The sequence below is a fragment of the Moraxella sp. CTOTU46711 genome (assembly GCF_031975715.1).
Classification (GTDB): Bacteria; Pseudomonadota; Gammaproteobacteria; order Pseudomonadales; family Moraxellaceae; genus Faucicola.
The window spans coordinates 1-57,671 of the sequence record NZ_DALYMP010000010.1; the positions used below are offsets into that span (position 1 = coordinate 1).

Consider the following 57,671-nt stretch of genomic DNA (forward strand, 5'->3'; position numbering starts at 1 on the left):
TTCTTCACCGCCACGCCCAAAGATAAACGGGTCACCCGACTTTAAGCGTACAATAATTTTGCCTTGTTGCGCTAGGGTGATCAATAAGCCATTGATATTTTGTTGGGACATGCTGTGCTTGTGGCATTTTTTACCCACATAGATTTTTTCTGCCGTTGTGTTAAGTGCCAAAATCTCATCACTCACCAGATTGTCATAACAAATCACATCCGCTTGCAAGATAGTTTTATAGGCTTTGATGGTTAAGAGCTCGGGGTCGCCTGTACCTGCACCAACCAGATACACTTTGCCCTGATTTTGTACAGCTTTTGCATGTCTGGGGGTTATAGAAAGGTCAAAACGATTTTCTTTCACGCTGTCATTGGGAAAAAATTCAACACTCACAGGGCTACTGATTGAAGGCATAGCAGTTTTCCAACATAATCAAACAAGGTAATTTAAAAATGCAATTACCATGCCTAAATTTTAACTCATACCCTTAATCCTACCCTTAATTGATGAAATTATTTTATATACTGTTAATGTGAATAATTTCCCAAAATTTGACCTATTTATCCTATGTCATTGAGTGAGTTCAACGCCAAATTAAATTCATTTTTGGTATTAAAATTTGCTAAAGCTATCCATTCATTCGGCAATGCAGCGGTTTGTATTTTTTTATCCGCCAAAAACTTCATCACTGCGCGCTGCCCCTTATCCAAATAATCGTATAATTTTATTAATAAATCCGTACGATACAAACCCAACAATGGATAATCCTTTTCAGCTTTTAAATAAATCACCGCTTCATTATCGGTTACCGCATAATGCAACTTATCAAAAACTTGATGGGCATGAACCAAACTATCACAGCTTATCACCAGTAAATAATGGTAAGGAGACATGACTTGATTCATGGCACTTGCCATGGCTGATAACGCCCCTGCTCCTTTGCCATCTTGTTGATTTGGCAGATAATCATCAATGATTTTGACGGTTGCATCATGACATAAGCGCTTACCATTATCCGCCACCATGACAGGGACATTTAAGCGTTTAGCATGACGAATATGAAAATCAAGCAAAGTCTCGCCATTTGGCAAGCTTAATAACGCCTTGGGCGAACCCATCCGAGATGATTCACCCCCCGCCAAAATCACCACCCCTGCCAATTTAATGGTCATGTTTTGGATTTTCACGCATCAGATGGGGCACAAAGTTACACGGACGGGTACGGTTGTCGAGCTGCTCTTTGATAATGCCTTCCCAGCCTGTGCGACAGGCACCCGAGGAGCCAGGTAAACAAAAAATCACCGTATTATTCGCCATGCCTGCTAGAGCACGAGATTGCAAGGTTGACATGCCGATTTCATCACGAGATAGCGCGCGGAACATCTCGCCAAAACCTTGTACTTCTTTATCAAACAGCGGGTTTAGGGCTTCAGGGATTTGGTCACGGATATAAAAACCTGTCCCGCCTGTGGTAATGATAGCGTGAATCGCAGGGTCGGCAATCCATTGACTCACGATAGCACGGATTTGATAAATATCATCGGTGCGTATGGCTCGCTCCGCCAGGGTATGCCCTGATTCGACAAGGCTATCAGCTAGGTATTTACCAGAGGTATCTTCTTCTAAACTGCGGGTGTCTGATACAGTTAAGATTGCGATATTAAGCGCAATAAAAGGTTTTTCAGGCTTGCTCATTGGGGTTTCCTTATTATTTGATGGGCATACAATTTTATGGGCATATCAAATATTGCCATACATTAGGCGTTTATTATAGCGTTTTTCTTTGTAACGTATGTCTAGGCTGTCACTCTGTCAATTAACGCCCATTGGTTGACTGCCTAGACGGGCATCAGCTTTGCGATGCTTGCACCCGTCCACTTATGTTAATCAAGAAAAACAATATTAGTCATCTTTAGCCACCACGGGCGGACCCAGCAATAAATGCTCATCAATAAACTCATTCGCTGAATTATGCTCAGCAGACTCTGCCGTGATATACCATTGTTGATTACGGTACAAGGTCAATCTATCTCGTGATAGCCCTCGCCATAGACAATACATCATCACAAACACCACGATGGCAAACGGAAAGCCTGCAATAATCGCGACCGCTTGCAACGCAGATAACCCCCCTGCTACCAATAATACCGCAGCAATTACCCCTTGGCTCAATGCCCAAAATAACCGCTGGATTTTTGGCGGATTGGTATCGCCGCCTGCCGTGAGCATATCAATCACAAGGCTTGCCGAATCTGACGAAGTGACAAACCACAACATAATCATCACCACAATCATCAGCGTCAAAGGCTTGGTTAAAGGATAATATTCAATCAGTTTAAAAATCGCACTACCATAATCGGCTTTGACTGCTTCTATCAACCCATAATTGCCCATCAATTCCATATGTACCGCGCTGCCGCCAAAGGTGGTAAACCAAAAGAACAACAGCAGCATCGGAATAAATAACACCCCAAAAATAAACTCTCTGATAGTACGACCCCGAGAAATACGCGCCACAAAAATTCCCACAAATGGCGACCAACTCACCCACCATGCCCAATAAAAAATCGTCCAATTTGCCTGCCAATCTGTATTGCTATACGCCTCACTCCAAAATCCTAGCGGAATAAGTTGGCTGACATAATTGCCGATATTTTCAATAAAACTATCAATGATAAACTGGGTCGGACCAAAAAATAACATAAAGCCAAGCAGCAACACAGTCAGCACAATATTGATATCGCTTAAGCGTTTAATCCCTTTATCCAGTCCCATCATCACTGATAACGTCGCCATCGCGGTAATAATTGCAATCAGACAAAGCTGTACTGGGACATTGTTGGGAATACCAAACACATTGCTAAAGCCTGCGTTGATTTGCATCGCACCTAGCCCCAAGGAAGTCACCACCCCAAACATCGTGCCAAACACCGCAAGGGTATCGACCACATGCCCCCATTTGCCATAGATTTTTTGACCAATCAATGGGTACAGTACCGAGCGAATCGACAATGGCAAGCCACGACGATAATGAAAATACGCCAATGACAATGCTACGACACAATACAACGCCCACGCATGAATCCCCCAATGCAAAAACGAAATACTCATCGCTTGTTTAGCCGCTTCTACGGTTTCGGCTTGCCCCATCGGAGGCGACATAAAATGATATAACGGCTCTGCCGTCCCCCAATACAACAGACCAATCCCAATCCCCGCACTAAACAGCATGCCAAACCATGATAGTAAGCTATACTCAGGATGCTCTGTTTGATGCCCAAGCCGAATATCGCCATAACGACTCAAGGCAATATATAGGCTAAACACCACCGCGACATTCATCAAAATGATAAAAAGCCAACGAAAACGGTGGGTAATAAAAGATTGTAGTTGGTTAAAAACCTCACCTGCCAACTCACCAAATAACGAACCAAAAATAATAAATCCGACAATCAGCAATGCGGAGGCAATAAAGACGGGACGATTGACCCGATGGAAAGGGCCGAATTTTTCGACTTTCACAGAACTCATAAAGATATCTTTTCATTAGATTAACTGGAAAGCAACCTTAACAAATTATTTACAATATTTCAAATTACAGCAAGATTTCACAGGGCATATATACCACAAAAACAAAACTAAGTTTTTGATTGTAAAGGATATATATCTTAACATACTGTAACATTTTAGTAGAATATACAAAATTGGATTAATTAATTTTATTTAATAATTTAGTGTAATTATAAATTTTATAATTCAACATTTGTTAACTATGTATCTGCTTTAATTTGACTAACTGACGCCTCATCTGGGTTACGACCCCATTGGATAATCGGATGATTTCAATGACGAGCTTACGGGAAAACGCATTGGCAAGTTGGTAGTGGGGCGATGAGGATATTGGCGTATAGCTCATGCCATAAAATGCGAGACTTGGTTGTTCGATTGCATGAATTTTGGTTGTCTGGACAGCTTGTAATGAAATCCGCCTTTTAATTTTTACTGTACTTTTTGTATTTTAAAAATTGGTTTTAATAATTGGCGGATGACCCTATAGACCGTAAGCCAAAATTTTTGGTCACAAAATGGTCACGTTTTGGTCACAAGCGTTTGGTCACGTTAGTTTTACTAATATATCCTTCAGAGTATGTCTAGTCACTTAACAATCAGTCAGTCAAAACACGGTTCATAAGTAAAAGATTTGTCGAAAAAGTAATATTTTTTATATTCAATCACTTAGCTAAACACCAAGACGAAAAAAAACCTCAAATCAGGGGAGATTTGAGGCACAAAACTTTAAAAATTTTGTTTTTTAACACTTATAAAATAAGTGGCGCAGCGGACGGGACTCGAACCCGCGACCCCCGGCGTGACAGGCCGGTATTCTAACCAACTGAACTACCACTGCACGGTAGCTGGTGACGATGACCCAAACTTGTCAAATTGGTGGGTCGTGACGGATTCGAACCGCCGACATTCTGCGTGTAAGGCAGACGCTCTACCAACTGAGCTAACGACCCATCGTCTGTGGTGGGTATTATAGAGAATTTATTTTTGCTGTCAACGATTTTTTTTGGCAAATGTTAAAAATTTTAAAAAATTTTGCTGAGCATGTCATGTGGTTGTCACATAAAAAACCTATCATACCTACATGGCCAGCAAGGTCATAGCTAACAATAAGAATAATAAGATAACAATAATAACAATGTCTCTATCGCTTGTCACCCAAAGGATTTAATTCCCCCAATTAAATCCTTTTTATTTTTTTTCTCCCGCCTTTTCTTACGGTTGCGCCAGTAGTGCTTTGATATCCATCTCAAGGTCTTGGGGGGCTTTGGTCGGTGCAAAACGATCTACGACTCTGCCGTGTGTATCAACTAAAAACTTGGTAAAGTTCCATTTGATAGCGTCACCCAACATACCCTTGCCTTGTGGCTGTGATTTTAAAAACTCATACACAGGATGGGTGTCTTTACCATTGACGTCAACTTTTGCCATCATCGGAAAGGTCACGCCATAATTAATTTGGCAAAACTCACTAATTTGCGCTTCACTGCCGGGATCTTGCTGACCAAATTGGTTGCAGGGAAACCCCAACACCACCAATCCTTGGTCTTTGTAAGCTTGGTATAGCTTTTCTAAGCCCTCAAACTGTGGGGTAAAGCCGCATTTGCTTGCGGTATTCACAATCAATACGACTTTACCTCTAAGGGTGTCAAAATCAAATAGCTGACCTCGAATATCGGTCGCGGATAATTGGTAAAAATCTTCCATAGTAAATCTCCTTGTTGTTAGTTAAAAAATTGTAAGTTTTTCTTGCATTATTGTGCTGACAAGCGTAGTTTATCTGTTGGCAGTTATCTGCAATATTTATAATTTAATTTTGTCAGTATTTCTGACAAAAATTGATATGACTTATTAATACTCAAACGGAATCCCGTGCTATGCTCACTGACGCTAAACTATCGGCTGGACAACGCTTGACGCAGCTGCGTAAAAGCAAAGGTTTGACCACTGCCGAACTTGCCGATTTAATGACCCAAGCTGGTGCTAAAGTTAGCCGTGCCGCGATTTCTAATTGGGAGCGCGGCTCCAATGGCATCGTGTCCAATAAACTGCCTGTGCTTGCCAGTCTGTTAGGGTGCAGCGAAAGCTATTTGCTATCAGGTACTGGGGTGGAAACTCAAGTCGTCAACACCCAAGCATTAGCAGCGCATACGCTCAATGATGCTACTGTAGCACAAGCATCAACCGATGCCAATCAAGCGAACCCGCGGCAGGGTCAAACGGCTCAATCTACCGCTACGGCTGCTACCAATTTTCAACCCAACCATCTCACACCGAATCCCGAACCCAATCCCAAACCTAGTAGTGATGTATCTACCATGAAAACTTTGAACAAATCTAACAAACTGCAAAACGTGTGCTATGACATTCGCGGCCCTTTGCTACAAACTGCCAACCGCATGGAGACACAAGGTCATAAAATCATCAAACTTAATGTCGGCAACCCTGCGCCATTTGGGTTTGAAGCACCGCAAGAGATTTTATCAGATGTGGCGATGAATTTGCCCAATGCGATTGGCTATTCAGACTCTCAAGGGATTTTTGCCGCGCGTAAAGCGATTTTGCAGTATTACCAAGCCAAAGGATTGTTAGAAGCGGTAGATGTTGCCGATGTGTATTTGGGCAACGGCGTCTCTGAACTGATTGTGATGACCATGCAAGCGTTACTGGACGATGGCGATGAAGTGCTGATTCCAATGCCTGACTACCCGCTTTGGACAGCGGCGACGAATTTGGCAGGGGGTAAAGCGGTTCATTATTTGTGTAATGAAGCAGACAACTGGCAGCCAGATATTGCCGATATTGAAAGCAAAATCAATGAGCGCACCAAAGGCATTGTGGTCATCAACCCAAACAACCCAACAGGCGCGCTTTACTCTACCGAAAATTTAAAAAAAATCGTGGCACTGGCAGAAAAACACGGGCTTGTACTGATGGCGGATGAGATTTATGACCGCGTGCTGTATGATGATGCCGTGCATGTACCGATGTGCACCCTTGCCAAAAACTGCTTGGTTATCTCCTATAATGGCTTGTCAAAGTCGCACCGTATCGCAGGTTTTCGCTCAGGCTGGATGATGTTATCGGGTAAAAAACACCATGCGGCTGATTTTATTGAAGGGTTAACCATGCTATCATCGATGCGGCTGTGTGCCAACGTCCCCTCACAATACGCGATTCAAACGGCGATGGGTGGTTATCAAAGTATGCAAGCCTTGACCGCACCAACCGGTCGCCTGTATCAGCAGCGCAACATCGCTATCGAGCGCCTAAATGCCATTAAAGGTATCTCATGTACCATGCCACAAGGGGCATTTTATTGTTTTCCAAAAATTGACCGTGACATTTATCCAATCGAAGATGATATGCAGTTTATGATGGAATTATTACTGCAAGAAAAAGTCTTGATGGTACAAGGTACGGGTTTCAACTGGCATGCGCCTGACCATTTTCGCGTGGTATTTTTGCCCAATGCATCAGATTTGCATGAAGCGATGGATCGACTTGAGCGCTTTTTTGCCACAAAACGCCAAGAATATGGCACTGATTAATGTTTCAGTGAAAGAAAAAAACCCCGACGATTCGGGGTTTTTTATTGTCAGCAATTAATTACATAAAGCTATTGAGATAAAGCCATTGGGATTAACCCAGTAACTCCGTTAAAAATACAGCGATGATACCAATCGGTGCGACAAATTTTACCACAATTTGCCAAATAGTCCATTTCATGCCATCTAGCCCCAATTCACGTTTTACCGATTCTTGGTTGATAAACCAGCCAATGAAGATAATGGTACCCAAACCAATCAAAGGTAGCATGATTTTACTAGAAGTATAATCTAGTGCGTCAAAGATACCTTGTGGGATGTCTTTACCGTTTTTGTGGATAGTAAATACCGCAAAATCAGACAATTTATTAAATGACAATAACGCAAGTACACCCACTGCCCACGTTGCCACTGCCCCTACTAGCGTGCAGATTTTACGGCTCATTGGGGTTTTTTCTTCCAAGAATTCGACAATAGGTTCAAGAATTGAAATCGACGACGTCAATGCCGCAAAGGTCAATAACAAGAAGAATAAAGTACCTACTACTACACCTAGACTCATTTGACCAAAAGCGATTGGCAAGGTCACAAACACCAAACCGGGACCTGCCGCTGGATCCAGATGATTGCTAAATAAAATCGGGAAAATCGCAAGACCTGCCGCCAATGAGAAGATAATATCCCAGATAATCACCGTGCGCGCGGTTGCCAATAAATCCACATCTTGTTTTAGGTATGAACCATAACTCACCATGATCGCCATACCCAGTGACAAACAGAAGAACGCATGTCCTAGCGCCGCCATCAGCACTTTACCCACGCCAACTTCCTGCATACGCTGCCAGTCAAACTTAAACAAAAACTCTGCGCCTTTGGCAAAATCCATATTAATCGCGTTATATCCCACGATAAATAATAAGATAAAAGCCAACGCAGGCATCATGATTTTTGATGCTTTCTCAATACCTGCTGATACACCGCCTGCCACAATTAGCGCCGTCAAGCCCATAAACGCCGTGTGCCACAACGTCATTTCGGTCGGATTGGCTAACATCGTCTCAAAAATTTTGCCAGTGGCGTCGGCATTGAGACCACCAAATGCATTGATACCGGCTTTTAAGGTGTAATTAAGCGACCAGCCGCCAATCACACTATAAAATGACAAAATCATAAAAGCGGCTAAAATACCAAAGTAGCCGAGCAGACTCCAAGCCGGTGAGGCGTTATTGGCTACCGCCGCTTTGCGGAAACTTGCCGCTGGGTTACTTTGACCACGGCGACCAATCAGCCATTCAGTGACCAACACTGGAAAACCGATGAGCGCGATACTGATGATAAACACGATAACAAATGCCGAACCACCGCTATCGCCTGTCATGTAAGGAAACTTCCAAATACTACCGAGACCGACCGCAGAACCCACGGCTGCCATTAAAAACCCAATCTTTGAGCTCCACTGGGAATGAGACGACTTGTGATTAGTGCTCATAATCCCTCCCTAATCGAATGTAAATAAATGAAAAAATTGCAACAAGAATCTTGCAGTATGTAGATTTTTCATGAATCAATAGTTAATGTCAAACTTTCTTTTCACGAAACCCAACCAAAAGTTATACAAGCAAGTCATTATTTTTTTGCAGTTACATAAAATGTAATAAAATCAAATATTTATAATGGTTATTTTTAAAATTCATTAAACGCAAATTATTTTTATACTAAATATTACTTTTTGGAATCAATAATTTTTTCACCTATTTGATGGCGAATTGTTGGCAAAACTTAGCGGTTAATATCAACGGTTTAAACTTGCACAATTGTGGGGATTTTGATAGCAATTTTTTGCCATTAAAGGTAAAATTTCATTTTCAAAAATTGCACGCCCAAACGTGCTGACCGTTCGCAGAATGATGACAAGGGACTTATTGATGACGCAGCCTTATAATGTGTTGTTCTTGTGCAAGCACAATGCTAGCCGTAGCCTGATGGCAGAAGCGATTTTGAATAAAATTGGTGGTGACCGTTTTGTAGCCTATAGCGCAGGCGTTGAGCCATCCCCTAGCGCGCATCCATTCACGCTTGAGGTATTAAAACAAGAAGGTTATGATGTCACAGGCTTAGCGCCCAAATCCGTCAATCAGTTTTTACAAGACAACGCGCCAAAGATTGATTTGGTGATTGGGCTGTGTAATTCTTTACAGCAACATGCGGACATTGATGGCAAATTCCCACTCACCGCGCATTGGCATATCAATGATACGGACAGTGTATCAGCGGATAGTGAGGTGGAAAAAGCTGCCTTTAGCCAAGTATTACGCCAACTCTCTCAGCGCATTCATTTGTTGACAAACTTGCCCGAAGATAAAATCGAACATTTAGCACATCCATCAGCCGATGCCTAACATGGCGATGAACGATTGATCTTAAAAAAGCCCAACTGTCTTGGGCTTTTCTTTTTTCTATTTTTTTTCTTTGCCTCTATATATAGATGTGCCTCTATCTATGAATCAACTTTTTGCTGCATTAGCGCTTCAATCGCCTCCGTTGTTTTTGGTACGTCACGGGTGAGAACCAGTGGCTCACCCTCGGTAATGACCACATCATCCTCAATGCGAATGCCAATACCCCGATATTTCTTGGGTACCAATGCATTGTCATGCGCAAAATACAAGCCTGGCTCTACAGTAATCACCATGCCTTTTTCAAGCTTTCTGGGTTTACCGTCGTCGCCAGTATAGCGCCCTGCATCATGCACATCTAAGCCAAGCCAATGCCCTGTGCCGTGCATATAAAACGGTAAGTAGGCTTTATCAGCAATCAACTTATCGACATCGCCTGTCAAAATCCCCAAATCAATCAAGCCTTGGGTCAGTACTTTAAGCGCAGTTTCATGATGGATTTTGCCATGCTCGCCTGCTTTTAGGCTGTTGATGGCGGCAATATTGGCATTGAGCACAATGTCATACACCTGTTTTTGCACGTCGCTGAACTTGCCACTCACCGGAAAAGTACGGCTGATATCACCTGCATAATGTTGGTATTCGGCGCCCGCATCTATCATCACCAAGTCGCCATCGTGCAGCGGTTGGTCGTTTTCAACATAATGCAAAATATTGGCATTGTCCCCGCCAGCCACGATACTATTGTAAGAGGGTACGCAGCCGTATTGGGCAAAAGCATAATTGACTTCAGCTTCCAGTCTGCTTTCATTGCCCTGATTTTTCTGCATTAAGGATGCCACACTTTGCATCGCGCGAATATGCCCGTAAGCACTGATTTGGGCGGCGACTTTCATGCGTGCAATTTCACACTCATCTTTTATCAGCCGCATTTCATTGATAAGGCTGTCAATATTGGTGATAGTATCGACCACACCTTCGCCGCGCTGCAGCTGCTTGGCTTGATTAAGCCAGCCAATCAGCTCATTATTAAAGCGGGCAAACACGTGTTTTTTACCAAAAATCAATGTCGGCATAATCTCATCAATTTTGCCAATGGCAATCGCTTTATCCGCGCCAAAATCTGCAGTTGCACCGTCAAGCCCCACCCGTTTACCATCCCAAATCTCACGTAGTTTGTCTTTTTCACGTAAAAATAACGTGTAGTTGACAGTATGGTCAGTTTTTTCCAAAACCATAACTGACTCTGGCTCGGCAAAGCCAGTTAGGTAGAAAAAACTGCTGTCGGCGCGGTATTTGTACTCAGCATCGTTATTGCGGATATGCGCGTGTGCCGTTTGCAAAATCGCGATGCTATTGTTTGGCAAGGCTTCAGCAAGTTTGGCACGGCGTTTGGTAAATTGGCTTTGGGGAAGCTTTGGCAACAACTGTATGGTTAATTGATTTGACATGATATTTCCAAAAATTTTTAATGGCTGTCACAGCATTGTTGAAGAATTTGCTGTAAGAAGCTTTCGCATTTTGCTAGTTGGTTTAGACTGACAAACTCATTGGCTTTATGGGCATTGCCAATATCGCCAGGTCCGCAAATCACCGTCGGAATGCCTGCATTGGTAAACTGCCCGCCTTCGGTGGCATACGCCACTTTATGGCGCTGCTGTTCATCCACCAAATTTTCTATAAGCTGTTGCAAGGCTTGGCTATCTTTATCGGTCATCGCAGGGACATTTTCGTTGCGAGTTAGCTCAATGCCCGTGTCGCTGTCAATGGCGTGCATCTTAGGCTCAAGGGTTTTGATAAAGGCACGAATCGGCTCAATCACTTGGCTTTCATTCATATGCGGCAAATTACGGTAATCAAAGGTGAATTCGCACAGGTTAGGCACGATATTGGTTGCCGTACCGCCGGTAATAGTGCCGACTGACAAGGTCGAAAACGGTACATCAAACGCCATATCTTGGTCGTTACGTTGTTGCAATTGCTCGGCAATTTCATCAATAAAATTGATAATTTTGCTAGCATAGCTGATGGCATTGACGCCTTGCGGAGTCAGCGATGAGTGCACCGATTTGCCATGCACGCGGCAGCGATACACTTGGATGCCTTTATGCGCGGTGACCATTCTCATCATGGTCGGCTCACCGACGATACAGTAGTCGGGCTTAATCCCTTGGGCTTTTAAATCCTCGAGCAGTAATGGCGCACCCAAACAACCCACTTCTTCGTCATACGACAGTGCCAAATGAATCGGTTTGCCTAGCCTCTTATCGCGGCTTGATTGCACCACAGTGGGCAACAGGGTTAAGGCGCAAGCAATAAAGCCTTTCATATCACAAGCCCCACGCCCGTATAGTTTATCTTCCACAATAGTCGCCACAAACGGATCGGTATCCCATGCCTGCCCATCAACGGGCACCACATCGGTATGCCCGGAAAACACAAAACCCCCTGTCGTTACGGTATCACCCCTACCCATCGCAGTTACAGTCACAAAGAGGTTGGCTTTGGTATTATCGGCATTAAAGGTCAAACGTGGCGACAACCCCAACTGCTCACAATAGCCCGCCACATACTCAATCAATTGCAAATTGGAGTAGCGACTGACGGTGTTAAAACCAATCAGCTTTGTTAACCAGTCTACGGCGTTGGATGGATAGCCCATAGTCGTTCCATTTTTCTCAAATTTTAAACCATTAAAACAGCCTATCAAGATAAATTTAGTCGAAATAGGGTGTTAGCATCAATTCGGCTTTTTACCATTCATGGCATCAATGACCATATGGGTAACAAAATCATCATTGGTATCTTTTTCTGCTTCCCAATCGAGCTCGTCATCGCGTAGCTGCTCAATAAAATCCAAATGCTCCTCATCAATCTCTTGGGCTTTGCCCACAGGGCGACTCATGGCAAATCCTGCGATGAGCGGCAACTTGGCGACTGATTTACGTACTCGCCCTTGTGACACACTCACAGGAATCATGCGCACAAACTCAAGTAGCTCCATATATTCAACTTCGCCTTCAGCATTGTCTGTCCCTTGCAGCGCCTCATCATACACATCAATCCGCAGCGCGCCGATTTTTGCCAAGTCATTAAATAGGTTTTTTTCTTCCGGGCGTAGCGCACTATCGGTGACGCCAAAGCCTGTCAAAAAGCCATTTGCCCAGTTCTTAAGTGCCATCAAACGCTCATACAGTGGATGGTCATCATCGGGCAACAACGGCATAAACTGGTAGCTATCGGCATCATCGGTTAACATCGCCACCATATCCTCGCCTTCTTCAGTCACTATCTCTAACGCTTTTGGCTCAAGCTCGGTAAAGCTCAGCTCAGTCAGTAGCAGTTGCCACTCTTGCTCGGTTGGCGCATCACACACACTGAGCACCCCTGAGATTAACCCATGTAACTCACTAATTGTGACGTCATGCCAATCCTCAAATGCTTGTGTCCAATCTTGCCAACCCGAAATATAATCATCCATCGCTTTACCCTTTTTTCACAAAAAATTATATCAACATTGAGATAATACTAGCCTTAATGCGGTCAACTATGGCATTATTAAAGTGGTAAAATAATATAAGTATCACTCAAATTTTAAGCCTTCACGCTATAGTTATACCAAAAAAGCCTTTTGCTATTCATGTCAATGAGCGCCCATCACGTCGCTCTTGATGATTTACTTGATTATTCACTCGATTACTGACTAGACATCATATCATGAGCACCCTAATTGACCAACTGACCCAGCTACAAACCGCATTGACTAAGCTTCGCGATAAATATCAATTCGCCAGTAGCGAGCTTACCCGTATTAAAGCACAGCCAACCATTACTGCAGATCAACTGCAGGCGGTACAAGCTGAGCTCGATACCAGCAAAGAACTGCAGCAAAATTTGGAACAACAACTTGCCAGACAAGCCGAAGAGTATCAAGCACTCGAGCAGCGGTATCAGTCACTTGCCGAATCTCACAACATGCTAAGTACCGAATACGAACAAACCCAAAACCAATTACAGATTTTTACCGCACAAAATCAAAAACTGATTGAAAAAAATCGCGTTGCGGCAGAGCATACCAAGCTTGTGTTAGAGCGCTTGGCAAAAATTGACAGCGAAAACTAACCCGCCCTTATTTAAGCCAGCCTTAGTGATGTTTAAAACATTTGAATACGTTAGGAAAATCTTATGGCATCTGCCCAAAGCATTAAAAAAGTTGATATCCTGATCAATGGTCGTAGCTATACCATCAACTGCCCAGAATCTGAAGAGCCTGCGTTGCAGCGTGCGGCAAGCTATATTAACCAGTTTATGCAAGATGTACGCCGCCAAGCGCCTCAGCTACCCCAAGAAGAGTTATTGGTACTGTGCGCGTTGACGTTGTTTGAAAAATCAGAAAACTTACAACGCTATCAAGAAAACGAAAGCCAAGCGCAAGACCTGGTGGGTAAAATGTTAGAAGACGTTGCGCGTTTTGCCTAATGTCTGTAGTGTAAAATAAAATTCGACTAATTTTGAGCGCGCTGGTAGTGTTTGCCAGCATGAAAATCCGCTTGGTGTTCTTGATTACAAAAGAACTTATCCCCTTCTACAATCCCTCGCCACTCTGCTAACGTATGATGGCAAAAATCACACGCACGTGGCTCGGTACTCTCGCCTGGCTGCGGCTGTAAATAGCCTTGCGGTGGTCGTGGATACATCCATTTCATCCCAACCCAGCTAAGCCCCATAATCACCAAAACCACAAAAATTGCGGTAAACATCGCTTCACCTCATTGTCTAATGAACGAATCATCGTTGCCAATTAAGAATTATGACTGCCTGTTAATTAGCATTGTAAGGTTTGATTATACTGCAAAAAATCGCGCATTGATGGGTTATTCATGCTATGTTTAAGCTAATTTTACCAGTTGCAGCGTTTTTCGGTTGTAGCGTCTAAAGATTGCAATTGTAAACATATCATAAAGCGATATAATGTAGAATAATTTTATCTTGTAATGCCATCGCTGTTGCCACCAATAATTATAATAGCGGCATGATGCTTGCATACCGTTTTAGACGGATATGACTAAAGGGACGACCCCATAACAAATTTTTACTGAAGGATTTTTCATGTCACACCTCGATTTAACCCCCGATGATAGCATACCAACGCAGCTGCCGAGTGAGTCAATGACCGCCGAAGCTACTACGCCAAACCAACCCGCAAACCCACAGCTAGTTTCTCAAAAACCTGCTCAGCAAGCTTCTCAATCAGTTTCTCAGTCAACCTCTCAGTCATCAAGCCAACCGACTAGCCAAGCAGATTCTATGGTGGGGCTAAAAATTGCGGTGGCACAGCAGCAATTTATTGTCGGTGATGTCATCAATAATGCCAAAAAAATGGTAGAGCTGGCTAAAGACGCCCGTGACAAGGGGGCTAATATCATTGTCTTTCCTGAGTTATCACTGCTGGGTTACCCGCCTGAAGATTTGTTATTACGCCCAAGTCTTGCCTCACGTGTGAAACTTGCTTTTGAATTACTCTACACGGTCAAAGATATCGTCATGCTAGTGGGTTATCCGCACATTGACCCCAATGGCACGTTTAACTCAGTAGCTATCATTCACAATGGTCAGCAAAAAGGCTTTTACCACAAACAATGCCTGCCAAACTATGGCGTGTTTGATGAACGCCGCTATTTTAATACCGGTCACAACCAAGTGTTGTTTGACTATCAAGGGCTGACCATCGGACTACTTATCTGTGAAGATTTATGGCAAGACGCTCCCATTCGCGCACTGAAAGAAAAAGGTGCGGAAATCATCATCAGCCTCAATGCCTCGCCCTTTGAGCAAAACAAGCAAGAACAACGTAAGGCTTTATTAAAAAGCCGTGCCACTGAGCACAATATCCCGATTGTGTATGCCAATAGCGTGGGCGGTCAAGATGACTTGGTGTTTGATGGCGGCTCGATGGTCGTCAACGCTCAAGGTAAAATCGTGCAAGAAGCACCAAGATTTTTGCAGCATACCCTGTATGTGGTTGCTCGTCACGATGCCCAAAGCGGTCAAGTGATATTATCAGAACAGCGCAAATCACCGCTTGCGCTCAGCCAAATCGCTGAAACTTATCAAGCGCTGGTTGTCGGCTTGCGTGATTATGTCAATCATTCTGGCTTTAAAGGCGTATTGGTTGGATTGTCAGGCGGGATAGACTCGGCGCTCACGCTATGTATCGCGGTTGATGCCTTAGGTGCAGATAAAGTTTATGCAGTCATGATGCCCTATGAGTACACCTCGCAAATCAGCCTGCAAGATGCGCAGGCACAGGCACACCGACTCAACGTGTCTTATACCGTGTGCCCGATTCATGCCGCCGTTGAAGGCATGCGCCATACGCTAGAGCCGATGTTTAGCAACACCACCGCTGACACCACGGAAGAAAATATCCAAGCCCGTGCGCGTGGCATGATTTTGATGGCTTTGTCCAACAAATTTGGTCATCTAGTCATCACCACTGGCAACAAATCAGAGATGGCCGTGGGCTATGCGACACTATATGGGGATATGGCAGGCGGATTTGATGTATTAAAAGATGTGTATAAAACCCAAGTATACGCCCTCGCCAACTATCGCAACCGCCTAGAAGAAACGCCAGTGATTCCTGAGCGTGTGATTACGCGTCCGCCTTCTGCCGAGCTTCGCCCTGACCAAAAAGACCAAGACAGTCTGCCCGATTATGATACCCTCGATAAAATACTGGAGCTGTATATCGACCGCGACTTTGGGTATGATGCGATTGTAGAAGCCGGTTATGATAAAGACGTGGTGAAAAAAGTACTCAGTATGGTAGACCGCAATGAATACAAACGTCGTCAAGCGGCGATTGGCACCAAGATTACCCACCGCGCCTTTGGGCGTGAACGTCGCTACCCACTCGTCAATCACTGGTCGCTAGAGTTTCCAAAACTTTAATTTCCAAAATTCTAATTTCCAAAGCTCTAATTTCCAAAGCTCTAATTTCCAAAGCTCTAATTTCCAAAGCTCTAAGGCGGAACAGCATAAAAGGACTGCAATTTGGCAGTCTTTTTTTTCATCTGTCGCAAAGCATGTATCGGAAATTATGTATCACAAAGCATATATGGTAAAGCTTGCACCACAGTTAGGTCATTGTCACATCCAAATGCAAGCTTTCTTTAATCTCTTCCATCACAATCAAACTGTGGGTTTCCACCGCCGCTGGTAATTGCTTTAGGATATTGCCCAGTAACTTGCGGTAAGAACTCATCTCTTTTAGCCGCGCTTTGACCAAAAAATCAAACTCACCCGAAATCAAATGACATTCCAGTATCTCGGGAATTTCTGACAGTTTTTTACTCACTTGTTCAAAGACATCGCCCGACTTGGTGGATAGCTTTATCTCCAAAAACACCAACAAGCTTTTATTGACCAAATTGGGATTTAACCGCGCATGATAGCCTGTGATAATACCTTCACGCTCCAGCCGTTTAACTCGGTCTGAGCAAGGCGTGGTTGATAGGTTAACTCTGGCGGCCAATTCGCTGATAGAAATTCTGGCTTGTTGTTGCAAGATTTCAAGGATTAAACGGTCGGTACGGTCTAAAGTACGCATAGCAAAATGAAAACCCTGTTTTTTGATGATTAACATGATAAAACCGATAATATCAGCAAAATTCTAGCATAAAAACAGCAAAATTCACTGCAAAACTTTGCTTATACTAGCGAAATTAACTGATAATTAAGCAGATATTTGGGGATGGGTATGCGCGTATTGGTACTAGGTAGTGGCGTGATTGGGGTGACAAGTGCCTATTATTTAGCCAAGCAAGGTGTAGAAGTCACGGTGATTGACCGCCAAGCGGGTGCCGCACAAGAAACCAGTTTTGGCAATGCTGGGCAAATCTCCCCGGGCTACTCTACCCCTTGGGCAGCGCCTGGTATTCCATTGAAGGCGGTTAAATGGTTATTCCAACAACACGCCCCTTTAGCCATCAAATTAGATGGTAGTCTGTGGCAGTTACAATGGATGCTACAAATGCTCAAAAACTGCAATGCCAAGCGCTATGCCATCAACAAAGAGCGTATGGTACGAGTGGCAGAATACAGCCGCGACTGTCTGCAGCAGCTGCGTCAAGACACCGGTATTCACTACGAAAACCGCTCACAAGGCACCTTACAAGTTTTTCGTAAACCCGCCCAACTAGAGGCTGTACAGCAAGATATTAAGGTGTTGCAAGATTCAGGCGTGCCTTTTAAGCTGATTGACAACAGCAAGGCGTTGGCTGAGATTGAGCCCGCGTTGGCAAATGCCACTGATAAGCTGGTTGGTGGATTGCATTTGCCGCATGATGAAACAGGCGATTGCTTTTTGTTTTGTCAAGCATTAGCGCAGCAAGCCAAAGCGCTGGGGGTGAAATTCTTATACAATCAACCCATCGAAAAACTGGTAGTCGATGCTGGGGCGATTAAAGGGGTGATGGTAAATGGTGAGTTATTAACCGCAGACCAGTATGTATTGGCGTTGGGCAGTTATTCGCGGGCGCTTTTGCAACCGCTACAGCTTAATCTGCCTGTATACCCTGTCAAAGGCTATTCGCTGACTGTACCGATTATCAATGCTGATTTAGCGCCCCAATCAACGGTGCTGGATGAAACCTATAAAATCGCCATCACTCGCTTTGACAACCGTATTCGCGTGGGCGGTATGGCAGAATTAAGTGGTTTTGATGTAAGTCTAAACCCGCAGCGCCGTGCCACACTCGAAATGGTCACGCAGGACTTATTCGCAGGTGGTGATTTGCCAAACGCAAGTTTTTGGACAGGGCTACGTCCGATGACCCCCGATAGCACGCCCATCATTGGCGCGACTCGGTATCGAAATTTATTTTTGAATACAGGACACGGCACATTGGGTTGGACAATGGCGTGTGGCTCTGGCAAATTAATCAGCGATTTGGTGCTCGGCAAAACGCCTGACATTCACATTGACGGCTTATCATTACAGCGTTATTCCTAGTATCTATTTTCTATCAGAAATAGTTGTAAAGACTATGCATCAATAACATTTATCCATTCACAAGGAAAACACCATGACCGCACACATTCAACGATTTGATAGCAATGACTATCTAAGTGAAATTACCATTTTTAACCACGTGGTGTACCTCGCAGGACAAGTGCCAAATACCGATACTGCCGATATCCACACACAAACCAAAGAAGTGCTAGACAATATCGACACCATGCTCGCCAAAGCCAATAGCGACAAATCACGTCTGCTAACCGCTCAGATTTTTATCAAGGATTTGGCGGATTTTGCGGTGGTGAATAGCTTGTGGGGCGACTGGTTAGCCGATTGCCCAAAGCCTACCCGTGCGACAGTCAAAGCTGAGTTGGTTAATCCTTTGTGGAAATTAGAAATTGTGGTAGTCGCAGCGCAAAATACCATAGAATAAATGAACCCATAGCCGCTCAAAAGGTTAAATAAAAAAGGTGCATAAATCGCACCTTTTTTACTTTGTCTAACCTCTACATTAATAGCTCACGTTTACCACTTTTTGTCATGCCGCTTACCAAGCCCGCCTCTTCCATGGCATCAACGATACGTGCTGCGCGGTTATAGCCGATACTAAATTTGCGCTGGATGCTTGATGCAGAGACTTTACGGGTTTCGAGCAAAAATGCCACTACATCATCATACAGCGGGTCTTCTTCGCCATTGCTAGACCCACTAGCATCGCCACCACTTGGCGCTGAGCTTAACTCAAAATTATCAAACATATTATCAATATAATTAGGTGCGCCACGCTCGCGCCATGCATCACACACACGGTTGACTTCCGCATCGCTAATAAAAGCACCATGTACACGGTTTGGCTCGATTTGACCAGGCCCTAAAAACAGCATATCACCATGCCCAAGCATATCCTCTGCGCCACCGGCATCTAAAATGGTACGAGAGTCGACTTTTGAGTTGACGCGAAGCGCAGCACGGACGGGAATATTGGCTTTAATCAAACCAGTAATCACATCCACCGATGGGCGCTGGGTCGCCAAAATCAAATGAATCCCTGCGGCACGCGATTTTTGCGCCAAACGCGTAATCAACTCCTCGGCTTGTTTGCCCACCTGCATAATCATGTCGGCAAACTCATCCGCCACAATCACAATTTGCGGTAATGGTTTTAATTTTGGCGCTCTATCTTGGCTGACACTGTCATTGGGTCGCCACAGTGGATCTAGTAACGGTTCACCACTTTGTTCGGCTGCCATGACTTTTTTGTTGAATTCATCAAGCTTACGCACTTTGAATAATGACATCAACTGATAACGACGCTCCATCTCAGCCACACTCCATGCCAAAGCACTGGCTGCTTCGGTCATATCGGTGACTACGGGGGTGAGCAGATGCGGAATATCGCCATAGTTGGCAAGTTCGAGCTGTTTGGGGTCAATCAAAATCAATCGCAGCTGCTCTGGTGTGTATTTGAGCAGCATTGACAATAACAGCGAATTCACCAACACGGATTTACCCGAACCTGTGGTACCTGCGACTAGCATGTGTGGCGCTTTCGCCAAATCCGCAATAATCGGTCTACCTGCAATATCTTTGCCCATTGCCATACTGATTAAGCCATCGGGGTCTTGATAAGCTTCTGTTTTCAGCAGTTCGATGAGGCGTACCATTTGGCGCTGCGGATTAGGCACTTCAATACCGATATAAGGTTTTCCTGGAATGACTTCCACCACACGCACCGATGCCATAGATAGCGACCGAGCCAAGTCTTTGGCAATACCTGTCACCTTGCTTGCTTTAAGTCCTGGTGCTAGAGAGACTTCAAAGCGCGTCACCACTGGACCCATTTGCGCATTGACCACTTCTGCTTTGATATTAAATTCTTGTAGCTTGATTTCTAACAGTGCTGATAGCTGCTGCAACTGTTCGCGGCTGTAGCTTGGCTTGCGGTCGGGGTCTGGCAAATCAAGCAGCGATAACTCAGGTAACGGGCTTAAATTGGCACGATAAGCTGCGGTTTGCATGGCACGCGATTTATGACTAAACAGGCTATCGTCATTGATATCGAGCGGCTGGTTGACCTGAGTCGCTGCGGGCTGTTCGATTTGGTCGAGTAACTCAGATTCCACCGAACGACTATGGGTCGGTATTGAAGACGTTATCTGGTCGGTATCAATCTCGTTGCCAGCCATTTGGGTGACGGCTTGCGCTGGACGTGCTATTTGGGTTGGCATCGGACTTGCGGCAGGGGTTGAAAATCCCGCTACAACCGGTGCGGTGGCAGTGTCATCTGATGGATTAGCCCTATCTTGCGCTGGGACTTGTCGCATACCTAATAGCGATGCGACTGAGGTGGGCGGTGTTTCAATGCCTTCTACTTCAATACTTTTTGCTTCAAAGCCCTCTGTCTTAATGCCCTCGAATGGTGACTCTAGCACAGGATTTTGTGATAATTGATATCCAGTATTTATGCTATCCGCTAAATCATCCGAATTTGACAACCCAATAGCCGTGTCCTGTGCAGCCATCTCTACATCCGTCATCGGCTCAGAAATGTGTTTATCCGCTAACTCCCCTGTGCCTACGGCAGACATCCTAGATGCTTCATCCATAGTTGGCATAGCTTGCGATACATCTACACTATCTACACTAGGCTGCTTTGTCTGAGTTGGCTCAGTGAGTTGCGAGTCTACCTGTATCGAATGGGGTCTGTTCAAGGTAGGCATTTTAAACGGTTTTTTAATGATTTCACTTTGCAGTTTTTCATCGAGTTTTTTGGTCAGCTTGGTATTTGCCACATAGGTTGAGCTGACGGGTTTAAATGGATTAGTGGCATCGTTTTCTTCGAGCCATTCATAATCTTTGATTTCACTAAAGCCCGTTTCATCCAAAAACGCATCGAGTGGACTACCGACAAAATCCTCATTATCCGCTAGATGACTACTCTCATAAGCGGTTTGTTCAGTGTCATGGGAGGCTAAAGGCAAAGGCAGTTGCGCGGTGTCGTTTGGTTTTGCTTGGCTTGCTTCTTGAGCAGTTGCTTTGAGCTCAGTATTGGTTTCATCATCATCTGTAGCTTCAGCTTGTAGGCGGCTGCGAATAGCTTGACCTGATAAAATCTCATGCCAATGTAAATCAAAGGTAAACGTCACGGTGATGGCAATAAACACCAATAAAAACAACAAAGTCCCCCAGTAGGTTAATAAACTACTAAGCCCATTGCCCACGATTTGCCCGATCATGCCTTGCGCCAACCAGCCAAACGATAACACCCCTGTCAGCCCTGCAGTGGCAATGATTAAAAAGATATAACCCAAAAAACGTAACAAGCCATTAGGCTCTACATCATGGCGCCATACATTCCAAGCTTCATAACAGGCAATAACAATGAGCCACCAGCTTGCCGCACCCAAAAACGCATACAAAATATCAGCCAGCCACGCACCACCCGTGCCTGCCAAGTTACTGACTTCATTTGCCGCACTACTGATATGCGACCAACTAGGATCATTGGCAGAATAACTGATGAGGGACATGACTAACAACAATGCCACGATTAGCCAGATAATCGTAAGCACACTTTGACGAATATAATAAGACAACGCAATTTACCTTTGAATTTGAACCCGCTTTGGATAAGCCGTAAGCCAACGCTTTGCTCAGCCATGACTGACTGATAATGATGGTGAAAAAATAATGATTTTTGGAAAACGTTGATTAAAATCACCCTTTTAATCGACTATCATATCAAATCTCAGTGGTGAGTTGCTGAGCTTTTTTTGCGAAAAATTGCTTTGTCAAATCAGCCAATTCAAGCCCTATGATAAATGCAGTTTGAGCCAACAAAGCCGAATGGTAGGGTATTTTTTGATAACGAGCTAACGCCATTTTTGAGCGTTGCTTGAGCTTTGATTGCGCGATGAATCTGTTATAAAAATAACATTTACTTGCTATTTTCGATGTTAGCCCCTATCTTACTTATGAATCAAAAATTAGCCTATTTTATTATTCAGCGATTGTTAGGAAAGATGTATGTCAGAAATTATCCATCACCAGCTTATTATTTTGGGTTCAGGTCCAGCGGGTTATTCTGCCGCCGTGTATGCGGCGCGCGCCAATTTAAAACCAGTCATTATCACGGGTATGCAGACTGGCGGGCAGTTGACTACCACCACTGAAGTTGATAACTGGCCTGGCGATCCACAAGGCTTGACAGGACCTGACTTGATGGTACGCATGCAAGCCCATGCCGAGCGTTTTGGTACCCAGTTGGTGTATGACCATATCCACCAAGTCAACCTAACTCAGCGACCCTTCACCTTAGTGGGCAATAGTGCCACTTACACTTGTGATGCGCTCATTGTAGCGACAGGGGCATCAGCGCAATACTTGGGTCTCGCCTCTGAACAAAAATTTATGGGGCTTGGCGTTTCTGCCTGTGCGACCTGTGATGGGTTCTTCTATCGCGGCAAACCTGTGGTGGTGATTGGCGGTGGCAACACAGCGGTTGAAGAAGCCTTGTATCTATCAAACATCGCAAGCCACGTCACCCTAGTGCATCGACGTGATAAATTAAAATCAGAAAAAATTCTGCAAGACCAATTATTTGAAAAACAAAAAAATGGCAATGTGACCATCGAATGGAACAGCCAAGTCAAAGAAGTGGTGGGTGATGACGCAGGCGTGACGGGTGTGGTCATTGAAAATCTCCAAGACCAGTCTACCAAAACCATCAACGCCCCTGGTATGTTCGTAGCAATTGGGCACAAACCTAACACCGATATTTTCCAAGATCAGCTTGACATGAATAATGGCTATATTGTGGTCAAAAGCGGTTTGGATGGCAATGCCACGGCGACAAGTGTTGAAGGCGTGTTTGCCTGTGGGGATGTGGCAGACCATATCTATCGCCAAGCGATTACCTCGGCAGGCACCGGCTGTATGGCGGCATTGGATGCAGAAAAATATTTAGATATCGTTAATCTAGCGAATGCCAATACCACGGTATCAGCCAACACCTCTGCTATTTAGCTAATGCCTTGAACGATGCCATTGCCAAATTACCACCCATTACAACGCCCTTTCGTTTGCCGTTATCAATTTCCCGACCCGATGGCGGCAGACCCTGACGGTGAAGGGTTGATTGCGCTGGGGGGTGATTTGGCAGCTGATACCTTAGTGTGTGCTTATCGCCAAGGCATATTTCCTTGGTTTAATGAAGGCGAGCCCATCGCTTGGTGGTCGCCTGACCCGCGCTGTATTATTTATCCTAGTGATTTTTGCGCCAGTAAAACCCTGAAACGGCGTATCAAAAATGCAGGTTGGACGTTTTCCGTCAATCTTGCCTTTGCTGAGGTCATTGCCGCCTGTGCCGATACCCGTGCCCATGCCCAAGCTTCTACATCAGCCACTTGGATCAGCCCCGCTATGATTGAAGCGTATACGGCGCTACATGCCGAGCAAGTCGCTTACAGTGTCGAGATTTGGGACGATGATGAGCTGATTGGTGGTTTATATGGGCTAAAGCTAGGACAAGCATTTTTTGGTGAAAGTATGTTTCATCGAGTGACAGATGCGTCTAAAGCGGCTTTTTTTGTGTTAATGCAGCTGTGTGCACATTCCCAATTTGCTTGGGTGGATTGTCAGTTGCCTAACCCACATTTGCTGCGTTTGGGGGCATCCATTTTGCCCAGAGCGGAATTTTTAGCTGGGCTTGCGCAACAATTAGCGCTACCGAGTATTGATTGGTCATCGATTTGCGCTCAAAAATTACCACTTAATCAACTGTTAAATGAGGATTTGATGACTTATTATCTATCTCCAACTGCGCAAGCTTAGGTAAGTTAAGGGTATTTAAAAGCACCAATGACGTTAAAACCACTCCATTCCGCTACTAATCTAGCATTGACCAGCCAATTGACGCCGCTGCATCAATGTAGTTATTTGCCCGATCGTGCGGCACGTTTAGAACTGATTGAATTAGCAAAGGATGAACGTTTAGATACGCCTATTTTTTCTCAGTTCTCTCGGCTCGGATATCGGCGTAGTGGACAACATCTATATCGCCCTATATGCTTCCATTGTCAACGCTGTATCTCTACGCGTGTAGTAGTTAACGATTTTAAAGCCAATCGTACCCAGCGCAAACTATGGCAAAAATCGCACGAGATGGATGTGGTAATTACCGCTTGTGATGATGCCGATGAATCACATTTTACGCTATATGCTCGCTATATCTGCGCTCGCCATAGTGATGGTGATATGTATCCACCCAATTTACAAGGATTTAAACAGTTTTTACAATATAGTTTTACCCAGTCATTTTTTATGGAGTTTTGGCTTCATGATGAATTAGTCATGGTTGCAGTTTGCGACCAATTAGATGACGGTATATCCGCGGTCTATACTTTCTATGATCCCGATGCAACCATAAATAGTTTGGGCACCCTTGCGATACTTACCCAAATTGACTATGTTAAACGTCTTGGATTACCGTATTTATATTTAGGTTTTTGGGTACCAGATTCGGATAAGATGGCATATAAATCGCGTTTTTATCCCAGTGAATTATTAATCAATCAACAGTGGCATCGCTTCGATGAGGCTGTCACAGCCGCGCAAGTTGAACCACTGCTTCAACAGGCGATAAAAGCACATTACCTAAACATGTGGAATACTACTTAGCGTTTAATTTAGCATTAATTTGCGCTGCATAATTAACGCATGGGTTTTGGTCGTGTCATGATTATCGTAGTAATTTTTGCGAACGGCAATCTGTTCAAATCCATGTTTTTGATAAAATGCAAGGGCAGCATGATTATCTTCTCTTACCTCTAATAGCATCCGCTCGGCGCCCGCTATTTGGCATATTTGCGCCATAGCTGTTAACAATTGGCTTGCAATACCTTGCTGCTGATAATCGCGACAAGTTCCAATTTTTAAAATTTCCGCATCCTCAAATATATGGCTGTAAAAACAATAGCCGACCAATCGCGTATTTAGCTCGTCTGTCGCATAAATTATATGGTTAAATGGCTGCGCCAGCAGGGAATTGATTTGCGCAGCTGACCAAGCATCGTGGACAAAAAGCTCGGATTCAATTTGTGCCAGCTGCGCCAGTACTTGCTCCGAAGTATTATCTTGTGTACTCGTTTTATTTAACTTATATATCTGTATGGCAGTCATAATTTATTTCCTTGACTTCCTCCCCTCCCTATCGTTCGGGGATTTCTTCTGCAAGACGGTCAAGCCCGACCGCAAGAATGTTCTGACTGGCATTGATATCTCTATCATGCCGTGTGCCACACTTAGCACAAGTCCATTCTCTTATTCGCAAACCTGCTCTACCTTTCGGACTACTGGACATATCACCACAGCACGAGCAAGTTTGGGTAGTGTATTTCTCATTCACGATTTCAAAACGGCAACCTGCGTTCTCGCATTTGTAGGTCAGTTGTCGTTTGAGTTCAAACCAACCTGCATCGTAAACCGATTTGGCTAGTTTGCCTTTTTTACTGTTAAATTGGGTGGTTTTAACATCGCCAACCACGATTAGGGCATTAGCCTTAACTAATTGGGCGGTGAATTTATGGATTAAGTCTTGGCGTGTGTTTTTGATTTTGGCATGGATAGCTTTTACACGTTGCTTGTTTTTGGCACGTTGGGCGGTGGCTAACGCTTTGGCATATTTGACCGTTTGCTTGATTTGTAGTTTGTCGCCATTTGAGGCGGTGGCACTGTCTTTTAAACCTAAATCTATGCCTACACTACCAGTTCCACAAGTGGTTTTAGGGTATTCTTTAACAGTGATACAGGCATACCAACGGTTACGGCTGTCTTGCACGACCTCAAGGGTGTTAATTTGGTATAGGCTAAGGTTGTAGCTATCCCATAGGTCAATGATTAGCTTTTGTCCTTTGGCTAGACTTAGTTGTAAGGTGGATTTTAAGCCTTTTTTACCAGTTTGATGCGTGGCAATATGTTTAATGGCAGATTGTTTAAAGGGTAGCCAACCTAAGCTTTTACGCTTTGATTTTGGATTGTTGGTTCGCCATGATAACTTAGCTTTTTTGAATTGTTTTCGGTTTTTGGCATGAGTTTCATTGATTGCTTGAATAGTCTGACTATGCAAACCTAACAGTTCACCGCTACCTTTGGTGTATTCGTTTAAATCGTAAGCTGAAAAGAATTTGCCAGTTTTTTGTAGGTGCTTATAACTCAAGTCATTAACATAGTTCCATACGAAATTAACCGAACCGCTTAACTTATTAAGCTGTGCTGTGTGCTTATCTCGTATGCGTAACTTGAGTGTTTTCATGGGTTTATTCTAGCATGTTTTATATTCTTTGTGCGTGAATATGGTTGCTTAAGCTGCCTTATATCCACCGCCTGAAGTCGGTGGTTTTACGGCAACGAAGCATAAAAAAAGAGCCACCGAAGTGACTCTTTTGTATGCTTACTAACGATTAGTCGTTAACTTTAGCAACAACACCCGCACCTACAGTACGGCCACCTTCACGGATTGCAAAGCGTAAGCCTTGGTCCATTGCGATTGGGTGGATTAGCTCTACGTTCATTTCAACGTTATCGCCAGGCATTACCATCTCTGTACCTTCTGGTAATTGGATTGCGCCAGTTACGTCAGTAGTACGGAAGTAGAATTGTGGACGGTAACCATTTAGGAATGGAGTGTGACGACCACCTTCTTCTTTTGATAGTACGTATACTTCTGCGTCAAATTTGGTGTGTGGTTTGATTGAACCTGGTTTAGCCAATACTTGACCACGTTGTACGTCTTCACGTTTGGTACCACGTAGTAGTACACCACAGTTCTCGCCTGCACGACCTTCGTCTAGCAGTTTACGGAACATTTCAACGCCAGTACAGGTGGTTTTTGCGGTTGGTTTGATACCAACGATTTCAATTTCTTCACCAACTTTGATGACGCCTGATTCTACACGGCCTGTTACTACGGTACCACGACCAGAGATTGAGAATACGTCTTCAATTGGCATCAAGAATGGTTTGTCAATCGCACGTTCTGGTTCTGGGATGTAGCTGTCTAGGGTGTCAAGTAGTTCTAGTACGGCTGGTTCACCGTATTTGCCTTCGCCGCCGTTTAGGGCTTCTAGGGCAGAACCTTTGATGATTGGGGTGTCATCGCCAGGGAAGTCGTAGCTTGATAGTAGTTCACGTACTTCCATTTCGACAAGTTCTAGTAGTTCTTCGTCATCAACCATGTCACATTTGTTCATGAATACCATGATGTATGGTACACCTACTTGGCGTGATAGTAGGATGTGTTCACGGGTTTGTGGCATTGGGCCGTCAGTGGCTGATACAACTAGGATAGCGCCGTCCATCTGTGCTGCACCGGTGATCATGTTTTTAACATAGTCAGCATGGCCAGGACAGTCTACGTGTGCGTAGTGACGTGCTTGGGTGTCATATTCAATGTGTGAGGTGTTGATGGTGATACCACGGGCTTTTTCTTCAGGGGCTGAGTCAATTGACGCGTAGTCTTTGGCTTCACCACCGTTGTGTTTTGCTGCTACAGTCGCAATCGCAGCTGTTAGGGTTGTTTTACCATGGTCAACGTGTCCAATGGTGCCTACGTTAACGTGTGGTTTAGTACGTTCAAACTTGGCCTTTGCCATAATTTAATCCTCTGATCATTGTTAAACTGTTAGCAATACCCTAGCTCAAAGCTATAAACCAACTGGTGTATCTGTATTGCCAGTGCTGGTGTTGCCAATTTGAGTGTTGCTAGGTCACTAAAATAGCAAATTTAACATAAATTTCAAGTTTTTTCCATAGCCTTCATCTTTATGGTCAAACTTTTTTGTTATTGCTAAAACAAAAGGCAACACATCTGTGCTGCCTCAACTATTTTTTGGTTTATCTCAATGTATTTTCTATAAAACTGGAGCTCATACCGAGAGTTGAACTCGGGACCTCTCCCTTACCAAGGGAGTGCTCTACCTCTGAGCTATATGAGCAAAACTTTGGTTTAGAATAATGGAGCGGGTGGCGGGAATCGAACCCGCACCATCAGCTTGGAAGGCTGAGGTTCTACCACTAAACTACACCCGCAATGCGACCCGCCCAAGCATACTGGACTTACTGTTAACGTGATTAGGGAATATTCAGATAACAATAGCAGGCAAATGGTGGTGGGGGAAGGATTCGAACCTTCGAAGCTCTCGCAACGGATTTACAGTCCGTCCCCTTTGACCGCTCGGGAACCCCACCATAGTTGTCTTTCAAGGTACGCTTAACACGATGTGTTAAAGGATGGTGCCGGCTGCCGGAGTCGAACTGGCGACCTACTGATTACAAGTCAGTTGCTCTACCAACTGAGCTAAGCCGGCGTATCGCTTGAAAGTGGTGAGCATTTTAGCAAATATTTTTAATCTTGCAAGCGTTTTTTTAGTTTTTTTTCATTTTTTTTGCTAAAACGAAAATTTAATGATTCAAATCTGCATTTTGGGCGCCTTGCGCCGCTTATTTGCTACCTAAACCCTAATACATCAACAACACTGATGCAATAATCAGCGCAATGATTACCACAATCATGATTGCGACTGTGGCGTTTTTCTTTGCCGCAGGTTTTGTTGGCGCAGTCTCCATTGCCGCATGGTTCATTGGCGCAGGTTGCATCGCATCAGCGTCTACTGTGCTCACTGGCGATGGTTGCGCTGGCTGAACGGCTGAGACCTGAACCGATGGGACAACGGGCTGTGATGGTACTGGCACTGCCTCAGTGACGACAGGCGGCTGAGATGGTGTATTAAGTATTGGCGATGGTGAGTTATCAACGCTTGCTACATCCACTGTTGTCGGTGTAGAGGGTAAGGATTTTGCGACGTGAGTGTTGCTCAGCTGCTCGCTAGGTAAAAAATCTTGCGTGGTAACGACATCTATCACAGGCGCGGTGTTGGATTCAGCGTTCGGTGATATGGGCTCAACCGATTTATCCAACTCAGTTTGGGTATGAATGTCAGTGGTGGGTGTGAAATTCTCAATATCTTGTAAACCATCGAGAAAACTAGCATCGTCCAGTGCATCGACTGGGGCATTTACCACCAAAAATACCAAGTCAGCAAAGGCAAGTTCATCGGTGGCTTGCAAAGCATGGGCGTCTGTACTGATACGCTCACCATTGATAAAGGTACCATTGCTTGAGCCTAGGTCTTGCACATACAGCTGCTCACCAATACGGTTAATCTTGGCGTGTTGGCGAGAGATTTGTGAGGTTGCTAATACCAAATCATTGCTATCACTACGCCCGATGCTTAAGCTTTTATCAATATCAATGGTTAAATCCGCCAACGCTGGTGACAGCCCAATAAGTTGCCATAAAGTGCCTTGCCAGTTGTCGGTAAGGTTCATCGTATTCACTGCATTAGTTTGCTGATTGTCCATGCAAGTCTCCTACTCCTAATGGGTATTTAATAGTATCATTATGCTTGGCATTATGGGACATTTTTAGGGATTTGTCACGGTGATGGTCTGCACCGCAGGCGGGGTCGCAATCACCACAGGCGTTTGCGCTATTTTTGCGCTCTGCCCTGTCTGCCCTGTAGATTGGGTGACGGTAGATTGGGTAATGGGCGCTTGGGTGATGGTCGCTTGAGTAACGGTACTGTTCGCTTGGCGACTCACGCTTGTGGTCGATGAACTGCCTGTGCGAGACACATTTGCTGACACGGGCGTGACGATATCGACACCATTGGCATACACTCTTGGGGTGTTTGATAAGCTTTGCTCGGCTGGGGTAACCAAGTCGTCTGTTGGCAATTTGACGCCATTTTGCACCGTACTGGTATTGGGGAACATGGCGTTGACGTTGAGCGGGATTTGTTTGAGCGTACCGTTTTTATCAATTACCAGTTGCATGGTACGAATACCGTCTAAGCTTTTTTCGGTCACGCTTGCCACCGCGCTACCATTACGCAAAATGGTCGGCTGTAAAAAGACAATCAGATTGGTTTTGTCCGAGTTTTTGCTTTTTGAGCGAAATAAATTACCAAGAATCGGCGCATCACCCAATCCTGGGACTTTTTGCTGACCATAGGTGCTGTTATCCCGCATCAACCCACCCAATGCCACGGTTTGTTGGTTATCCGCTAAAATAGTGGTTTTGATTAAATTCTTGTTGGTGACGACACCGCTCACGTTATTGAGGGTACCGTCGACAATGGAGGACACTTCCTGCGAAATCTCAAGTCGCACTGAGCCATTATCACCAATATGCGGAATGACATTGAGATTGATACCGACATCTTGACGGCTCACGGTCTGAAACGGCGTGGTTGAGGAGTTACTTGCCGTGGTATAAGAGCCGGTCACAAATGGCACGTTCTGCCCTACCAAAATATTGGCTTTTTCGTTATCCAACGTCAAAATAGAGGGCATGGATAACAGATTGGCATTGTTGGTTTTATTGATGGCTTGCAAAATCGCGCCATAAAACTCACGATTACCGTTACTATCGGTTTTACTAGTACCAATCCCCAATAGCGCGCCTGCCACGGAGGCTGCCGCCGTACCTGGGGTTTTCCTTAATATCTCAGATGCCAGACCTACTGCAGATGCACCGATGTTATTAAAGTTAATCACCCCTACGCCGCTATTGGCATTGCCCATTGCCCATTGCACGCCAAGTTGCTGGGTATCATTGCCTGAGATTTCCATAATCGCCGCTTGAATCAACACTTGGTCACGGCGGGTATCTAGCTCATTAATAGCGTTTTCGATTTCTACCATTAACTCTGGGTTAGCATTGACGATGACGGAGTTTTGGGTTTGGTCAGCGATAATACTAAAAGGTCGACCTTGATAGCCGTTGTTTTGCGCAGTCGTTGTGTTGCTAGTGGAGGAGGTATTAAGCGGCGAGCCTGTCGGTGACGCTGCAGTATTGGCGGTCGTCGCTGCGCTGTTATTACTGGTATCGCTACTAGATTGAAACATTGAGCTTGCTTGCAAGGTGGTTTGGTCACCTGAGCTATTGATGGATTGATAGGCAAGCAGTCCGCGTAGCATTTCTGCAATATGGGTGGCACTGGCATATTTTAGACGAAACACGCGAAGCCCACTGAGACGTTGTGTCGGCACGGTGTCTAACTGCTCTACCATTCGCTGTACTTTGGCTGTCATCTCGGCACTACCTTTGACGAGCAGCCTATCAGAAATCGGGTCGGCAATGATATTGATCAGGCTGCCACCGGTTGATGCCACAGCAGGTTGTCCTGATTGACCCGCAGCAGCTGGCGCTGTACCACCGCCCGTACCTGTCAGCGAGCTTAATAAATCCATCATGCGCTTGGCATCGACATGACGCAGCGGAATAATGGTCAGCTTGTCATTCATATTGCTATCAAGATCGCTAATCAATTTTGCGTATTGATTAAGGCTGTCGGCGCGGTCAGAGAGGATAATCGCATTGACATTTGGCACCACAGCGGCATTGGCATACGGCGGCATCATCGGACGGATGACGTTTAAGATGTCATTGGCATTGGTATTGGTGAGATAATAGATGCGGGTCGCCATTTGACTGCCTGCGGTATTACCCCGTAAGTCCACATCCACCCCTGCTTGCTTGGCAACGGTATCAGGGACCAGCTCTGTGGTCAGCCCGCGATCAATCGCTACAATGCCATTGACTTTCATCACGGCTAAAAACAAGTCATACACTTCTTGACGGGATAAGGGTTTATTTGAAATCACCGTCACATTGCCATTAATGCGTGGGTCTAGCACAAAGTTCTTTTGCGTGATGGTGGCAATTTGGTCGATAAACGCCTTGATATCGGCGTCTTGCAAATGCACTTTATAGCCAGTGGCTGCATGGGCAGCTGACAGACCACTGCTAAGCAAACTGATACTCATAGCCAGTGTCGTGCTCAAAAATAGTGGCTTTAGCATGGTTGGGTATTTCATAATTTACCTTATCAATTTTTAACGCATATCACCGACTTGTGTCTCACGTAGCGATGACGTCTGTAACTTTTTACTATCTTTTATCAAAATGACTGGCGTACTGTCACGACTTGGTCACCGCGCTGAACTTGGATTTGCGCTTGTCCTGCTTGTTGCACTTGACGTAGTAGCTGGGCATCTTGCGTTGGGTTTTGACCCACGTTTTGTCCATTGACGGAGAGGACTTTATCCCCTGTTTGTAGCCCCAATCGGTTTTTTAGTCCTGCGGACATCGCATCGGTCACCAAATAGCCTTGCCCTGTCGCTGCCACACCCATTTGGCTTAGATACCCTGAGGCATTTTGCTGCAGCCCTTGAATCGCCCCGCCAATGGCTGACGATGCACCGCTTGGCGAGGTATTGGCACCATTTGACGTCGCCATAGTGGGCGCAGAATCCTCTCGATCATGGGGATCGCCTGTAGCCACTGGCGCGCCGCCAATCGCTTGTGGCGCAGCGCCGCCTAAGCTCGGTGTCGGGGTTTGTCCCATATTTGAGCCATTACCCACGCCTCCCGCACCATTAGCTTGCGCTTTTGCTCTGATAGCCTCGCTTTGGTCAAGAAAAAATGGTTGCCCAAATGGCACTTTACTGGTTTGACCACTGGCATCTGCCACTATTACAAAATCGGCTGCGACTTTGACCAGTTTATAACCACTGCCGTCAATCATGTCGTTGATACGATAGCTTAAGGTTTTACCATTGGCGGTCAAAATTGCATACGATTGACTCTTTGGGGTGGCAATGGTCACGCCCACCACTTTAATATCTGGGGGTGTCGCTGCCGGCGCTTGCGGGGCAATTGGCTGCGCAAAAAAATCCAACGCATTGCTATTGGCAGATTGCGCGACCAAGTTCGGCTGTAAGGGGATTGGGGTGAGTGCGGGTGCTTTGGGCGGTGCAACCACCAGCCAAATTGCTTGGCTTAATTGCCACACCAACCAAAAAATAGCTGCCAATAGCAACCAAGGATACAGTTTTTCTACCACCGCCATCGGCACAAATTTACCAGTCGCCGTTCTACGGCTTAACGAGGGACGCTGGGTGGCTTTTATCATATCTGCTATCATCGCTACGTCTCTAATTACCCATACTGGTCAAAGGTTGGCGAATGGACACCACCACACTGTCATCAGCCCCTTTGCCTTGGTACGCTGGCATATTTTTGAGCAGCCGCTGGGTCAATGACACATCTATCATATTATCTTGGTCAAGATAAAAATCCCCCAATCGCTCGGCTCGCGGTGTAGTAAGGGCTAAATGCAAGCTTTTACCTTGCGCTGTCTTGTTGCTATTATTAATACCATTGGCGTTGGCTATTGGCTGCACACTTGCTTTATCTGCACTGAGAGTGGCTTGCATGGTGGGGAGTTTAATCAGGTAGGTTTTGCCGCCTGTGGGATACCCCAAATCGCCACCTGCCCAATTCATACTGCCTTTGGCGGTTTGATAACCTTGCTTATTTTTTTCAATCGACACTTCTTTGATGGTAATCGGTGTGTCGGGTAATTGCCAACTGACCAACTGCGCCAATGTGTCATGGCTGATTTTGCCGTTGAAATCATTGGCTTGCCAGCTAGTTTTATTGAATTTGACCACACCTTGCAAGTCGGTTTTGCCAGAGCGGATATCAACCGCTAGACCCACTTTGCCCATCAATAAATGCCACGGCTGCCAGCGCCAATCGACACTACCCGCCAGCGGCGTATTGGGGCGCGCATTGATTTGCCAATTGGCTTGACCTTGCCAAAGGTTGCCGGATATTTGCTGCAAGTAAGGGTTGTTTGGGGCAAATTTTTGCAGTAACCACGCGGCAGGTAGCTGAATCACCAAGCTTAAGCAAAGCAAAACTAGACCTACCAGCCACCATAGTTTTGTCGGACGTAATGAATTGACACTTGCCAAACTTGAATACCTTTTACAATGATTTTTGACACCAATATTTTTGACATCAATAAAGTGACACAATCCACAAGCAGATTAATCAACAATCAAATAATTCATGCAGGATAAAAATTGCCATTAGCGCAAAAAATTTTGAACCCACTCTGCGCCAACACTCGAATATTTTTCTAACTAAAATGAAACGCTTTATCATAACTGATTTTTATTGCGTTGTAATGTCAATCCATAAAAAATCAAAATTTTGTCCGCCTTATTTTGGGTGAATTGTTTATTGCGGCTGCCTGCCGCACTCACTACAATTTGCAACCGACTTTATCACCATGAGTTTGCTACAATCACTTCACCAAGCTGGTTAAAACTATAATGCAAAACACAAGGAAAATAGCATGCAATTTGATACATTGCCACAACTGGGCGATAGCGTCTCCAAAATTTGCTTAGGCACGATGACCTGGGGACAGCAAAACAGCGAGCAAGATGCCCATGAACAAATGGATTATGCCCTTGCCCAAGGTGTGAACTTTTGGGATACCGCAGAGATGTATCCGTCACCCCCTGATAAAGACAAACAGGGTGATACGGAGCGCTTTATCGGTGGCTGGTTTGCCAAGACAGGCAAGCGAAATGATGTGGTATTGGCGAGTAAAATCTCTCGCAATGACTTTTTGCGCGATGGCAATACCAAGTTTGATAAAAAAACCATTCGTGAGGCATTAGACAGCAATCTACAGCGTTTGCAAACCGACCATATCGATATTTATCAGCTACACTGGCCAGAGCGTCAGACCAACTTTTTTGGTCAACGCGGCTATACAGAAAGTATGGCGCAGCAAGACACCAAAGAATTGACGCCATTTTTGGAAACCATCGAAGCACTCAATGATGAAATCACCAAAGGTCGAATCCGTGCTTATGGGTTATCCAATGATACCCCTTGGGGCGTCATGCGCTACTTAGCAGAAGCCGATAAACATGGGCTTGCTAGACCTATCACCATACAAAATCCATATAGTTTACTCAATCGCTTGTATGAAGTGGGACTGGCAGAAATCAGTCACCGCGAGCAAATTGGGCTACTTGCCTATTCACCGCTAGCATTTGGCGTGTTATCAGGCAAATATTTGGGAGGTAACAAGCCTGCCAACAGCCGCTTAAGCCTTTATAGCCATTTTACTCGTTATTTGAATGAGCAAGCGCAACAAGCCACCAAAGCCTATGCCGAGGTCGCCAAAAAACATAATCTAGATATGGCACAAATGGCACTGGCGTTTGTCAATAGCCGCTCGTTTGTGACTGCCAACATCATTGGGGCAACCACTATTGAGCAGCTAGCCAGCAATATCGCGTCCGTAGACTTGGTATTATCCCAAGAGGTATTGGCTGATATCGAAGCGGTGCAGACCTTATACCCGAACCCTGCACCTTAAACCCTGTAACTTAAATCTGCATCTTAGACGCTGCAACTTACTAGCAGGCTACGATCAGAAAAAAAGGCATAAAAAATCCTTGCGACAGTGTGACTGTGCAAGGATTTTTTTAAACCTAGTAAAAATTAAAATATTTAAGTTATATAATTCCAACTAGTTCATTTGATATATAGATGAACGGGATATCATCATCAACTGCGCCTGGTTTTGGCATTGCCATGGCTGGATTTTGTTGGGGATTTTGAGCAGGCGGATTATTTCCTGTATTTGCCCCTTGTGGCGCTTGATTGCCATTCATAAATGGATTATTGCCAAATCCTGCATTTTGACCCGCTTGTGGCGCAGCCTGGGCATTATTTTGGTTTGGATAGCCACCAAAATGATTAGGTGCTTGGTTGCCACCTTGGTTGTAGCCAACTTGATTATAACCACCTTGGGGCTGGTTTTGGTAGGTTGTGCCTGCAGTGTTGTTATTAGGAATACCGCCTTGAACGCCGCCTGCTGTACCGAGCATTTGCATTTGGTCGGCACGAATCTCTGTGGCATAACGCTCTACGCCATTTTGGTCGGTGTATTTACTGGTGCGAAGGCTACCTTCGATATAGACTTGGCTACCTTTACGTAGATATTGCGCTGCAATTTCACCAAGTTTATTAAACAATGAAATACGGTGCCATTCGGTTTGCTCACGGCGCTCACCTGTTTGTTTGTCGTTCCACTGCTCACTTGTCGCCACGGCGATACGCGTCACGCTACCGCCATTGGCAAATTGTTTGACTTCAGGATCTGAACCAAGGTTGCCTACAATGATTACTTTATTTACGCCGCGCATAGAATTTCCTTGATAACTTTTTTGATGATTTTTTTGATAACTTTCTTGATGAATTTCTCAATAACGCTATAGTGTTTTTAGCCAAATCTTTGCGGATTTAGCGCAAGTACAATGCCATTACTTTACTAAACTTTGCATCAAATTGCTAGCGTCTGACCGGTAAGATGTGACAAATGCTGTCGCGTGTCATCGGTCAATTTTTCTTTATCCAGTTTGAGATAAGCAATGTTTTCTTTTGGCATCATCACTATTTCATCTACGCCGTCAATCGCCAAAATTTGCTGTGACCATGCAGTCGTGTCAATACCTGTTGGCAGGGTAATCGTTAGGCTGGTCAAATACGGTGGGGATGCAATCGGCAGGATAAAAAATAACGCAATGACGGTCACGATGGCGAGCACCGTCCACGACAACCACATCGGTTTGGTCAGCAAAATACCGCCCATGGCACCGCCCACAAAAGCACCCAAAAACTGTGCAGATGAATTAATACCCATTGCCGTCGCTTTGTTGGCAACGGGCGCGCGTTTGGAAATCCAAGACGGAATGGTCGCCTCAAGGCTATTAAAGCCGATGTAATAAACCGCAAGCCCAATAATTAAACCCACGATGGTCTGACTAGCCACCGCCAAAAATACCAATCCCGCCACCAAGGTCGCTAAAGACGCCAAAAACACAGCGCGCATTTGCCGTTTTTTTTCTGCGATGATAATCAATGGAACCGCAATAATAAAACCCAATAACAGTAGCGGCAAATACACAAAACCTTGCTGCGCCACCGTCAAGCCGAGCACATCATGAAACTGGTGCGGCAATAAGGTAAACATCGCTGTCATTGACAGATGCAGCGAAAAAATCGCCAAATGCAACCGGTTGATATCGCCAATTCTTAATACTTCAGCAAACTGTGCTTTAACTGAGTGATTATTGAGATTGTGCTTTAGTACCCGATTTGGGGTGGGCACGATCCACAGTAAGCCAATGGCGAAAATAGCGGACGCCACTGTCACCCAAAACAAGCCTGAGATATCGAGCACATGCGTCAAAATCGGACCGAGCCCAAATGCGACCATCACCGACATGGCAATGGTCAGCCCCATGGTTGCCATCGCTTTGGTACGATGCTCTTCACGGGTCACATCCGCGAGTAGTGCCATCACCACCGCTGAAACCGCGCCACTGCCTGCAATCAAACGCCCCAATATCACCATATAAATATCTGTTGATAAGGCGCAAATCGCTCCCCCGAGCGCAAACACCAATAACCCTGCAATGATAATCGGTTTACGCGGATATTTGTCCGCCAAAAAACTCATGGGAATCTGAAAAATCGCCTGCCCTAAGCCATAGATACCAATCGCCAATCCAATCAAAAACGGCGTGGCGTGTGCATATTGCGTCCCATACACTGCAAACACAGGCACAATCATGAATAGTCCGAGCATGCGCAAGGCAAAGATACCGCCCAATCCTGCAATTGCTTTCTTTTCGGATGCATTCATGGAGGGGTTATGACTTATATTTCTCGACGTTGATTTTACTGACATGGTGGCTCACAAAATTTTGCCAAAAACGGCTTATTATATGCCTAATTTTTATCACAGAGAATTTATTGGCAATAAAAATTATTTTAGCCTTATTTTTTCGGCTTTAGTGTTTCAGCCCCATTATTTTAGCATTGCGTAAGCGGTTACCATGATGGCTAAAATCACCGCGATAGCAATCATCAGCCACGTCACATTTTTTTGGTTGTCAAAAAATCCTTGCGGTGACTGTCTGATAGATGATGATTTTGGGGTAGCCACTAGCGCGCCCTCTAACGGGCTATGCTTCACTTGGGTAGCGATTTTTTGCTGTTTTTGCGCTTTTTTGGCTTCAAATTGCTGTTGGCGTTGTTGCTTTTGTGCCAATTTTTGCTGTTTGGCTTGTTGTTGTAGTTGGCGCTGTTCTTCAAGCTTAGCCTGTTTTTGTCGCGCTTGTTCGGCAAGTTCTGCTTGTTTACGCGCCGCCTCTTCGATGGCTAACTGCTCAGTTTGCTGCTGCTCGCGAAGCTGTTTATCGCTATAGCGCGCGTGAAAATCATCCATCACGGCGTTATCAATTTCGCTTAGGGTAAAAGGCATTTCATTAATTACTTCAAGCGCGTCATGTACATCGACGTCGTACACGCCCGAGGCTTTGGTGGTTTTGCCATCGGCAGAGAGTTTTCTGGGTACTTGGTAATCAGCAAGGCGCTGCTGCAAGTGGTTTTCCATTTGTCCGATGGAGTCGGTGCGACCTATCATCGCTAATGCCCAATCGTTGATTTCGGCATGATTTTCGCTATTTAATTGCTGGATGATATCGCTCGCGTTTTCAACGAGGCTGATTTTGGCAAGCAGCTGACTGGGTGATACGGCGATATAGACCTCCCCTGGGGTGGCTTGGCGTTTGAGCGATGCGATGGCTTGGGGGTTGCATTGTAGGCAGTTGGCTTGTTTGTTTTTGAGGGTGTGACCTTTTGGGCAGGGTGGTACACCGTAGGCAACGAGCGCGCCATTTTCTTTCATTTTGGCTTTGTATTCTTTGCTCGATAGTCCGCTGGCGTCAAAGGTTTTGTCCATTGGAATATGGTGGCTTTTTAAGAAGTCGGTTTGTTCTTGGGTTAACGTTGCCATGTTGTTTTCTCAAATTCTTATTTTTTCCTTTGGTAAAGTATAGCAAGGTTTGAGAAATTTATAAAAATTAAAAAAGTTGCTCAATTTAACGGTAATTTTATGCTTTCTTTGAATTATCCAAAACTTGCCCAAACTGCATAGTTTAACTCAGCACATTTGGCATAAAACTCTCTTAATTCTTCAAAACACTCAGCTAGCCAATCATATGCTTCAAATATATAGGGATCATTATGGACATACTTTTCTATATGAAGTTGATATAGACTTTTAAAGTCTACAGTGTTTAAAACCTGTGAAATTTGCTGAACTCTTTTATTATCATTAAAAGCACCACTGTGACAATCCCACCACCAGACATCATCACCCCATTCACTATTATCACCCCACATAAAGTATTGCCCTGCAACAGCGTTACTATAAATATTATTCTCGGTTGGCTCTGTCAGCCCTTGTGTTAAGATTTCATGTAACCGATACCACGCCTTGCCAATTTCACATTGAACTGTTGGCTCGTCAGATAACGCTATTTCTTCAATCGGTTGTTGAACATCTGCACGAATAGCATCTAAATCTCTCTGTGGCAAACCTTTGTAAAAAGCCCAAACACCCATTACTTATCACTTTTAACTAAAATTTCTTTTATTTGAACACAAACTTTTCTTTTTAACAAGCCAAGTAAAAAACTTGAAACCACCCCATTTCTACCCCATTAAAACCCCATCTTTTTACCCAAATTTCCCACTCAAAAACACACAATAAGAAGCTCAATATGGCACAGCACGACGCAATCAAAATCCGTGGCGCACGCACCCACAACCTCAAAAACATCGACATCGATATTCCCCGTGACAAACTCGTCGTCATCACAGGTTTATCAGGCTCGGGCAAATCTAGCCTAGCCTTTGACACCCTATACGCCGAAGGACAACGCCGCTACGTCGAGAGCCTGTCTGCCTACGCTCGCCAGTTTTTATCACAAATGGAAAAGCCCGAAGTCGATAGTATCGAAGGGCTGTCACCTGCCATCGCCATCGAGCAAAAATCCACCAACCATAACCCCCGCTCCACGGTGGGTACCATTACCGAGATTTATGACTATTTGCGTCTGCTGTATGCCCGTGTTGGTACGCCCATGTGCCCTGAACACCACCTGCCGATGGTCGCGCAAACCGTCACCGAAATGGTCGATACCGTCATGGCATTGCCTGAAGACACCAAGTTGATGATTCTCGCGCGCGTCGTCGATGACCGCAAAGGCGAGCATATCCAGTTGATGGAACAGCTAAAAGGACAAGGCTTTGTGCGGCTGCGGGTCGATGGCGAGATTTATGACATTGACGATGTGCCACCGCTTGCCAAAACTTTTAAACACACCATTGATGTGGTGGTTGACCGTTTCAAAGTGCGGGATGACTTGGGTAATCGGGTTGCCGAAAGTTTGGAGACCGCCTTACGACTGGGTAGCGACATTGCCATCTTGCATGACATGGACGCTGAGTTTGAGGATAAAATTTTGTCCGCCAAACATAGCTGCCCTGTCTGCGATCGCTCGGTTGCTGAGCTTGAACCAAAATTGTTTAGTTTTAACAACCCCTATGGCGCGTGCCCCGTGTGTGATGGCTTGGGCAAACGCCAATATTTTGCTGCCGAAAAAATCATCGGGCATCCTGAAAAATCGCTCAACCAAGGGGCGATTCAAGGCTGGGATAAACGCCACGCCTACTATTTTGGCTTGCTGACCACGGTTGCCGAGCATTACGGTATTGATATGGAAGCGCCGTGGCAACAACTGGATAAAAAGCATAAAGATGTCATTTTACAGGGCTCTGGTAAAGACAAAATGACTTTTAACTTTGTTGATGAACGGGGGCGCAAATCCACCAAAACCGTGCCATTTGAAGGGGTGTTGCCGTATATGGAGCGTCGTTACCGCACCACGCAAAGCAACATCGTGCGAGATGAGCTTGCCAAATACCTTGCTGATGCCACCTGCGATGCCTGTCACGGCTCACGCTTAAACGAAATCGCTCGCCATGTCGAAGTCAGCGACCGTACCGTTGCCGAAATGGTCAAGCTATCGATTGGCGAAGCGATGGCATATTACGAGCAATTAAAACTCGAGGGCGCAAAAGGCGAAATCGCCGCCAAAATTATCAAAGAAATCCGTGAGCGGTTGGAATTTTTGGTGAGTGTGGGCTTGGATTATCTTACCCTTGCCCGCTCTGCCGAAACCCTATCGGGCGGTGAAGCTCAGCGGATACGCCTTGCTAGCCAAATCGGGGCAGGCTTGATGGGCGTTATGTATGTACTCGACGAGCCATCAATCGGCTTGCACCAACGTGACAATGACCGACTGCTGCAAACGTTGACTCGCTTGCGTGATTTGGGCAATACCGTGATTGTCGTCGAGCATGACGAAGATGCCATTCGCCTAGCCGACCATATCATCGATGTGGGTGTGGGGGCTGGGGTACATGGTGGCAGTATCATTGCAGAAGGGACGGCAAAAGACATTGCCAAAAATCCCGAATCATTGACGGGGCAATATTTATCGGGTAAAAAGAAAATCGCAGTGCCAACCGTGCGTCACCGAGCCAAAGTCGCTAATGACGATAAATATGAAAAAATGCAAGATTCCGCCATTCCGTTAACCAAAAACCAAGCGAAAAAAGCGGAAAGCGAGAAGAAAGAAAAAGCCAAAAAGGGTAAAGTCGAAGCCAAACCCTTGATGCTGACTTTAACAGGGGCAAAAGGTAACAACCTTAAAAACGTAACCTTAAACTTGCCGATTGGGGTGTTTACCGCCATCACAGGCGTGTCGGGTTCGGGTAAATCGACCTTAATCAATCGCACCTTATTGCCACTAGCGACCACGCAGCTCAATAATGCCACCACGCATGTTGCCGAAGAGTTTGACAGTATCACTGGGCTAGAACATCTGGATAAAGTCGTCGATATCGACCAAAGCCCGATTGGGCGTACCCCACGCTCCAATCCTGCGACCTATACGGGCGTATTTAGTCCGATTCGTGACCTATTCGCCCAAGTGCCTGAGTCCAAAGCTCGTGGCTATCAAGCAGGACGCTTTAGTTTCAACGTGAAAGGCGGGCGCTGTGAAACCTGCCAAGGCGATGGTTTGATTAAGGTTGAGATGCACTTTTTGCCTGATATGTATGTGCCTTGCGATGCGTGTCAAGGCAAACGCTACAACCGTGAAACCCTTGAAATCACCTATAAAGGTAAAAATATCAATGATGTGCTCAATATGACGGTGGAAGATGCCGCAGAATTTTTTGAGGCGATTCCGGCAATTTACCGCCGTTTGCAAGCCCTACAAGAAGTCGGCTTGGGTTATATTCGTTTGGGTCAGTCTGCACCAACCTTGTCGGGTGGTGAGGCGCAACGGGTGAAACTTGCCAAAGAGCTGTCCAAACGTGATACCGGTCAGACCTTGTATGTGCTCGATGAGCCGACGACAGGTTTGCATTTCCATGATATCGCCAAGCTCTTAGACATCTTGCATACGCTGCGTGACCGAGGCAATACCGTGGTGGTGATTGAGCATAATCTCGATGTGATTAAGACAGCTGATTGGATTGTCGATTTGGGTCCTGAAGGCGGTTCGGGCGGTGGTGAGATTATCGCTGAGGGCACGCCAGAGGAGGTAGCAGAAAATGAACGCTCACACACAGGGCGATTCTTAAAGCCGATGTTGCAAGCCTAAGTTTGTTACCAGCGTAGGTTTGTTAGAGGCATAAATTTAGCAATAAGGGTTGGTACGTTGTCGTCTAACCCTTTTTTTAACCAATCATCGCTCTATGACTTGCTGTTCATTGATAATACTTTACATTTCGCCCCAGTATTCACACAATGAAGCCAGATAAGGATATTACGACATTATCCAAGGAAAAAACTGTTATAGAACGATAAGGATGCTAGGATGATTTTATTTAAAGGAAAAACCAACGATCTTGAAACCTTATTTCCCCCTACCCTAAAACTAGATGGTCAAATCTGCGTGCGAAATGGTATTAGCGCTCGCAGTAAATTTATGATTGGTATCTATGATATTGCCCTATACTTGGGTGAAATGACTGAAGATGCCGAAACAGCCATTACCTCACGTTATGCCAAGCAATTGCGCATGGTGTCTCGCCGCAATATTAAAGGCTCATTACTGGAAAATGCCTTCAAAGACGGCATCAGAGCGAATAGTAGCGCAGAAGAATATCAAAAAATTGCCTCAGTAATTGATGACGTGTTTGGTGAGTTGTTCAAAACCAATACCATCAAAGAAGGGGCAATGTTTACGATTGAGTTTTCGCCAGAGCATGGCGTTCGCTTAAATTATGATGAGGTTGGCGATCTTCCTTATATCAAAGAAGAAGGCTTTGACCAAGCTATTCTTCGTGCTTGGCTAGGCGATAATCCCATATCACTTGAGATGAAAAAGGATTTGCTGGGTCAACACTAATGTTACACTGAGTATTTTTACACTTCCCATATTTTTAGATTTCCCATCCAGCATGGGAAGTTAATCTAGCTAATTGATAGTGCCAGTTAATTTATTGTTAGGTTTACTAGGGTTGTATTGATTGCAACCCTATTTTAAAGATGAATAGCGGCGTTATCGATATACTTGGCATCATTCAACCTCATAAATGGGCATTCATCCCTTACCTGCCTAGTTTTGTTTTATCCGATAACAAGTAAGTTGGCTTTTTTCATTTTTATCCCAACTTTTTATCTCAATAGGGGCATTCTTGGTTTGAGCCTTTTATCCTGTCGTCCATCAGGGGTTACTACAATACTATGTTTCTTTTTGAATGGGTATGCTAGTCTAAAGCAAAAAAATTTAGGCAGCTTATGAAACCACTTGCGCAAAAGCCCACTAAACCAATCATATCAACCCGTAACACCCCACAGACCTTTACCCTCAATAAGCTTGCTAAACCTATCGTGCGCGATGATATTTTCTCGTTGCCGCCTGCTGTGTATGGCACTATCTATTTGACGCTGATTCCGCTATTTGGCTTTTTGTACAGTACCTTGCCAAATATGCAGTTTAACCATGAAAACGTGGGCTTTTTGGAAGCCATGTATTTTAGTACCATCACGGTGACCACCACTGGGTTTGGCGATATTACCCCAACTAATACCTTTACACGGGCGTTTGTGATGATTGAAGCGACCATTGGGGTGGTGTCCGCAGGTTTGTTTTTAAATGCGATTACTTATCAGCGTGAAGAAAACATGAGCAATCTGATGGACGCCTATGAAGCGAGAAAAGAAATCTCTTATGCCTTCGCGCGCCTGCACAGTCATGATAGTTTAATTACGCTTAACATGAATACTTATCTAAATCGGGTTAATCAACTGCTCGGCATAGAATCAGAGCAAACCCCAGTGGCGCAATCTGACCGTGAAGGTCGCACTAATTTAAACCGCTCGCCTGATTTGCCTGCGGCGCCTGACGCCAAAGTCCCCCAGCAGCTTATTGGTATTCATGAGCCTATTCCCGAAACGCTAGCATTTACTAATTTACAGCACTTATTTAATGCCTCGGCACGCTTGACCGATGACCCGCGCAAGCCGTTGATTTGGTACTATTATCAAGCCTTGGATGAATTGGTCAATAGTATTGAAAATTTGGTGCGTGAAACCGAAACTTATCGCTGGGCAGATTTGGAGTCGATTTGTATTCAATATTTAAGTGATATCAAATCCTATGACTCCAGTAGTTATATACTAGCAGAGCCAAACTTTGAACAACAACTTGCGGATATCCAAGCCCAGCGCCAGCAAGACATGTTACTTATCAGTGAATATCCAAGTGATAAAGCGGTTGAGCTGTCGAACGAAAATAGTTTAAACCCGTATATTATTTTGTTTATGGGTATTCAGACCACCATTGATTTTATCAAAAAATTCCAACTTCGCTACCAAGAAATTATGCAAACTATTTAATTTTATCCGCTCATAAAAAAACACCCCACATGCCGTGAGGTGTTTTTGTTAATCAATCAATCAATGAAGCATTAGTGACCAAATTGGTTGGCAGTGTTTTTGGCGCCGCCCGCTTTAAGTGCCATTTCACCCGAGAAGATTTCTTTGTGGTCATCACCGATGTCAGAACCAGCCATGGCTTGGTGCTTAACTGCCGCAACGCCTTCACGGAGTTCTTTACGTTGTACTTCTTCAACGTAAGCTAGCATACCTTTGTCACCGAAGTAACCTTTTGCCAACTGGTGTGTACTTAATGCCGCCGTGTGGAAAGTAGGTAAGGTGATCAAGTGATGGAATACACAGGCTTCACGTGACGCATCAGCTTGGAAGGTGCGCGCTAGTTCATCAGCAGCGGCATTCAACTCAGTGTTGTCGTAGTCAGCAGACATTAAGTTCGCTTTGTCGTAAGCTGAGATGTCTTTGCCTTCTTTTTCCCATTTTGCGATGACTTGTTTACGGAAGTTGAGTGTCCAGTTGAATGATGGGCTGTTGTTGTAAACAAGCTTAGCATCTGGCACTTGCGCAACGATACGGTCAGTCATTGATTTGATGTGCGCGACGTCTGGTGTTGGCGTTTCAATCCATAGTAGATCAGCACCGTTTTCAAGGGCAGTCACACAGTCAAGTACTACGCGGTCAATGTTGGTGCCTTCGCGGAATGAGTACAAGCCGTTTGGCATACGAGTTGGGCGAACCAATTTACCATCACGTTTTAACAGAACATCGTACTCGCTTGCATTTTCTAACGTCACTTCTTCAACTTCTAAGAAGTCTAAGTATTGTGAAGCAAGGTCGCCTGGCTCACGTGACACAGGAAGTTTTTGCGTTAATGACGCACCTTCAGAGTCAGTACGGGCAACGATTACACCATTGTCAATGCCAAGCTCTAAGAACGCATAACGAATCGCGTTAAGTTTTGCGATGAAGTCTTCGTGTGGTACGGTGACTTTACCATCTTGGTGACCACATTGTTTGGCGTCTGATACTTGGTTTTCAACTTGGATAGCACAAGCACCGGCTTGGATCATTTGTTTGGTGAGCAAGTAAGTTGCTTCTTCGTTACCAAAACCTGCGTCGATGTCAGCGATGATTGGCACGATGTGTGATTCAAAGTTGTTGATTTTGTCTAAGATGGCTTTAGTGTCTTGACCTGCTTCTTGCGCCGCATTTAATTCACGGAAGTAATCGTTTAATACTTTTTCGTCCGCTTGACGTAAGAAAGTGTAGATTTCTTCGATTAATTTTGGCACAGCGGTTTTTTCGTGCATAGATTGGTCAGGTAGTGGACCAAATTCTGAGCGAAGCGCAGCAACCATCCAACCTGAAAGATAGATATATTTACGTTCAGTAGTACCGAAGTATTTTTTAACTGCATACATGGTTTGTTGACCGATAAAGCCATGCCATGCACCAAGAGACTGGGTGTATTTTGATTTGTCAGCATCATAAGCTGCCATATCACGACGCATGATGTCGGCAGTGTATTGAGCGATTTCTAAACCTGTTTTGAAACGGTTTTGGATAACCAAACGCGCAGCATCATTTTCGCTGATGTTTTTCCAGTTACCATATTTGGCTTTTAGTTCGCGGATATGGTCAATCGCTGAAACGTAAGTTGACATAGCAGTCTCCTGTTGAGGACGGTGGGATAAAAAAACTTAGGATGAGTGTTGTGTTGTAATAAAAGTAAAAGTTTTAAATAAGCCAATATTTAGCGAGCGTTAAACACCGAAAATATAAATAATGTTTAAGACACAAACTAAATATCCAAAATAGGCTAACAATTTTTTTAACAAAATACGTGATATTTCTTACAGTGATATTAAATAGTCTGTTAAAATTAAGAATTCTATTTTGGCACTAATAAAGCTTTAAGTTGGCTTAAATAATGGAATGAATGCACTATACCCTTTAATTCATAATTTAGCTATTTAATGATTCGTATCTTTAGTATTTATTTAAAATATAGTATAATACAATCAATGACTTAAATTTTATTGCTAGGTTTTAGCCCTGTTAAAACTAGCGGTTTTAGCCTTTTTTTCTTAACTTTTAACTAGACAAACAGTAATTTATGGATTTACAACGTGTGGATTTGAACCTTTTGGTGCATCTTGATGTGTTACTTCGGGAAAAAAACGTCACCAGAGCCTCTGAGCAACTTGGCATTACCCAGCCCGCCATGAGTAATATTTTACGTCGTTTGCGTAAGTTGTTTAATGATCCCTTGTTGATTCGCTCATCTGAAGGCATGACGCCAACGGAGCGGGCGCTTGAATTACAGCCGCGCGTACGCGAATTGTTAGCAGATTTAACCCAGTTATTAGAGCCGCGTACTGAGTTTCGTCCTTATACCTCAAGTCGTGTGTTTCGGATTATGACGTCAGATTATGCCGAAGCGACGCTGGTGCCTAGGTTAGTCAAAGCGCTGCGCAGTGAAGCCCCAAACGTGATTTTGGACTTCTTGACGCCTTCAGATGTCTCCTATCGAGATATGGAACAAGGGCGTGTTGATTTGGCGATTAATCGTTTTAACGAGGTACCGCAAAGCTTTCACCAAGTGCTGATTTGGCGTGATACATTTAGTTGTTTGTTGTCGGCTGATAGTCCGTATGTCAATCGCTTTAACCTAAAAAATTATCTTAAAGCTCAGCACGTTTGGGTTTCTAAAACAGGCATGGGTGTGGGTTTTGGTGTCAATCCCGAAAAATCTGGTGGACTTGGCTCGATTGATGCGGCGTTACAACGCCTCGGTCAAAAACGTCAAATCAGTGTCTTTACCCGTCATTATCAGATGCCTGCCATGCTCACCGCTAACAAAGACCTAATTGCTACGCTGCCGACTCGGGTGGCGCGCATGCAGGCAAATAATGATGACATCGTGATTAAAGAGCCGCCATTTTTTATTCCAGAGTTTGAATTGACGATGGCATGGTCGCCGCTATTACAGCATCACCCTGCGCATCGTTGGTTACGTCAGTTGATTCAACATGTGTCGCGACAAATCATCGCCGAAGATCGCATCAAGTATCCGCTCCAAACTGCGATTCAAGACGGTTCGCTGCATACCCAGCCCATTGATTTGGTTGAAATTGATCCCGATCGTCAATGAAGGATGGTTAGACAAGCTGCTTATCTAGGATTGGTTTAGGACTGGCAAATTTTATCCACCCATAGCTCATACGGATATTTTCCTAAATGTCCGTAACGTCCTTTTTCAGTCACTCGCCCTTCAATACAGACAGGTAAACTAATCGATACGCCCGTTTGACCTTGCGCTTTGGCATACTCGGCTAACAGGTTGTTCGGGTCAAATACATGGTATTTGGTGGTACCGTCATTAAATTCAGATTGCTCTAAGCTTTGAGTAAATGTGCCTTTTAGGGTCACCGTTTTTTTGGGTACACTCTCAATGCTTTCTTTGATATCGCTTAACTTACCATTTTGCAGCGATTGATACGCCACGCTGGCGCAACTCGCCAATAGACCAATTATCGCCACACCACCGCCCAACCATGCGGTTTGTTTACCCTTTACCTTGTTAGTTAGCATGGTGTTTTCCTTATTATTGATCACAAAATTATTGGTATAAAAAAATGATAGCAATATTCGTTGCTATCATTTGTAGATTTTATTTATCGTTACACTACCCTTGGGTAAATAGCTTAGCGAATATAGGTATGATCTTCAGGGTTACTCACCTGCTGTGTCAGCGCTTGGGTTGGTAAGACTTTTTTAAGATAAAAATACCCTAGCATACCTGCCAATAATGATCCTAAAATAATGCCGAGTCGTTCGTCAAACGGTTTGACTTCAAGCCCCGCAAAGGCAAGCCCACCAATAAACAAACTCATGGTAAAGCCAATACCACATAAAATCGCCACGCCAAATACTTGTCGCCAATCAACATTGGTAGGCAAGCGGGCTAAGCCAAGCTTGACGCCAAGCCAACTAAATAACATCACCCCAATCGGCTTGCCTAGCAGTAGCCCTAGGGCAATGCCGAGCGGTACCGTATGCAATAGCGAGGATATCCCCGTACCACCAAGATAAATGCCCGCATTGGCAAACGCAAAAATCGGTAAAATAATAAAACTGACTGTGTCTTGCAAGTCATGTTCAATCGATTCGAGGGGTGAATGCTCAGGGTGCTTGTTGTCTGTCATTGGGATAAACAGCGCAAGCAGCACACCGGCAAGCGTCGCATGTATGCCCGACTTAAGCATCGCTGCCCATAGCAAAACGCCAATCATTATATAAGCGGTGGTGCGCGTGACGTTAAAGCGATTCATCAGCCACAATATCACCAAACATACCCCAACCCAAGCCAGTGCCGCCATCGACAAACCCGATGAGTAAAATAACGCAATAATGATAATCGCGCCAATATCATCAAAAATAGCAATCGATGCCAAAAATACTTTGAGTGCGGCGGGCACGCGATTGCCCAGTAAAGTCAGCACACCTAAGGCAAACGCGATATCTGTCGCCGCCGGAATCGCCCAACCTTTCATCAAATCTGCGTGCTGATAATTGAATGCGGCATAAAAAATTGCCGGTACCATCATACCACCGACCGCAGCAATCGCAGGCAAGACGACTTTTTTGACCTCTGATAGTTCGCCCACTAGCATTTCCCGCTTGAGCTCAAGCCCCACTAAAAAGAAAAACACCACCATCAAGCCATCGTTGATCCAATGTAATAAATGATGATCGATACTAAAAGAGCCGATTTTTATCGAAATAGGCAGATGCAAAAAGTGCGCGTATATGTCACTCATCGGAGAGTTTGCTACCACCATCGCCAACACAGCGGCAAACGCCAACACGATACCTGCAGCCATATCGTGTGCCAAAAATTTTTTAAATTGGTTAAATACTATCATCCGTCTAAAACTCTTTTTAATACCATTTTTATTTATGCAACATACCACACTTAAACCAAGTAAAATAGCCTATAATACCATCATACCATATATTTTATTATATCATATAATCTATTTTTATGATAAATAATTTCATAATTTCAAATTAATAGAAAATTTTATTCATTTATTCACTATTTTAGATAAATTAATTTTTTAGCCGTATAATTTACTAGGATTGATAGTTAACATTCTAAACATGAATGATTAATAAAGTTGTTAACACCCCATCGCTATTTTGTATTATCATTTTATCGCTACCCTCCTACCCATTTAGAATCAGCCTTTCAACAGTGTGGATATTTTGCCAACTTCTCTTACCGATCTTGATTTAACCCCGCTCAAACGTTTTTCACATAACGTCATCGCCAATATCCGTGCCACGGGTCACATGCTAATAGGTTCAAAACGTGCGTTTTATTGGGTCAAGCCCACCGTATGGCAGTTTTTGTTATTTGGATTGACGGCACTGGCGAGTAATTTGCTGTTTTCGTGGTTGGTGGCTGAAGATGCCACCCATTTTAATCCACAAGGGCTGATTAGTTATTTGGTGTGGCCGATGGTGATGTTAGTGGCAGGATTGATTCTTGCCAAACGTCATTTTAATGCCATGCTAATTTTTGTGCCGGCGATTCTGTGGCTGTGTGCTGACACCTTTATGATGCTGGTGCAAAGCTTGATTCAGTTTATCTCAGACTTGGGCTGGCTACCTGAATGGACGTTTGATACGATTGGTATTGTGTTCGTATTGGCATTTGTTTGGCAGTCGTTATCGCTGCTATGGATTTTTGGCAATCAATTACGCTGGTCATGGATTGAGCGTGTCCTGATTATGCTGGGTGCGTTTGCCGTACTCAGCGTGTGGCAAAAAAACGTGCAATCTGAGCCGATTTTTCAATCCGACCCCGTAGAACCCGTGGTCACTGAAGCGGCATTTTATGCGCAGCCTGAGCTTCTGGCTGATATGCTAAATAACGTGCAGCCGCAACGCCCGACTATATATGATTGGTACTTTATGGGTGTCGCAGGTCATGGCGAGCAAGATGTGTTCCGGTCAGAAATTGAGCTGACCAAAGATTACTTTGACCATCATTTTGGCACAGCAGGACGCTCGGTGGAACTCATTAACAACGCCAATACCCTGTCTGCGCTACCAATTGCCAGTAAAACCAGTATTGAACGCACTTTGCAAAGTATCGCCAAAAAAATGGATGTCAATGAAGACGTGCTATTTTTGACCTTGACCTCGCATGGGGGTGACAAAGTGATTGAAATGTCCAACCCACCGCTAGCGCTCGATAATGTCGATGCCAAATGGCTACGCCAATCATTGGATAAATCTGGCATTAAATGGCGCGTCATTGTGGTATCAGCCTGTTATTCTGGCTCATTTATCAATGATTTAAAATCACCAGAGACACTTTTGATTACTGCCTCAGCGGCGAACAAATCATCGTTTGGCTGTTCTAATGAAGCCGAATATACTTACTTTGGACAAGCATTTTTTGCTGAAAGCTTACCCAAGCTTCGTCGTTTTCAACCTGCGTTTGAAGCCGCCAGCAAACGCATTGCTGAACGGGAAAAAATGATGGGCTTTGAACCGTCTGAGCCGCAATTGGTGATGGGTGAGGCTATTAAAGCGAGATTGCCAGAGTTTGAAAACAGTCTCAAACCCTTACCTGCGGTTGTGATAGCGCCATCGACTGCCGCCAGTACTACTAGCGATGCCCATATTTTAAGTAGCCACCAACTGGACAAGTAACATAAACCGTTTTGGCTGCTTCAGATGCCAAGACCCCTTGCAACTCGTTTTACAATCCATCGCGATAGCAATTTTACAATTTTTGTGCATAAAAAAAGTGGGTTAACCTAAGTTACCCACTTTTTTATCAAATAGCGCGTCAAATGGACTGTGTCAGTCAATTATTTGATTTTAGCTTCTTTGAATACAACATGTTGACGTACCACTGGATCAAATTTTTTGATTTCCATTTTGTTTGGCATGGTACGTTTGTTTTTGGTCGTGGTGTAAAAATAACCCGTACCTGCAGTTGAAACTAATTTGATTTTATCACGCATCGCAATTGCTCCCTAAGAATATGAAAAGGCAAAAATTAGATTTTTTCGCCACGAGCACGCATATCAGTTAAAACTTGGTCAATACCAACTTTATCAATGATACGCATACCTTTGGTAGTCAAGCGAAGCTTAACAAAGCGGTTTTCGCTCTCTACCCAAAAACGATGGGTGTGTAGATTTGGTAGAAAACGACGGCGGGTTTTGTTGTTTGCGTGAGAAACATTGTTACCTACCGCTGGGCGTTTTCCAGTCACTTGGCATACTCGAGACATGGCTTACTCCTAATCGGTGTGCATGAGGGCTGCTCATGCCTGTCACAACTGATACTCGCACATCTCGCATATCATTGAAGCTAAAAAAGCTAGGGTTTCAACGATTCTAGTGTTGAGTATCTCAGTTTGAATCAATAATTAATCTTTTGGCGGCGCACTTAAAATTAGCTACTCACGGCTAGTCACTTGACTTGCGTCAATCAAAACCATTTTAAGCAAGCGTCAAAAAATCGCTAGTAAATTTAAAGCCGCTATTTATACCATAACTTATGCCAAAATGCAATGTGATTGGATAAAAATTTAATGGGTTAAAACGCCTTGTTTGACCATCAAGGGTGGCGGGTTTTGATAACCAGTAGACTGGCGTAAAATTTGCTGACTTAACCAGTCAATTTGCGCATCGACAAACGGCGTGTCGGTCTGTAATTGGTTAAAAATAACCAAAGCGACTTTTAGCCCTGCTTGCCAAATTGCTTGTAGGGTTAGCATGGCATGATTAAGGCTACCAAGCTTGATACCGACAACCATAATCACAGGGTATTTGAGCGCGGCTGCCACATCAGCAAGCGTTTCTTGCTCGTTAATAGGGGTAAACCAGCCGCCTGCCCCTTCAACCAAAATCACATCGGCAGGATAGGCTGCGATGGCGTTGTTGATGGTATCGACTAATTGGGTGTTGGTAAGTGTCACGTCATCAATTTGGGCGGCGATATGCGGTGAGCAAGGTGTCGCTAGCTGGATAGGCGCAATGACAGATAGCGGTGGTTTGACATTGGCAAATTGATTAATGCGTCGTGTATCATCGCTATATGTTTGCCCATTGTCATCGGTTTCTAGACCTGCGGTGACTGGCTTGATGGCATAGACACTTTTGCCTTGCTGAGCTACATTCTTGACCAATTGCGCCGTGGTAGTGGTTTTACCGATTTCGGTGTCGGTACCTGTGACAAAATACGCGCCGTTTAGTGAAGATGAAGCATCGTTAACATTGGATAAATTCATTATTTCTTACTTGCTTTATGGTTAATGGTTTGGGTGGTTTTTTGAGCTGATTGGGTGATTTTTTCAATTTTTTGCTCAAATGCTGGCATTAGCTCTTGCAAAGTTTGTTGCTGATTTTTCATAAGCAGCCCATAAACAACCCATGAACACAGCCATTTTTAATAATTTCATCGTGATTCCTTTTTTAAAATAGGTGCAAAAATCTGCTAAACTTTATCACAACTCTAATCAATGTCGCAAAATAACAGGAAAAAAGATGAACGATTCACCGATTATTGCCATTGTTGGATTTGGCTCATTAGGGGCGTTATTTGCAAGTCTATTAGCCCCAAACATGCCTTTTGAAAACTTGCGTATCGTCGCCGATAGTGACCGTGTCAACCGCTACCAACAGCAAGGTTTATTGGTGAATGGCGAGCCATTAACACTCAACTATGTCACACCAGATGAAAGCCCTCCTTCAAACCTAAGTCCTGCCGATTTGGTGGTGGTGTGTACCAAATTTTATCAGTTAAACGACGTGTTACCGCTCATCAAAAGTCAACTTGGCGACAATACGCTGATTGTTTCTGCCCTCAACGGTATCGCCAGCGAAAAAGTGTTGGCAAACGCCTTTGGTGACGAGCGCATTGTGTATTGTGTGGCGCAGCAAATGGATGCCATGAAAAATGAGCCGCATGAAAAAAATGGGAAAAATGGTAGCCAACTGATTTATCGCGATCATGGACAATTGGTCATTGGCGCGATGACAACTGATAGCGTTGAACGCGCGCGCGTGCAACAAGTCGATGCCCTCTTTAATCAAGTCAATTTCCCGCACTCAGTAAGCGATGACATGCCGCGCCAGCTGTGGGGCAAGTTGATGTTAAATACGGGCGTCAATCAAACCGTGGCATTGTATCAAGGCACCTTTGATACCGTGCAACAAGCGGGTAAAGCGCGCGACATGTTCAAAGCCGCCATGCGAGAAGTGATGGCAGTGGCACACGCTGAAGGCGTACCCTTGACCGAAGAAGATTTCAAAAAATGGCTGGCGATTATGGATGCGCTGGATCCCAAAGGCATGCCATCAATGCGGCAGGATTTAAAAGCAGGGCGACGTTGTGAGCTTGATTTGTTTGCAGGGACAATTCGTGAATTGGGGGATAAGCATGGCATTGACACCCCGGTCAACGATACCCTATATGATGGCATCAGTGCATTAATGGCTAACAATCAGTCGGGATGACAACCCTAGCGCTATTGAAAAAACTAGGCATAAAAGCAGTAAATAGAAACGGTGGATAAAAGCAATGAATAACCACTACCAATAAAAAAAGGGCATCTAGTTTGCCCTTTTTTATCTCAACAACCGTTATTTTTTACCAAAACGCTCATTCATTTGCGCATAAAAACGTGCTACATGGTCACCCACCACACTGGCATCTTTGGGACTAAACTTCATCACTCGCCCAAAATCCAAGCCAACATACAACACGATATCAGCGAAGGTAAGTCGATCACCGAGCAAGTATTTATGACTCGATAATAGCTTGTCAAAGTACGGCAAGGCTTTTTTGACACGGTTGATGCTCTCTTCTGCCGTACCAGGCACTTGGTTGCCCACCGACGCGCGAGATGGATGCCCATGCTGGAAAGCCAGCATCATGTTATACAGCACGTGAAACTCCGCATTGCGTGACATGGCGGTGATTTTGGCGCGCTGTATAGGGTCTGAGCCCATCACTTGCTTGCCATTGCCTGCAAGTCGACTATCAAGGTACTCACAAATGGCATGTGAATCGTTGAGCACAGTGCCATCATCAAGCACTAACACAGGCAACAGCCCCAGTGGATTGACTGCCAAAAACTCCGGCGAGTTTTGCTCATTTTTGCCAATATCCACGTTGATGACTTGTAAATTATGAATATCATTGATATCAAGTTCTTTGACTTTTAACAATAAGTCGACCTTGCGCGGGTTTGGCGGGGCATTCATGGTATATAGTTTCATCACTTGTTCCTTATGATGTGTGACTTTAGCTTTAATATACTTGAAACCACCATTTTACGAAATAGGGTTTTTAGGCACAAAGGAAATTTTGCTAATAAAAAATCCCCCTAACGGCAGGAGGATTTTTCGGTTTGAGGACAAAAGTATATTAAAGCTTATTTTTTATCCTGCGCTTTTTGCTCATCTTTTCGCTCGTCTTTATGACCTTCTTTATGCCAAAAGGCTTTGACTACTTCAAATTGCTCGGCAAGCGTCTGCATTAACGAGCTGTCTTTGTGCGATTTTTTGGCGACGGGTGGCAAGATGTGCTCATAATAGGTATTGGCGAGCACTCGGCGCAATAAGCCCTCCCCAATGAAGCCTTGGTCATCGTTGAGTGTACTGGCAGAGCGGAGTATGTTGCGAATATCGTATTGGGTTGGCACGATATCAGGCACTTGCTTATTGCTATCTGTGAGGGTGTACACCGCGACCCGCGCCGAGCGTACCGAAGTTTCAACGGTGAACACCACATCATTGTTGGTCTCAACAAATTGACCGATGAGACCTAAATTGGTGCAGCCTTCGGGTACAATTTGTGGGCGGTCGCCTTTGGCACGTGGCATAAACATCGAAGTGATATAGGGCATATAGGCGGTGTTGGCGATGGTGTTGGCTAAAATATCATCTTTTTGCTCAAGCAAATCTAGGTGGTATAGCAGCTCCGTCACAATTTCATGCCCGGTACATTCTGGCATGGTTTTTGGCACGTAATTGCCTTTTTTGTCCATCAATAGCCCATACACCCATATTACCACCACGTCTTTGGGTTGGTCAGGAAATTGCGGTTGGCGGTTGATAGTAAAACTCATAAGCCAGTTGGAATCGGTGATGGTAACAATACCGCCTGTGACTGTTTTGCCTGATAGCGGCGGATTGACACAGTATTTTTCGCTGATTTTGCGCAAAAGCGCCGAGTCTTTGCAGGTTAAGGTTGCTGACATCCAGGCAGATTTGGGTACATGACGGTTAAATTTTTCTGGACGACCAAACACAGCAGATTGTTTGGCAAGGTAATTCCATAGTACCCAACCTTTCGTTTTTCCCATGTTATCATCAGTTAGACGGATATCAGGCGCAGTGTCACTGGTGCCATAGCGCGTATCTTCTGTCATTGACCCTGTGGTAATAATCACAAAATCATTGTCTCGTACAGGGATATGGACTTGTTGACCTTGTTGGGTGGTTGTCAGCCCTTTAACGATTTTTTTGTCGCCTTGCTGCTCAAAATCAACCGCTGTCACTAACGTGTCACTTTGTAGGTTAACGCCTTTATTGATTAAAAATTTTTGCGCAGGTACCACAAAGCTGTCGTATTGGTTGTATTTGGCAAATAACAGGGTCGACATATCTTTGATGCCATCTAAGGCTTCCAAAAACCGGTGCATATAAAGCTTGCACTCAAGCAAGCTGTGCCAGTTTTCAAAAGCAAACATACTACGCCATAGCGTCCAAAAATTACTGTCCAAAAAACTTTGGCTAAAGTAATCTTCGATGGTGAGATTATCGAGTTCGTCTTGATTTTTTAGTAATAAGCGGACGATGGCAAGTTGGTCGGCTTTGTTGAGATTAAACTTATGAAAATCTTTGATTTCGCCTTTGTTATGAATCAACCGTGCTTTGGAGTAGTTGGGGTCATTGTCATTGATCAAGCGGTATTCATCAAGCACTGAATAAGGCTCTGGTAGCTCTAGCGCCGGTATATCTTGGAACATATCCCAAAAATTCTCGTAGGTGGTAATCATCTCACGACCGCCCCGCATGATATAACCGTCTTTGGCATTACCAGCGCCATCAAGTGAGCCGCCTTGCACCGCTAATTCTTCTAAAAAAGTAATATTCTCGCCCGGGATATGGGCATCTCGGATAAAATAATACGCTGCTGCTAGACCGCCAATACCGCCGCCGACGATATAGACTTTACTGTCTTTAAAACGTCCGGTATCAAAGCCGATATTACGCTGATAGTTACCACGGGCATCGCTAAACGGCATCGAATTGCCAGGTTGATTAGATTGATAATCTGCCCGCTG

49 protein-coding genes and 6 tRNA genes (1 of these 55 running past the window's edge) are annotated in these 57,671 nt (G+C 44.6%); 17 read left to right on the plus strand and 38 right to left on the minus strand.

What is annotated here, in order from left to right; genetic code table 11:
• The 7 genes from RTJ53_RS10585 to RTJ53_RS10615 form a co-directional block, all read right to left on the minus strand.
• On the minus strand, positions 1 to 405 hold a 405-nt coding region (locus RTJ53_RS10585), incomplete at its 3' end, for a uroporphyrinogen-III C-methyltransferase (protein WP_409418162.1).
• 146 nt (positions 406 to 551) lie between these two features.
• Positions 552 to 1,163, minus strand: coding sequence for a molybdenum cofactor guanylyltransferase (gene mobA, locus RTJ53_RS10590; RefSeq protein WP_312276910.1), 612 nt, complete (start codon positions 1,161 to 1,163; stop codon positions 552 to 554).
• A complete protein-coding gene (gene moaB / locus RTJ53_RS10595; protein ID WP_312276911.1) occupies positions 1,153 to 1,686 on the minus strand; it encodes a molybdenum cofactor biosynthesis protein B in 534 nt (177 codons plus the stop codon). The genes mobA and moaB overlap by 11 nt, the downstream gene beginning before the upstream one ends.
• A 207-nt stretch (positions 1,687 to 1,893) precedes the next feature.
• Positions 1,894 to 3,522 carry a BCCT family transporter gene (locus tag RTJ53_RS10600; protein ID WP_312276912.1) on the minus strand — a complete coding sequence of 543 codons (1,629 nt, stop codon included), beginning with the start codon at positions 3,520 to 3,522 and terminating at the stop codon, positions 1,894 to 1,896.
• Between the two features lie 800 nt (positions 3,523 to 4,322).
• Positions 4,323 to 4,399 (minus strand) — tRNA-Asp (locus tag RTJ53_RS10605).
• Positions 4,400 to 4,435: 36 nt separating this feature from the next.
• Positions 4,436 to 4,511 (minus strand) — tRNA-Val (locus RTJ53_RS10610).
• A gap of 262 nt (positions 4,512 to 4,773) precedes the next feature.
• Positions 4,774 to 5,265 carry a glutathione peroxidase gene (locus tag RTJ53_RS10615; protein WP_312276913.1) on the minus strand — a complete coding sequence of 164 codons (492 nt, stop codon included), beginning with the start codon at positions 5,263 to 5,265 and terminating at the stop codon, positions 4,774 to 4,776.
• Between the two features lie 170 nt (positions 5,266 to 5,435).
• Between RTJ53_RS10615 and RTJ53_RS10620 the strand changes: the two genes are divergently transcribed.
• Positions 5,436 to 7,109: an aminotransferase class I/II-fold pyridoxal phosphate-dependent enzyme gene (locus RTJ53_RS10620; RefSeq protein ID WP_312276914.1), complete on the plus strand. Its 1,674-nt coding sequence runs from the start codon at positions 5,436 to 5,438 to the stop codon at positions 7,107 to 7,109.
• 91 nt (positions 7,110 to 7,200) lie between these two features.
• Here the strand turns inward: RTJ53_RS10620 and RTJ53_RS10625 are convergent, their stop codons facing one another.
• Entirely contained in the window at positions 7,201 to 8,595 is a 1,395-nt protein-coding gene (locus RTJ53_RS10625) for a sodium-dependent transporter (RefSeq protein ID WP_312276915.1), read from the minus strand.
• 436 nt (positions 8,596 to 9,031) lie between these two features.
• Here RTJ53_RS10625 and RTJ53_RS10630 point away from each other — a divergent pair, with 436 nt between their 5' ends.
• Positions 9,032 to 9,505 carry an arsenate reductase ArsC gene (locus tag RTJ53_RS10630; protein ID WP_312276916.1) on the plus strand — a complete coding sequence of 158 codons (474 nt, stop codon included), beginning with the start codon at positions 9,032 to 9,034 and terminating at the stop codon, positions 9,503 to 9,505.
• A gap of 98 nt (positions 9,506 to 9,603) precedes the next feature.
• On the opposite strand, the gene RTJ53_RS10635 is transcribed toward RTJ53_RS10630, so the two are convergent.
• From RTJ53_RS10635 to RTJ53_RS10645, 3 genes are all read right to left on the minus strand, one after another.
• On the minus strand, positions 9,604 to 10,953 hold the full coding sequence (locus RTJ53_RS10635) for an aminopeptidase P N-terminal domain-containing protein (protein ID WP_312276917.1): 1,350 nt from the start codon (positions 10,951 to 10,953) through the stop codon (positions 9,604 to 9,606).
• A 17-nt stretch (positions 10,954 to 10,970) separates the two neighbouring features.
• Complete coding sequence (gene argE, locus RTJ53_RS10640) at positions 10,971 to 12,164, minus strand: acetylornithine deacetylase (protein ID WP_312276918.1); 1,194 nt, start codon at positions 12,162 to 12,164, stop codon at positions 10,971 to 10,973.
• A 78-nt stretch (positions 12,165 to 12,242) separates the two neighbouring features.
• A complete protein-coding gene (locus RTJ53_RS10645; protein ID WP_312276919.1) occupies positions 12,243 to 12,983 on the minus strand; it encodes a UPF0149 family protein in 741 nt (246 codons plus the stop codon).
• A 236-nt stretch (positions 12,984 to 13,219) separates the two neighbouring features.
• Between RTJ53_RS10645 and RTJ53_RS10650 the strand changes: the two genes are divergently transcribed.
• Both RTJ53_RS10650 and RTJ53_RS10655 read left to right on the plus strand, forming a co-directional pair.
• Positions 13,220 to 13,624 carry a hypothetical protein gene (locus tag RTJ53_RS10650; protein ID WP_312276920.1) on the plus strand — a complete coding sequence of 135 codons (405 nt, stop codon included), beginning with the start codon at positions 13,220 to 13,222 and terminating at the stop codon, positions 13,622 to 13,624.
• Between the two features lie 63 nt (positions 13,625 to 13,687).
• On the plus strand, positions 13,688 to 13,981 hold the full coding sequence (locus tag RTJ53_RS10655; protein WP_099833526.1) for a cell division protein ZapA: 294 nt from the start codon (positions 13,688 to 13,690) through the stop codon (positions 13,979 to 13,981).
• A 26-nt stretch (positions 13,982 to 14,007) separates the two neighbouring features.
• On the opposite strand, the gene RTJ53_RS10660 is transcribed toward RTJ53_RS10655, so the two are convergent.
• The gene (locus tag RTJ53_RS10660; RefSeq protein WP_096488525.1) at positions 14,008 to 14,262 is read right to left on the minus strand and encodes a hypothetical protein; all 255 of its coding nucleotides are present in this window, start codon (positions 14,260 to 14,262) and stop codon (positions 14,008 to 14,010) included.
• 547 nt (positions 14,263 to 14,809) lie between these two features.
• On the opposite strand from RTJ53_RS10660, the gene RTJ53_RS10665 reads away from it, so the two are divergent.
• Positions 14,810 to 16,456 (plus strand): NAD+ synthase, encoded by a 1,647-nt coding sequence (locus RTJ53_RS10665; protein WP_312276950.1) that lies wholly within the window; start codon positions 14,810 to 14,812, stop codon positions 16,454 to 16,456.
• 187 nt (positions 16,457 to 16,643) lie between these two features.
• Here RTJ53_RS10665 and RTJ53_RS10670 read toward each other — a convergent pair whose 3' ends face one another.
• Entirely contained in the window at positions 16,644 to 17,114 is a 471-nt protein-coding gene (locus RTJ53_RS10670) for a winged helix-turn-helix transcriptional regulator (RefSeq protein WP_060996073.1), read from the minus strand.
• A 150-nt stretch (positions 17,115 to 17,264) separates the two neighbouring features.
• Here RTJ53_RS10670 and RTJ53_RS10675 point away from each other — a divergent pair, with 150 nt between their 5' ends.
• Together RTJ53_RS10675 and RTJ53_RS10680 are read left to right on the plus strand one after the other, a co-directional pair.
• Complete coding sequence (locus RTJ53_RS10675) at positions 17,265 to 18,518, plus strand: D-amino acid dehydrogenase (protein WP_312276921.1); 1,254 nt, start codon at positions 17,265 to 17,267, stop codon at positions 18,516 to 18,518.
• Between the two features lie 73 nt (positions 18,519 to 18,591).
• On the plus strand, positions 18,592 to 18,957 hold the full coding sequence (locus RTJ53_RS10680) for a RidA family protein (RefSeq protein ID WP_312276922.1): 366 nt from the start codon (positions 18,592 to 18,594) through the stop codon (positions 18,955 to 18,957).
• Between the two features lie 73 nt (positions 18,958 to 19,030).
• Here the strand turns inward: RTJ53_RS10680 and RTJ53_RS10685 are convergent, their stop codons facing one another.
• Complete coding sequence (locus RTJ53_RS10685; protein WP_312276923.1) at positions 19,031 to 22,120, minus strand: DNA translocase FtsK; 3,090 nt, start codon at positions 22,118 to 22,120, stop codon at positions 19,031 to 19,033.
• A gap of 430 nt (positions 22,121 to 22,550) precedes the next feature.
• On the opposite strand from RTJ53_RS10685, the gene trxB reads away from it, so the two are divergent.
• From trxB to RTJ53_RS10700, 3 genes are read left to right on the plus strand one after another with little or no spacing between them, the layout of a single operon-like run.
• A complete protein-coding gene (trxB, locus tag RTJ53_RS10690) occupies positions 22,551 to 23,549 on the plus strand; it encodes a thioredoxin-disulfide reductase (protein ID WP_312276924.1) in 999 nt (332 codons plus the stop codon).
• Between the two features lie 15 nt (positions 23,550 to 23,564).
• On the plus strand, positions 23,565 to 24,356 hold the full coding sequence (aat, locus tag RTJ53_RS10695; RefSeq protein WP_312276925.1) for a leucyl/phenylalanyl-tRNA--protein transferase: 792 nt from the start codon (positions 23,565 to 23,567) through the stop codon (positions 24,354 to 24,356).
• A gap of 27 nt (positions 24,357 to 24,383) precedes the next feature.
• Positions 24,384 to 25,202, plus strand: coding sequence for an arginyltransferase (locus RTJ53_RS10700; protein ID WP_312276926.1), 819 nt, complete (start codon positions 24,384 to 24,386; stop codon positions 25,200 to 25,202).
• 3 nt (positions 25,203 to 25,205) lie between these two features.
• On the opposite strand, the gene rimI is transcribed toward RTJ53_RS10700, so the two are convergent.
• From rimI to gspN, 11 genes are all read right to left on the minus strand, one after another.
• A complete protein-coding gene (gene rimI, locus RTJ53_RS10705) occupies positions 25,206 to 25,703 on the minus strand; it encodes a ribosomal protein S18-alanine N-acetyltransferase (RefSeq protein ID WP_312276927.1) in 498 nt (165 codons plus the stop codon).
• 28 nt (positions 25,704 to 25,731) lie between these two features.
• Positions 25,732 to 26,835, minus strand: a complete 1,104-nt coding sequence (locus tag RTJ53_RS10710; protein WP_312276928.1) for an RNA-guided endonuclease InsQ/TnpB family protein — start codon at positions 26,833 to 26,835, stop codon at positions 25,732 to 25,734.
• Positions 26,836 to 26,983: 148 nt separating this feature from the next.
• Entirely contained in the window at positions 26,984 to 28,174 is a 1,191-nt protein-coding gene (tuf, locus tag RTJ53_RS10715; RefSeq protein WP_007117403.1) for an elongation factor Tu, read from the minus strand.
• 267 nt (positions 28,175 to 28,441) lie between these two features.
• Positions 28,442 to 28,516 (minus strand) — tRNA-Thr (locus RTJ53_RS10720).
• 20 nt (positions 28,517 to 28,536) lie between these two features.
• Positions 28,537 to 28,610 (minus strand) — tRNA-Gly (locus RTJ53_RS10725).
• 75 nt (positions 28,611 to 28,685) lie between these two features.
• Positions 28,686 to 28,769 (minus strand) — tRNA-Tyr (locus RTJ53_RS10730).
• Between the two features lie 43 nt (positions 28,770 to 28,812).
• Positions 28,813 to 28,888: transfer RNA gene (locus RTJ53_RS10735), tRNA-Thr, on the minus strand.
• Between the two features lie 151 nt (positions 28,889 to 29,039).
• Complete coding sequence (locus RTJ53_RS10740; protein ID WP_219330823.1) at positions 29,040 to 29,942, minus strand: FHA domain-containing protein; 903 nt, start codon at positions 29,940 to 29,942, stop codon at positions 29,040 to 29,042.
• 63 nt (positions 29,943 to 30,005) lie between these two features.
• Positions 30,006 to 32,462, minus strand: a complete 2,457-nt coding sequence (gene gspD, locus RTJ53_RS10745; RefSeq protein ID WP_257619935.1) for a type II secretion system secretin GspD — start codon at positions 32,460 to 32,462, stop codon at positions 30,006 to 30,008.
• Positions 32,463 to 32,545: 83 nt separating this feature from the next.
• The gene (locus tag RTJ53_RS10750) at positions 32,546 to 33,571 is read right to left on the minus strand and encodes a type II secretion system protein N (RefSeq protein ID WP_257619933.1); all 1,026 of its coding nucleotides are present in this window, start codon (positions 33,569 to 33,571) and stop codon (positions 32,546 to 32,548) included.
• 10 nt (positions 33,572 to 33,581) lie between these two features.
• A complete protein-coding gene (gene gspN, locus RTJ53_RS10755; RefSeq protein WP_219333702.1) occupies positions 33,582 to 34,406 on the minus strand; it encodes a type II secretion system protein N in 825 nt (274 codons plus the stop codon).
• 386 nt (positions 34,407 to 34,792) lie between these two features.
• Between gspN and RTJ53_RS10760 the strand changes: the two genes are divergently transcribed.
• On the plus strand, positions 34,793 to 35,833 hold the full coding sequence (locus RTJ53_RS10760; protein WP_312276929.1) for an NADP(H)-dependent aldo-keto reductase: 1,041 nt from the start codon (positions 34,793 to 34,795) through the stop codon (positions 35,831 to 35,833).
• A gap of 139 nt (positions 35,834 to 35,972) precedes the next feature.
• On the opposite strand, the gene ssb is transcribed toward RTJ53_RS10760, so the two are convergent.
• From ssb to RTJ53_RS10780, 4 genes are all read right to left on the minus strand, one after another.
• Positions 35,973 to 36,665 (minus strand): single-stranded DNA-binding protein, encoded by a 693-nt coding sequence (gene ssb / locus RTJ53_RS10765; protein WP_312276930.1) that lies wholly within the window; start codon positions 36,663 to 36,665, stop codon positions 35,973 to 35,975.
• Positions 36,666 to 36,802: 137 nt separating this feature from the next.
• On the minus strand, positions 36,803 to 38,167 hold the full coding sequence (locus RTJ53_RS10770) for an MFS transporter (protein ID WP_312276931.1): 1,365 nt from the start codon (positions 38,165 to 38,167) through the stop codon (positions 36,803 to 36,805).
• A 165-nt stretch (positions 38,168 to 38,332) separates the two neighbouring features.
• The gene (locus tag RTJ53_RS10775) at positions 38,333 to 39,322 is read right to left on the minus strand and encodes a hypothetical protein (RefSeq protein ID WP_312276932.1); all 990 of its coding nucleotides are present in this window, start codon (positions 39,320 to 39,322) and stop codon (positions 38,333 to 38,335) included.
• A 113-nt stretch (positions 39,323 to 39,435) separates the two neighbouring features.
• On the minus strand, positions 39,436 to 39,933 hold the full coding sequence (locus tag RTJ53_RS10780) for a DUF1877 family protein (protein ID WP_312276933.1): 498 nt from the start codon (positions 39,931 to 39,933) through the stop codon (positions 39,436 to 39,438).
• A 158-nt stretch (positions 39,934 to 40,091) separates the two neighbouring features.
• Between RTJ53_RS10780 and uvrA the strand changes: the two genes are divergently transcribed.
• From uvrA to RTJ53_RS10795, 3 genes are all read left to right on the plus strand, one after another.
• Positions 40,092 to 43,046, plus strand: coding sequence for an excinuclease ABC subunit UvrA (uvrA, locus tag RTJ53_RS10785; protein WP_312276934.1), 2,955 nt, complete (start codon positions 40,092 to 40,094; stop codon positions 43,044 to 43,046).
• 216 nt (positions 43,047 to 43,262) lie between these two features.
• A complete protein-coding gene (locus RTJ53_RS10790) occupies positions 43,263 to 43,796 on the plus strand; it encodes a chalcone isomerase family protein (protein WP_128680916.1) in 534 nt (177 codons plus the stop codon).
• A 392-nt stretch (positions 43,797 to 44,188) separates the two neighbouring features.
• Positions 44,189 to 45,289 carry a potassium channel family protein gene (locus RTJ53_RS10795; protein WP_312276935.1) on the plus strand — a complete coding sequence of 367 codons (1,101 nt, stop codon included), beginning with the start codon at positions 44,189 to 44,191 and terminating at the stop codon, positions 45,287 to 45,289.
• Between the two features lie 71 nt (positions 45,290 to 45,360).
• On the opposite strand, the gene RTJ53_RS10800 is transcribed toward RTJ53_RS10795, so the two are convergent.
• Positions 45,361 to 46,950, minus strand: coding sequence for an isocitrate lyase (locus RTJ53_RS10800; protein ID WP_312276936.1), 1,590 nt, complete (start codon positions 46,948 to 46,950; stop codon positions 45,361 to 45,363).
• A 452-nt stretch (positions 46,951 to 47,402) separates the two neighbouring features.
• Here RTJ53_RS10800 and RTJ53_RS10805 point away from each other — a divergent pair, with 452 nt between their 5' ends.
• On the plus strand, positions 47,403 to 48,440 hold the full coding sequence (locus tag RTJ53_RS10805; RefSeq protein ID WP_062333830.1) for a LysR family transcriptional regulator: 1,038 nt from the start codon (positions 47,403 to 47,405) through the stop codon (positions 48,438 to 48,440).
• Between the two features lie 35 nt (positions 48,441 to 48,475).
• Here the strand turns inward: RTJ53_RS10805 and RTJ53_RS10810 are convergent, their stop codons facing one another.
• Both RTJ53_RS10810 and nhaA read right to left on the minus strand, forming a co-directional pair.
• Complete coding sequence (locus RTJ53_RS10810; protein ID WP_312276937.1) at positions 48,476 to 48,880, minus strand: hypothetical protein; 405 nt, start codon at positions 48,878 to 48,880, stop codon at positions 48,476 to 48,478.
• Between the two features lie 113 nt (positions 48,881 to 48,993).
• Positions 48,994 to 50,211 carry a Na+/H+ antiporter NhaA gene (gene nhaA / locus RTJ53_RS10815; protein WP_409418164.1) on the minus strand — a complete coding sequence of 406 codons (1,218 nt, stop codon included), beginning with the start codon at positions 50,209 to 50,211 and terminating at the stop codon, positions 48,994 to 48,996.
• Between the two features lie 346 nt (positions 50,212 to 50,557).
• Between nhaA and RTJ53_RS10820 the strand changes: the two genes are divergently transcribed.
• The gene (locus RTJ53_RS10820; protein WP_312276939.1) at positions 50,558 to 52,015 is read left to right on the plus strand and encodes a C13 family peptidase; all 1,458 of its coding nucleotides are present in this window, start codon (positions 50,558 to 50,560) and stop codon (positions 52,013 to 52,015) included.
• 161 nt (positions 52,016 to 52,176) lie between these two features.
• On the opposite strand, the gene rpmG is transcribed toward RTJ53_RS10820, so the two are convergent.
• From rpmG to RTJ53_RS10840, 4 genes are all read right to left on the minus strand, one after another.
• Positions 52,177 to 52,332 (minus strand): 50S ribosomal protein L33, encoded by a 156-nt coding sequence (gene rpmG / locus RTJ53_RS10825; RefSeq protein ID WP_007116087.1) that lies wholly within the window; start codon positions 52,330 to 52,332, stop codon positions 52,177 to 52,179.
• Between the two features lie 35 nt (positions 52,333 to 52,367).
• Complete coding sequence (rpmB, locus tag RTJ53_RS10830) at positions 52,368 to 52,604, minus strand: 50S ribosomal protein L28 (protein WP_007116088.1); 237 nt, start codon at positions 52,602 to 52,604, stop codon at positions 52,368 to 52,370.
• Between the two features lie 300 nt (positions 52,605 to 52,904).
• Positions 52,905 to 53,606, minus strand: coding sequence for a dethiobiotin synthase (bioD, locus tag RTJ53_RS10835; RefSeq protein ID WP_219333691.1), 702 nt, complete (start codon positions 53,604 to 53,606; stop codon positions 52,905 to 52,907).
• Positions 53,606 to 53,728, minus strand: coding sequence for a hypothetical protein (locus tag RTJ53_RS10840; RefSeq protein ID WP_257619932.1), 123 nt, complete (start codon positions 53,726 to 53,728; stop codon positions 53,606 to 53,608). The genes bioD and RTJ53_RS10840 overlap by 1 nt, the downstream gene beginning before the upstream one ends.
• A gap of 134 nt (positions 53,729 to 53,862) precedes the next feature.
• Between RTJ53_RS10840 and RTJ53_RS10845 the strand changes: the two genes are divergently transcribed.
• Positions 53,863 to 54,834, plus strand: coding sequence for a ketopantoate reductase family protein (locus RTJ53_RS10845; protein WP_219333690.1), 972 nt, complete (start codon positions 53,863 to 53,865; stop codon positions 54,832 to 54,834).
• Positions 54,835 to 54,960: 126 nt separating this feature from the next.
• Here RTJ53_RS10845 and RTJ53_RS10850 read toward each other — a convergent pair whose 3' ends face one another.
• Together RTJ53_RS10850 and RTJ53_RS10855 are read right to left on the minus strand one after the other, a co-directional pair.
• Positions 54,961 to 55,599 (minus strand): glutathione S-transferase family protein, encoded by a 639-nt coding sequence (locus RTJ53_RS10850; RefSeq protein ID WP_219333689.1) that lies wholly within the window; start codon positions 55,597 to 55,599, stop codon positions 54,961 to 54,963.
• Between the two features lie 155 nt (positions 55,600 to 55,754).
• On the minus strand, positions 55,755 to 57,671 hold the 3' portion of the coding sequence (locus RTJ53_RS10855; RefSeq protein WP_312276940.1) for an oleate hydratase. The gene runs 72 nt beyond the window's last position; 1,917 of the gene's 1,989 nt are visible here — the last part of the coding sequence; its start codon lies off the right edge, out of view — the gene reads right to left on this strand; it ends in the stop codon at positions 55,755 to 55,757.

What these genes read in the sequence shown, in the direction of transcription:
- mobA (WP_312276910.1), bottom strand. Translation starts at nt 1,163, where the DNA reads ATGACCATTAAATTGGCAGGGGTGGTGATTTTGGCGGGGGGTGAATCA.
- moaB (WP_312276911.1), bottom strand. Translation starts at nt 1,686, where the DNA reads ATGAGCAAGCCTGAAAAACCTTTTATTGCGCTTAATATCGCAATCTTA.
- RTJ53_RS10600 (WP_312276912.1), bottom strand. Translation starts at nt 3,522, where the DNA reads ATGAGTTCTGTGAAAGTCGAAAAATTCGGCCCTTTCCATCGGGTCAAT.
- RTJ53_RS10615 (WP_312276913.1), bottom strand. Translation starts at nt 5,265, where the DNA reads ATGGAAGATTTTTACCAATTATCCGCGACCGATATTCGAGGTCAGCTA.
- RTJ53_RS10620 (WP_312276914.1), top strand. Translation starts at nt 5,436, where the DNA reads ATGCTCACTGACGCTAAACTATCGGCTGGACAACGCTTGACGCAGCTG.
- RTJ53_RS10625 (WP_312276915.1), bottom strand. Translation starts at nt 8,595, where the DNA reads ATGAGCACTAATCACAAGTCGTCTCATTCCCAGTGGAGCTCAAAGATT.
- RTJ53_RS10630 (WP_312276916.1), top strand. Translation starts at nt 9,032, where the DNA reads ATGACGCAGCCTTATAATGTGTTGTTCTTGTGCAAGCACAATGCTAGC.
- RTJ53_RS10635 (WP_312276917.1), bottom strand. Translation starts at nt 10,953, where the DNA reads ATGTCAAATCAATTAACCATACAGTTGTTGCCAAAGCTTCCCCAAAGC.
- argE (WP_312276918.1), bottom strand. Translation starts at nt 12,164, where the DNA reads ATGGGCTATCCATCCAACGCCGTAGACTGGTTAACAAAGCTGATTGGT.
- RTJ53_RS10645 (WP_312276919.1), bottom strand. Translation starts at nt 12,983, where the DNA reads ATGGATGATTATATTTCGGGTTGGCAAGATTGGACACAAGCATTTGAG.
- RTJ53_RS10650 (WP_312276920.1), top strand. Translation starts at nt 13,220, where the DNA reads ATGAGCACCCTAATTGACCAACTGACCCAGCTACAAACCGCATTGACT.
- RTJ53_RS10655 (WP_099833526.1), top strand. Translation starts at nt 13,688, where the DNA reads ATGGCATCTGCCCAAAGCATTAAAAAAGTTGATATCCTGATCAATGGT.
- RTJ53_RS10660 (WP_096488525.1), bottom strand. Translation starts at nt 14,262, where the DNA reads ATGTTTACCGCAATTTTTGTGGTTTTGGTGATTATGGGGCTTAGCTGG.
- RTJ53_RS10665 (WP_312276950.1), top strand. Translation starts at nt 14,810, where the DNA reads ATGGTGGGGCTAAAAATTGCGGTGGCACAGCAGCAATTTATTGTCGGT.
- RTJ53_RS10670 (WP_060996073.1), bottom strand. Translation starts at nt 17,114, where the DNA reads ATGCGTACTTTAGACCGTACCGACCGTTTAATCCTTGAAATCTTGCAA.
- RTJ53_RS10675 (WP_312276921.1), top strand. Translation starts at nt 17,265, where the DNA reads ATGCGCGTATTGGTACTAGGTAGTGGCGTGATTGGGGTGACAAGTGCC.
- RTJ53_RS10680 (WP_312276922.1), top strand. Translation starts at nt 18,592, where the DNA reads ATGACCGCACACATTCAACGATTTGATAGCAATGACTATCTAAGTGAA.
- trxB (WP_312276924.1), top strand. Translation starts at nt 22,551, where the DNA reads ATGTCAGAAATTATCCATCACCAGCTTATTATTTTGGGTTCAGGTCCA.
- aat (WP_312276925.1), top strand. Translation starts at nt 23,565, where the DNA reads ATGCCATTGCCAAATTACCACCCATTACAACGCCCTTTCGTTTGCCGT.
- RTJ53_RS10700 (WP_312276926.1), top strand. Translation starts at nt 24,384, where the DNA reads ATGACGTTAAAACCACTCCATTCCGCTACTAATCTAGCATTGACCAGC.
- rimI (WP_312276927.1), bottom strand. Translation starts at nt 25,703, where the DNA reads ATGACTGCCATACAGATATATAAGTTAAATAAAACGAGTACACAAGAT.
- RTJ53_RS10710 (WP_312276928.1), bottom strand. Translation starts at nt 26,835, where the DNA reads ATGAAAACACTCAAGTTACGCATACGAGATAAGCACACAGCACAGCTT.
- tuf (WP_007117403.1), bottom strand. Translation starts at nt 28,174, where the DNA reads ATGGCAAAGGCCAAGTTTGAACGTACTAAACCACACGTTAACGTAGGC.
- RTJ53_RS10740 (WP_219330823.1), bottom strand. Translation starts at nt 29,942, where the DNA reads ATGGACAATCAGCAAACTAATGCAGTGAATACGATGAACCTTACCGAC.
- gspD (WP_257619935.1), bottom strand. Translation starts at nt 32,462, where the DNA reads ATGAAATACCCAACCATGCTAAAGCCACTATTTTTGAGCACGACACTG.
- RTJ53_RS10750 (WP_257619933.1), bottom strand. Translation starts at nt 33,571, where the DNA reads ATGATAGCAGATATGATAAAAGCCACCCAGCGTCCCTCGTTAAGCCGT.
- RTJ53_RS10760 (WP_312276929.1), top strand. Translation starts at nt 34,793, where the DNA reads ATGCAATTTGATACATTGCCACAACTGGGCGATAGCGTCTCCAAAATT.
- ssb (WP_312276930.1), bottom strand. Translation starts at nt 36,665, where the DNA reads ATGCGCGGCGTAAATAAAGTAATCATTGTAGGCAACCTTGGTTCAGAT.
- RTJ53_RS10770 (WP_312276931.1), bottom strand. Translation starts at nt 38,167, where the DNA reads ATGAATGCATCCGAAAAGAAAGCAATTGCAGGATTGGGCGGTATCTTT.
- RTJ53_RS10775 (WP_312276932.1), bottom strand. Translation starts at nt 39,322, where the DNA reads ATGGCAACGTTAACCCAAGAACAAACCGACTTCTTAAAAAGCCACCAT.
- RTJ53_RS10780 (WP_312276933.1), bottom strand. Translation starts at nt 39,933, where the DNA reads ATGGGTGTTTGGGCTTTTTACAAAGGTTTGCCACAGAGAGATTTAGAT.
- uvrA (WP_312276934.1), top strand. Translation starts at nt 40,092, where the DNA reads ATGGCACAGCACGACGCAATCAAAATCCGTGGCGCACGCACCCACAAC.
- RTJ53_RS10790 (WP_128680916.1), top strand. Translation starts at nt 43,263, where the DNA reads ATGATTTTATTTAAAGGAAAAACCAACGATCTTGAAACCTTATTTCCC.
- RTJ53_RS10795 (WP_312276935.1), top strand. Translation starts at nt 44,189, where the DNA reads ATGAAACCACTTGCGCAAAAGCCCACTAAACCAATCATATCAACCCGT.
- RTJ53_RS10800 (WP_312276936.1), bottom strand. Translation starts at nt 46,950, where the DNA reads ATGTCAACTTACGTTTCAGCGATTGACCATATCCGCGAACTAAAAGCC.
- RTJ53_RS10805 (WP_062333830.1), top strand. Translation starts at nt 47,403, where the DNA reads ATGGATTTACAACGTGTGGATTTGAACCTTTTGGTGCATCTTGATGTG.
- RTJ53_RS10810 (WP_312276937.1), bottom strand. Translation starts at nt 48,880, where the DNA reads ATGCTAACTAACAAGGTAAAGGGTAAACAAACCGCATGGTTGGGCGGT.
- rpmG (WP_007116087.1), bottom strand. Translation starts at nt 52,332, where the DNA reads ATGCGTGATAAAATCAAATTAGTTTCAACTGCAGGTACGGGTTATTTT.
- rpmB (WP_007116088.1), bottom strand. Translation starts at nt 52,604, where the DNA reads ATGTCTCGAGTATGCCAAGTGACTGGAAAACGCCCAGCGGTAGGTAAC.
- bioD (WP_219333691.1), bottom strand. Translation starts at nt 53,606, where the DNA reads ATGAATTTATCCAATGTTAACGATGCTTCATCTTCACTAAACGGCGCG.
- RTJ53_RS10840 (WP_257619932.1), bottom strand. Translation starts at nt 53,728, where the DNA reads ATGAAAAATCAGCAACAAACTTTGCAAGAGCTAATGCCAGCATTTGAG.
- RTJ53_RS10845 (WP_219333690.1), top strand. Translation starts at nt 53,863, where the DNA reads ATGAACGATTCACCGATTATTGCCATTGTTGGATTTGGCTCATTAGGG.
- RTJ53_RS10850 (WP_219333689.1), bottom strand. Translation starts at nt 55,599, where the DNA reads ATGAAACTATATACCATGAATGCCCCGCCAAACCCGCGCAAGGTCGAC.